Annotated in this window: 41 protein-coding genes and 1 pseudogene (1 of these 42 running past the window's edge); 10 read left to right on the forward strand and 32 right to left on the reverse strand. The window is 51.0% G+C overall.

Going from position 1 to position 57,671, the window contains the following annotated elements:
• Positions 1–69 precede the first annotated feature (69 nt).
• On the forward strand, positions 70–759 hold the full coding sequence (locus IPN95_20280) for a hypothetical protein (GenBank protein ID MBK9451706.1): 690 nt from the start codon (positions 70–72) through the stop codon (positions 757–759).
• A 33-nt stretch (positions 760–792) separates the two neighbouring features.
• Positions 793–1,935, forward strand: coding sequence for an AAA family ATPase (locus tag IPN95_20285; GenBank protein ID MBK9451707.1), 1,143 nt, complete (start codon positions 793–795; stop codon positions 1,933–1,935).
• Between the two features lie 131 nt (positions 1,936–2,066).
• Here IPN95_20285 and IPN95_20290 read toward each other — a convergent pair whose 3' ends face one another.
• Complete coding sequence (locus IPN95_20290) at positions 2,067–3,497, reverse strand: hypothetical protein (GenBank protein MBK9451708.1); 1,431 nt, start codon at positions 3,495–3,497, stop codon at positions 2,067–2,069.
• A gap of 179 nt (positions 3,498–3,676) precedes the next feature.
• Here IPN95_20290 and IPN95_20295 point away from each other — a divergent pair, with 179 nt between their 5' ends.
• Positions 3,677–5,965 (forward strand): T9SS type A sorting domain-containing protein, encoded by a 2,289-nt coding sequence (locus IPN95_20295; GenBank protein ID MBK9451709.1) that lies wholly within the window; start codon positions 3,677–3,679, stop codon positions 5,963–5,965.
• 89 nt (positions 5,966–6,054) lie between these two features.
• Here IPN95_20295 and IPN95_20300 read toward each other — a convergent pair whose 3' ends face one another.
• The 10 genes from IPN95_20300 to IPN95_20345 form a co-directional block, all read right to left on the reverse strand.
• Complete coding sequence (locus IPN95_20300; GenBank protein MBK9451710.1) at positions 6,055–6,768, reverse strand: 1-acyl-sn-glycerol-3-phosphate acyltransferase; 714 nt, start codon at positions 6,766–6,768, stop codon at positions 6,055–6,057.
• Positions 6,769–6,810: 42 nt separating this feature from the next.
• The gene (locus IPN95_20305) at positions 6,811–9,174 is read right to left on the reverse strand and encodes a hypothetical protein (GenBank protein MBK9451711.1); all 2,364 of its coding nucleotides are present in this window, start codon (positions 9,172–9,174) and stop codon (positions 6,811–6,813) included.
• A 107-nt stretch (positions 9,175–9,281) separates the two neighbouring features.
• Positions 9,282–11,390, reverse strand: a complete 2,109-nt coding sequence (gene recG / locus IPN95_20310) for an ATP-dependent DNA helicase RecG (protein MBK9451712.1) — start codon at positions 11,388–11,390, stop codon at positions 9,282–9,284.
• Positions 11,391–11,408: 18 nt separating this feature from the next.
• Positions 11,409–11,738 (reverse strand): hypothetical protein, encoded by a 330-nt coding sequence (locus tag IPN95_20315; protein ID MBK9451713.1) that lies wholly within the window; start codon positions 11,736–11,738, stop codon positions 11,409–11,411.
• A gap of 6 nt (positions 11,739–11,744) precedes the next feature.
• A complete protein-coding gene (locus IPN95_20320; GenBank protein MBK9451714.1) occupies positions 11,745–12,194 on the reverse strand; it encodes a hypothetical protein in 450 nt (149 codons plus the stop codon).
• Positions 12,195–12,311: 117 nt separating this feature from the next.
• Positions 12,312–13,244 carry a hypothetical protein gene (locus IPN95_20325; GenBank protein ID MBK9451715.1) on the reverse strand — a complete coding sequence of 311 codons (933 nt, stop codon included), beginning with the start codon at positions 13,242–13,244 and terminating at the stop codon, positions 12,312–12,314.
• Between the two features lie 124 nt (positions 13,245–13,368).
• Positions 13,369–14,142 (reverse strand): T9SS type A sorting domain-containing protein, encoded by a 774-nt coding sequence (locus IPN95_20330; protein MBK9451716.1) that lies wholly within the window; start codon positions 14,140–14,142, stop codon positions 13,369–13,371.
• A gap of 733 nt (positions 14,143–14,875) precedes the next feature.
• Positions 14,876–15,232 (reverse strand): hypothetical protein, encoded by a 357-nt coding sequence (locus IPN95_20335; GenBank protein MBK9451717.1) that lies wholly within the window; start codon positions 15,230–15,232, stop codon positions 14,876–14,878.
• Positions 15,233–15,338: 106 nt separating this feature from the next.
• Positions 15,339–15,731: a hypothetical protein gene (locus IPN95_20340; GenBank protein ID MBK9451718.1), complete on the reverse strand. Its 393-nt coding sequence runs from the start codon at positions 15,729–15,731 to the stop codon at positions 15,339–15,341.
• Positions 15,692–15,955 (reverse strand): hypothetical protein, encoded by a 264-nt coding sequence (locus IPN95_20345; protein MBK9451719.1) that lies wholly within the window; start codon positions 15,953–15,955, stop codon positions 15,692–15,694. The genes IPN95_20340 and IPN95_20345 overlap by 40 nt, the downstream gene beginning before the upstream one ends.
• Positions 15,956–16,244: 289 nt before the next feature.
• Between IPN95_20345 and IPN95_20350 the strand changes: the two genes are divergently transcribed.
• Positions 16,245–16,811, forward strand: a complete 567-nt coding sequence (locus tag IPN95_20350; GenBank protein ID MBK9451720.1) for a hypothetical protein — start codon at positions 16,245–16,247, stop codon at positions 16,809–16,811.
• 94 nt (positions 16,812–16,905) lie between these two features.
• Here the strand turns inward: IPN95_20350 and IPN95_20355 are convergent, their stop codons facing one another.
• The 3 genes from IPN95_20355 to IPN95_20365 all read right to left on the reverse strand — a co-directional run bounded on the left by IPN95_20355 (position 16,906) and on the right by IPN95_20365 (position 22,797).
• Entirely contained in the window at positions 16,906–19,338 is a 2,433-nt protein-coding gene (locus IPN95_20355) for a TonB-dependent receptor (protein ID MBK9451721.1), read from the reverse strand.
• Positions 19,339–19,466: 128 nt separating this feature from the next.
• Positions 19,467–21,911, reverse strand: coding sequence for a TonB-dependent receptor (locus IPN95_20360; protein ID MBK9451722.1), 2,445 nt, complete (start codon positions 21,909–21,911; stop codon positions 19,467–19,469).
• A gap of 106 nt (positions 21,912–22,017) precedes the next feature.
• On the reverse strand, positions 22,018–22,797 hold the full coding sequence (locus IPN95_20365) for a T9SS type A sorting domain-containing protein (GenBank protein MBK9451723.1): 780 nt from the start codon (positions 22,795–22,797) through the stop codon (positions 22,018–22,020).
• 282 nt (positions 22,798–23,079) lie between these two features.
• On the opposite strand from IPN95_20365, the gene IPN95_20370 reads away from it, so the two are divergent.
• Positions 23,080–23,550 (forward strand): peroxiredoxin, encoded by a 471-nt coding sequence (locus IPN95_20370; protein MBK9451724.1) that lies wholly within the window; start codon positions 23,080–23,082, stop codon positions 23,548–23,550.
• Between the two features lie 133 nt (positions 23,551–23,683).
• Here the strand turns inward: IPN95_20370 and IPN95_20375 are convergent, their stop codons facing one another.
• The 4 genes from IPN95_20375 to IPN95_20390 all read right to left on the reverse strand — a co-directional run bounded on the left by IPN95_20375 (position 23,684) and on the right by IPN95_20390 (position 27,153).
• Entirely contained in the window at positions 23,684–24,283 is a 600-nt protein-coding gene (locus IPN95_20375; protein ID MBK9451725.1) for a T9SS type A sorting domain-containing protein, read from the reverse strand.
• 476 nt (positions 24,284–24,759) lie between these two features.
• Entirely contained in the window at positions 24,760–25,389 is a 630-nt protein-coding gene (locus tag IPN95_20380; GenBank protein ID MBK9451726.1) for a T9SS type A sorting domain-containing protein, read from the reverse strand.
• 211 nt (positions 25,390–25,600) lie between these two features.
• Positions 25,601–25,978 carry a Rieske 2Fe-2S domain-containing protein gene (locus IPN95_20385; protein ID MBK9451727.1) on the reverse strand — a complete coding sequence of 126 codons (378 nt, stop codon included), beginning with the start codon at positions 25,976–25,978 and terminating at the stop codon, positions 25,601–25,603.
• Positions 25,975–27,153, reverse strand: a complete 1,179-nt coding sequence (locus IPN95_20390) for a CoA transferase (protein ID MBK9451728.1) — start codon at positions 27,151–27,153, stop codon at positions 25,975–25,977. The genes IPN95_20385 and IPN95_20390 overlap by 4 nt, the downstream gene beginning before the upstream one ends.
• A gap of 138 nt (positions 27,154–27,291) precedes the next feature.
• On the opposite strand from IPN95_20390, the gene IPN95_20395 reads away from it, so the two are divergent.
• Together IPN95_20395 and IPN95_20400 are read left to right on the forward strand one after the other, a co-directional pair.
• On the forward strand, positions 27,292–27,960 hold the full coding sequence (locus IPN95_20395) for a hypothetical protein (GenBank protein MBK9451729.1): 669 nt from the start codon (positions 27,292–27,294) through the stop codon (positions 27,958–27,960).
• A gap of 115 nt (positions 27,961–28,075) precedes the next feature.
• A complete protein-coding gene (locus tag IPN95_20400) occupies positions 28,076–28,555 on the forward strand; it encodes a hypothetical protein (GenBank protein MBK9451730.1) in 480 nt (159 codons plus the stop codon).
• Positions 28,556–28,709: 154 nt separating this feature from the next.
• Here IPN95_20400 and IPN95_20405 read toward each other — a convergent pair whose 3' ends face one another.
• Positions 28,710–29,612 (reverse strand): hypothetical protein, encoded by a 903-nt coding sequence (locus IPN95_20405; protein MBK9451731.1) that lies wholly within the window; start codon positions 29,610–29,612, stop codon positions 28,710–28,712.
• Positions 29,613–29,661: 49 nt separating this feature from the next.
• Positions 29,662–30,072 carry a hypothetical protein gene (locus IPN95_20410; protein MBK9451732.1) on the reverse strand — a complete coding sequence of 137 codons (411 nt, stop codon included), beginning with the start codon at positions 30,070–30,072 and terminating at the stop codon, positions 29,662–29,664.
• A 149-nt stretch (positions 30,073–30,221) separates the two neighbouring features.
• On the opposite strand from IPN95_20410, the gene fbp reads away from it, so the two are divergent.
• Genes fbp through IPN95_20425 form a run of 3 tightly spaced genes read left to right on the forward strand, consistent with a single transcriptional unit; the run spans position 30,222 to position 32,531 of the window.
• Entirely contained in the window at positions 30,222–31,238 is a 1,017-nt protein-coding gene (fbp, locus tag IPN95_20415) for a class 1 fructose-bisphosphatase (GenBank protein ID MBK9451733.1), read from the forward strand.
• Between the two features lie 20 nt (positions 31,239–31,258).
• On the forward strand, positions 31,259–31,990 hold the full coding sequence (locus tag IPN95_20420; protein MBK9451734.1) for a PspA/IM30 family protein: 732 nt from the start codon (positions 31,259–31,261) through the stop codon (positions 31,988–31,990).
• A 55-nt stretch (positions 31,991–32,045) separates the two neighbouring features.
• Positions 32,046–32,531 carry a hypothetical protein gene (locus IPN95_20425; GenBank protein ID MBK9451735.1) on the forward strand — a complete coding sequence of 162 codons (486 nt, stop codon included), beginning with the start codon at positions 32,046–32,048 and terminating at the stop codon, positions 32,529–32,531.
• 124 nt (positions 32,532–32,655) lie between these two features.
• Here the strand turns inward: IPN95_20425 and IPN95_20430 are convergent, their stop codons facing one another.
• From IPN95_20430 to IPN95_20485, 12 genes and pseudogenes are all read right to left on the reverse strand, one after another.
• On the reverse strand, positions 32,656–34,545 hold the full coding sequence (locus IPN95_20430; protein ID MBK9451736.1) for a T9SS type A sorting domain-containing protein: 1,890 nt from the start codon (positions 34,543–34,545) through the stop codon (positions 32,656–32,658).
• 148 nt (positions 34,546–34,693) lie between these two features.
• A complete protein-coding gene (locus tag IPN95_20435) occupies positions 34,694–36,595 on the reverse strand; it encodes a T9SS type A sorting domain-containing protein (protein ID MBK9451737.1) in 1,902 nt (633 codons plus the stop codon).
• Positions 36,596–36,695: 100 nt separating this feature from the next.
• Positions 36,696–38,073 (reverse strand): annotated as a pseudogene (locus IPN95_20440) (2-oxo acid dehydrogenase subunit E2).
• A 222-nt stretch (positions 38,074–38,295) separates the two neighbouring features.
• Positions 38,296–44,292: an HYR domain-containing protein gene (locus IPN95_20445; GenBank protein ID MBK9451738.1), complete on the reverse strand. Its 5,997-nt coding sequence runs from the start codon at positions 44,290–44,292 to the stop codon at positions 38,296–38,298.
• 336 nt (positions 44,293–44,628) lie between these two features.
• Complete coding sequence (locus tag IPN95_20450; protein ID MBK9451739.1) at positions 44,629–45,087, reverse strand: hypothetical protein; 459 nt, start codon at positions 45,085–45,087, stop codon at positions 44,629–44,631.
• 485 nt (positions 45,088–45,572) lie between these two features.
• On the reverse strand, positions 45,573–46,184 hold the full coding sequence (locus IPN95_20455; protein ID MBK9451740.1) for a T9SS type A sorting domain-containing protein: 612 nt from the start codon (positions 46,182–46,184) through the stop codon (positions 45,573–45,575).
• Positions 46,181–50,638, reverse strand: a complete 4,458-nt coding sequence (locus IPN95_20460) for an HYR domain-containing protein (GenBank protein MBK9451741.1) — start codon at positions 50,636–50,638, stop codon at positions 46,181–46,183. The genes IPN95_20455 and IPN95_20460 overlap by 4 nt, the downstream gene beginning before the upstream one ends.
• A gap of 487 nt (positions 50,639–51,125) precedes the next feature.
• Positions 51,126–54,065 carry an HYR domain-containing protein gene (locus IPN95_20465; GenBank protein ID MBK9451742.1) on the reverse strand — a complete coding sequence of 980 codons (2,940 nt, stop codon included), beginning with the start codon at positions 54,063–54,065 and terminating at the stop codon, positions 51,126–51,128.
• Between the two features lie 649 nt (positions 54,066–54,714).
• On the reverse strand, positions 54,715–55,962 hold the full coding sequence (locus IPN95_20470; protein ID MBK9451743.1) for a CinA family nicotinamide mononucleotide deamidase-related protein: 1,248 nt from the start codon (positions 55,960–55,962) through the stop codon (positions 54,715–54,717).
• Positions 55,963–56,265: 303 nt separating this feature from the next.
• Positions 56,266–56,661 carry a biopolymer transporter ExbD gene (locus IPN95_20475; GenBank protein MBK9451744.1) on the reverse strand — a complete coding sequence of 132 codons (396 nt, stop codon included), beginning with the start codon at positions 56,659–56,661 and terminating at the stop codon, positions 56,266–56,268.
• Complete coding sequence (locus IPN95_20480; GenBank protein MBK9451745.1) at positions 56,651–57,358, reverse strand: MotA/TolQ/ExbB proton channel family protein; 708 nt, start codon at positions 57,356–57,358, stop codon at positions 56,651–56,653. The genes IPN95_20475 and IPN95_20480 overlap by 11 nt, the downstream gene beginning before the upstream one ends.
• A 262-nt stretch (positions 57,359–57,620) precedes the next feature.
• On the reverse strand, positions 57,621–57,671 hold the 3' portion of the coding sequence (locus IPN95_20485; protein ID MBK9451746.1) for a hypothetical protein. The gene runs 309 nt beyond the window's last position; 51 of the gene's 360 nt are visible here — the last part of the coding sequence; the start codon falls outside the window, past its right edge; the stop codon is at positions 57,621–57,623.

A 57,671-nucleotide genomic window follows, 5' to 3' on the forward strand; every position in this document is an offset into this window, starting at 1 on the left:
TGAATTCTTGAAACAAAAAGAATGTATTTTAGTCTTTTCCTTTTTTCCAGTCTTGAAATTCGATGCGACATGAATATTTTTGAAACTACCAAGGCCAAATTAGATTCCTTGGATGTGAAATCTTACGCAGCAGATCTTCCTGCAGGAAAAATAAGATGGGTCGACGCCAATCGCAATACTGTTGCCCATGCCGATTGCAAGGGCATTATTTCATTTGCTGGCACCAACCAAAGCTATGTTTGGATTTCCACAATGAGTTACTATGACAAGATTCCTAGAATTCAGGTTCCAGACGGGGAAACCACCTCAAAGTCAGGCGTTTCCGAAGATGAGGCAAGGACTGTAGCTTCAACAGCTGCAAAAAATGCTGGCGCTGAGTACGCCTATGCTGCCCCAGTTGCCGGGGGTGGATTCCTATACCTTGCCATATTCAACATGAAAATCGGTGATATTGAAAACGGCCAAGATGGTGCCTTGGAGAAGGAAAAGGCACTCTGGGAATTTATCAAGCTTAAAATGGAAGGGATTATTCCGCTTCTCGGCGAATTGGAATTTGAGTCACTTTTCTATGGACTACTAGGTGAGCTTGAAAACCAGATGCATTATGTTTTTCGGGGCCATCCGGTCGAGGGTAAGCTGAAAAATATCCTTCAAACCCTAAACCAATCCGATCTTGAACATGAATGCGGCCCAGGTATGTTACGCGATTTACAAGCTGTTCTCGATCTGACGAACAAGGAACTTGAAAGATTCGACTAGTTTTCTTTTCCATCACCAACAACCCATTCTACTATGAACTCAAAGCAAACCGTTTGGACATCTCCGCTTTGCCCCGCCCCCGATCAGCCGCTGAATTGGGAGGCCTTGAACGCGCTCAACTGGGTGCAAAAGCTGCACGGCACGCCCCAAAGCCCGATCCACCATGCCGAAGGCAATGTTGGCATCCATACGCGGATGGTGATGGAAAGCTTGCTTTCGCTACCTGATTATCAATCGCTTCCGGAGCCCAAACGTTCGACACTTTTCCTCGCCACACTCGCGCATGACATCGCCAAGCCGATGTGCACGGTCATCGAGCCGAATGGGGACATTGTTTCGCCGCGCCACGCGGTCAAGGGCCGCAGCTTGATTCGGCAGGAAATTTTTCAGCAAAATCCGGGGCCGATTCCGTTTGCCATTCGGGAGGAAATCGCGCAATTGGTGCGGTACCACGGCTTGCCGTTGTGGTTTTTGGAGAAGCGTGATTTACAGGCTACACTCTTGAAAGCCAGCATTTCCTGCGATCTGAAGTTGCTCGCTTTGCTGGCAGAGGCGGATGTCTTGGGCCGCGAATGCAAGGACAAAAACGAACTCCTCGACCGCGTGGCGATATTCCGCGAATATTGTCAGGAACAAGGAGTTTGGGACGGGCCTTGGCCGTTCAAGGATGGGCATCAGCGGTTTGAATACTTCAAAAATCCGGAGAATGGGCCTTTTTATGAGCCGTTTGATGTTTTCCGGGGCGAAGCGATTTTGATGTGCGGCATGCCGGGTTCGGGCAAGGACACCTGGATTGCAAAACATGGCCAAGGCTTGCCGGTGATTTCGCTGGATCAGATGCGCGAGGACATGGACATCGCGCACCGCGAAGCCCAAGGCAAACTCATCAACGCCGCCAAAGAACGCGCCAAGGAGTACATGCGCAAAGGCCAATCCTTCATTTGGAACGCGACCAACATCGTGCCGAGCATCCGGGGGCAGCTGATCGAGCTGTTTGACAGCTACAAAGCCCGCACGAAAATCGTGTATATCGAGGTTCCATTCGCCAGAATGATGCAACAAAATGCCAACCGCGCAGCCAAGGTTCCCGACAATGTCATGCGCCAAATGGTCAAAAAATGGGAAGTGCCTGAGGTTTGGGAAGCTGTGGACGTGGAGTTTGTAGTTGGAGTTTGAGTGCGAGGAAACAGTTCGAGGGTGGATAGCGAAGGCGGCGCTAACACACCAGCCGCCGATAGCGCCACCTTCGCGAGTTCCCGCATGTCGTAAACAGCCCAACCGCTGATTGCGCCACCTTCGCATCCCGGTCACCCGCCTAGCTTCTCGCGCAGCCAATCGGCATCTGCAATCTGCCTGGTCGCCTCAAAGTCTGCCCGGATTTTCGCGATCCGTTTGTGGTCTCCGTAACCTACGCGGCTGAGTTTCTTCACAAAAAGGATCAAGTTGAGATAATTGGTGCGGTGTGAGGCCGAAATGAGCTTGTTTCTGCGAAGAAAAGTGCGAAAGCTCTCTATCAAGCTGTCCAATGCGTCGATTTCATGGAGTTCGAAGTAGATTTTGAGCAGCATCACTTTGGCGTCGAGGTTGTAAAAAACATCTTCGTATTCCAGCTTTTGAAGGAGCTTGAGCACCTCACTGTAATGCTTTTCGTAGAAATGCAGCTTGGCGAGGTTGTAGGTAAATGCGTTTTCGCGGTGCTCGACCGGGATGCGGTCCTTGTAGCTGCGAATGAAACTTTCTACCCACTCAAATTCGGAGAGGCGTAACCCGACGACCACGATGTTTTTGTAATCCCAAGGGCTGAGGCTGTCGCCTTCGAGGAGAACCTTGCGTTCCAATGATTCCTTGTAAAGGTCAAAGATTTCGCGCAAATAGGTTCCTTCGCCGGCGTTGATGCGGCCGATGCAATAGTTCATGGCAAAGGCATAAAGGTGCCGTGCTTCATCGAGCGTAAATTCGAGGGCGAACTGCGACAACTGTTTGCGCAGCAGCGGATAATGCTCATTCTCCTCTGGCCGGCTGAGCATTTGGTAGATCCGGAAGTAGATCAAAACGGCCGGATCCTCTGCGTAATGACTGGTCGGCAACTGCTTCAGCAAGCCCTCGATCAAGGGATCCTGAAAGTCACCGCCCATCACGTTCCGGTTGTTGAGGCGCGTGCAAGCATATTTGAGCTTGTTGAAGAGGTAAAACCGGTCCAAACTGGCGACCGACGCATCCAAATTGGTCACGCCACTGCGGTTTGCACTTCGTTCGAGCCAGGCATTGCGTTCTGCTTCCAGGAGATAATCGTCCAGCAAAGCCCGTGAATTGAGCAATTGATTGCGATCCAACGCGGGATTGGATGGGTCGGTATGCGACAATTCCGATCGCATGGCTTTCCGGTAAAAAAACTCATAAAGGGCGGGGACCTCTCGCTCCCGCAAGGTTTTGAGCAATTCCACCTGCTGCTGCGCTTGAGATTCTGCGAATTGCTCGAGCGTCAAAAACTTGACGACCAATTCCAGCAATTCCGAAGCCAAGCGCCTCAGGAACAAATCTTCGAACGGCCTGTCCGGAAAAATTGCCTTCCAAACATCCTGCTTTTCCATGGAGCCCGCCGGCGAAAAAAGTGCATTCGCAAGACTCCACAGGCGCAAATCGACATTGTGGTAGGGTGATGCCAAGAACTTCAACAGCCTTACCTGTTCTTTTTTCTGCAAGGTCGACAGCAACCCAACCAATTTTGAATCTTTCACTCCGACAAATTACAAATTTTGACATTCAAATATTGACATAAAGTCACATTTTAAATCAAAATCGAATATGCGCCCAAAATGATCAGCCGACAAATATTTAAAAATGTTCTTTTTTAGCCCTTCACTTCGGTCAATCTTTGTATTGTGCAAGTTCCATTGACGGTTCTTGCAACCAGAGAATGCATCGAGACAAAGAAAATATCACCAAAAATTTGCTGCTTTACGGGAATCCTATGCGCCTGAAATACATCCTTACGCTGCTCTTGCTTTGCCTTGGTTTTGGAATCGGCACGCTTTCGGCCACCCATTTCATCGGCTCCACCATTACCTATGAATGCCTTGGCGGAGGCCAATACCGCGCTCATTTGCATTACTATGCCGATTGCCAAGGATTGACTCCCAATCCCGCGCCGCTGACCGTTACCGGATTCGGGGTCGGATGCACCGCACCCACGGCAACGGCATGGACGCTTGTCAGTTCCGATGATGTTTCCTTTCTCTCTCCTGCCTACCCGACCACATGCTCCGGCGGAGCCTACCCTGGAGTGAGGGACTATCATTTCACGAGCGACTACAATTTTAGTGGTGTTTCTTGTACCAAGTACCAGTTCTCGTGGAATGAATGCTGCCGTAACGGATCGAATACCAGTATTCAAAACGCGATGACAGCCGGCTCTACCGTTGTCACCGACACCCTGAATTTGAGCATCGTGGGTTGCAACAGTTCGCCAGTTTGGCACAATGCGCCTCCACGCATCGCTACGGCCCTGCGCAGCAACAACTTTTTTGACCTTGGTGCCACCGATCCCGATGGGGATTCCTTGGCTTATTCATTGGAAACGCCACTCGATGGCAGCGGAAACCCGATCGTTTACAACCTGGGTTACAATTGGTGGAATCCGATGGGACCGAATTGGATGCATACGTTCAATGAGGAAAATGGTCTTCTATGGATCGTACCCAATGCCGGTGCGAATGTCATCGCGTCCATCGGCGTGCGCGTAACGGAATATCGCAACGGTCAACGAATTGGGAGTGTGCTGCGCGAATTTGAAATCCTCGGTTCGACGACATTTCCAGCGAATCTTCTACCTGCAATTTCGCTCCCGACCAATCCTGTTGGTGCCCGGGTGATTGGCGGACAGATCATCGTGCCACCCGGAGGCAGCTTCTGCGTGGACTTCAATGCTACTGACCCCAACACCGGCGATGCCACGCAGCTCAGTTGGATGAGTGACCTTCCTGGGGCCGCATTCACCGACACCTTTGGCATCGGTCCGGATACGGTGATGGCTGTCGGACCTTGGGCACGACTTTGCTGGACCGCCCCAACTTCGATTGCAGCGCCAACTGGCAAGCGTTTTTGGATCACGGCCATCGACACTACCTCGCAACTCAACAATATGGTTGCCGCTTGGTACGACATTCGGCTTGGGGATACGAGCCTTGTATGGCCAGGGGATGCAGACAACAATCTGGTGGCTGATGCCTTTGACCTTCTGCCGATCGGTGTCAACTACGGGAATGTTGGGACGATGCGAAGCACGATCACCAATGCTTGGGCAGGCCAAGTGAGTTCGCCTTGGACTTGGGGAACACCTATCCCCGGCATCATCGACGAAATGTTCAGTGACTGCAACGGCGACAGTCTTGTCGACGACAATGACACCTTGGCGATCACCTTGAACTATGGCCTTACACATTTGAAGGCAAATCTTCCTGTGGCGCGTGGCACGACAGTTGATCCACCTTTCCGGCTTGTGCTGCCTGACAGTGCATCCGTCGGAGACACGATCTCGGCGCCGATCATCTTGGGAGACAATAGTGTACCTGCCGCCAACATCTACGGATGGGCTTTCAAATTGCATTACGATGCTTCGTTGATTGACAGCAGCACCTTCTGGATCGACTTCAACGGCAGTTGGCTTGCGAATGGAAGCACCACGCTCGACATGTCGCGCAACCATCCGACGCTTAGCATCTGTGATGCAGCGCAAGTACGCACCAACCATACCTCTTCTTCCGGAATGGGACAGGTGGCGACCGCTCACTTTGTGATCATCGACAACATCGACGGCAAACGGGCGACACTGGATTCCGCATCCTTGAATGTCTTTTTCACGGATGTGAAAGTCATTGGCATGGATGGCCTTGCAATGCCGGTCGATGCACAGCAAGATTCCATGATGGTCTTTGACCGTACCACCGAGACACCACTACTCAATGCGCCAGATGCATTTGTCCAAATCTATCCGAATCCAGCCCAAGATCGCCTGACGATTGCGGCTACCGGTACGGAAATCGAGGAAATTGAATTGATTTCGCTGCAGGGTCAGTTGCTTTTCCGTCAGACGGAGATTCACAAGGCGAAGTTCCCGATGTCGCTCCACGGATTTGCACCGGGCATGTACTTCGCCCGCATCCAAACGAAATCGGGCATGACGGTACAACGCATCGTCATCGAATAAGCCAAGAAGACTTTTTTTCTACTATTGGAAGTTATGATTCTAGGAAGTGCCGACCCTTGGGTTGGCATTTTCTATTTTTCGCTACCCGGTCAATTCGGATACTTTGGGTCCAACTCGATCTGCTTTGCGATCATGGCTGCGCGGACGCGCTCGACCAAGGCGGCCACATCGACTTCCTGCAATCCCACCGTCGAAATCGGCTCCATAAAATGCTGACTCAGCACTCCGGGACGGATCTTCCCGAATTTGGCTTGGGGCATCGTGCGTCTTGTATTGATCGTCACCACGGGAAGGATCGGAACCTGGGTCGCGACGGCGAGCTTGAAGGCGCCATCAAAAAAGGGCTGCATTTGCTCATTCGTGCGATTTTGAGTGCCTTCCGGATAGATCATCAGGGATTCGCCCAAAGTTACGGCCTCGACCATACGTTGGAAGCTGGCTTTGCGGCTCTCGGGGCTGCTGCGGTCGACCATGATCCCGGAGGTTTTGAAGATGAAGCCCATGATCGGCACCTTGAGCAATTCGCGTTTGGCGAGCGTGCGAAAGGGCGCACGGATGTTCACATAGGAAACAGGGGTATCCAGAAAACTGTTGTGGTTGGTTACCAACACCATCGGGGTTTGGCCATATTCAGCCTTCCAACCCGTCTGCCGATACCGGATCCCGATCCAAAATCCCCAGAATTGTGACCACATGCGCAGGATGGAATCACTGTAAACCAAGGCCTTCTTGCGTGACATCAGCTTGCCCCAAAGCAGGAAGAAAAATGCCCAAAGCATCGTGGAAATGAATGTCCATGCCACCCAAACCACATATATTTTTTGAAGGATCTTTTTGATAGTCTTTTACCGTTGAATCAAAACTCGCTGACTTCCAATGCGGCCGGCTGCATCGCGTACCGAAACCATGTACCAGCCGCTTGCAAGATAACCCTTTTCCAGCGCGATGGTTTCCTGATTTTCTACCAGCATTTCATGGATCAATCGACCTTCACCATCCACCATTCGAATCTCATACTTTCCGTTCGGCTCGGGCAATTGAAGGTAAAACCGACCGTCATTGGGATTGGGATAGACCTTGAGTTCCAAGGAAACCGAGGATTCGGCAGCCACAACGAAATTTTCATAAGTGCCCATTGCATATTCGCCTTCCAGCAAATCCAATGCGATGATGCTGCCGATCTTGTCTGCGGGGCTTCCCATCAGCCGCTGAAAATTGGTGACTTGCTGCCAGTCCTCACGCGCGTTGGGACGGTAGAAGAGCAAGAGCGAGTCTTCACCGTTGGTCATCCAAGTATGGTCGAGCAATCCAGCGGACTGGGCCGTGGTGCCATTGTAGAAAAATTTGCCACGAGCTTGGAATCCATTCGGGAAAATACCCCTCACAGTCCAATACCGCGAATTGCCAAGTTTGATCCCGGGCCTGGGTGACCAAAAGCTGTCTGGCGCAATCCAGTTGTGGGTTACTTGCACCCACGCGCTGTCAATCAATGAATCGACCACGACATCCAGCCAAGTATTGGGAAATGTTTTGGTTCCGGTACTGCGAATGGTTTGGTAATTGTCGGTGGTAGCATCTGCAACCCATTCCTCGGGGTCGATGATCACGGCAACGGGCATGAACATCCAGCCGATATGGATGGAATCTGATGCGCCCGTAATGACCACATTGGTATCCAATCGCTCCCAATTGGCCCCTAAGAACCGCACGGGCACCACCAACGAATCACTGTAAACAGTCGCAGGCCCCTTAAACCGCTGCCTGAAAAACATATAGGTATGGTCCAATCCGCCGGGAATCACATAAAATGAATCCAATGAAACGTGGACAAATCCACCTTGATGCACCCAAGAATCGAAGAAATTGGTCAGATTGCGGCCCGTGCTCGCTTCCAAGCTCAACCGAAGGCTGTCGCTGTTCACGTGGCTGAATCGATATTGATTGAGGTACTGCGTGATGCCCGGAAAAAAACGGCTATCCCGCAATTGCCCGCGCAACGAGTGCGCTACCAAGGCGCCTCTGCTGTAGGTCGTGCGACTGTAAGTATAATCATGTGGCATCGCCGAAAGCGGCTGATATCCACCATCTTCCACGTAAGCGCGACGCAAGACATCACTGTGGGTACTGCGGTTGTAATTTTTGTAGGAGGTAAAGCCGTAGGCAGCCTCCATAAAAATCGATTCGCAGAAACTGGCCCAACCTTCATTCAGCCACATTTCGCCTTCCTCTTCGCAGGTCACCAAATCTCCAAACCAATGGTGACTCGCCTCGTGGGCCCAAATCGTCTCGTAGGCCTGCCCCTGATTGAGCAAAACCCGCGGATAAGCGATGTTGGTGGCATGTTCCATGGCCCCGACGCTGCCATTGACCGGCTGATTGACAATCACATAACCGAGGCGTTCCCAAGAAAACGCGCCAAACTTGCTTTCAAATGCAGCGACGCCGGTGAGCAGGCGTTGTGCTTGCGTTTTTGCGGCCGCAGTATCCCCAGCGGTAGCATAAATGTCAAAGGGAATCGTGTCCCCGGAAATGCTTACAAACGAACGCGCGACATGCGCATACGGGGCAACGCTAAATCCCACCAAGTAGGTCGGAATGTTGTCGCGCAGGTTCCAATGCCAGATTTTGCTCGCACCGCCGCCATTCGTCTTGGATTGCAAGGTGCCATTGCAAATGGCCATTTGGCTGCTGTCCACCCGGAAATAGAAATCAAAATAGGCGCGATCGACAAAATTGTCCTTGCAGGGAAACATGCTCCGACCATACACATGCGGATCGGTCGTCAGTCCCACGCCTAGGTTAAAAACATTGTTGGGCACGAAATAAACGCCGCCAAATCCGCCAGCGTCCAGCGAACTGCGGCCTCGGTACCAAACGGAAACCACGACAGTGTCTCCCATTCCAGGCGCAGGACTGGGGTGAATCGCGAGTAATGTGTCGTTGTAGGAAAAGGTCGTAGTCAATCCATTGACCTTGACACTATCGACTTGGTAGCGCAGCAAATCCAAAGTGATGGAGCTCAGGCTCGTGACGGTCGATACCAATTGCACATCGGTATGCCCCCGAATCTCCCTCAGATTGGTCGCATTGACGATCGTATCGACGTGAATGCCGTAATGGATCACGTCCAGCGAATCGGAATTGGAGGCCTTGGCCGTCGCAAAAACGGAAAACAATGCAAGGAAACAGACGAAATGGGAACAACGCATCAACGAATCAATTTTGATCCTCCAAGATAGAAAACTTATCGTTACCCCGCGGCGAATGGCATTCGATGGATCGAAATTGAATTCATAGGCCATCCAAATCGACCGTTTCAGGCGATGTCTTTCAAAAAACCGTATTTTTTGCGGTACTGATCCAAATATGCCCGAATGCCCTGATTTTCAGGCTTGGCAAGTGCGGGATCCTCGGAAATCAAGGAAAATGCGGCTTCCCTTGCGATTTCAAACAATTCGCCGTCCTCGATGAAGTTGGCGAGGCGGAGCTCGGGAATCACACCGCTTTGCCTTGTACCGAGAAAGTCGCCGTGGCCACGCAACTTGAGGTCAATTTCAGCGATTTTGAAGCCATCATGGGTATCGACCATGGCGCGGAGGCGCTTTTTGGCATCTTCGCTGTTTTTTTCGCTTGCCATGAGAATGCAATAGCTCTGTTCCGCGCCACGCCCTACCCTACCCCGCAATTGATGCAGCTGCGACAACCCAAACCGATTCGAATTTTCAATCACCATCACGGACGCATTGGGTACGTCCACGCCAACCTCAATCACAGTCGTCGCCACCAAAATCTTCGTTTCGCCCTTTTTGAAGCGTTGCATTTCAAAATCCTTGGCTTCCGGCTTCATGCGCCCGTGTACGATGCCGACATGCAAATCCGGAAAACGCCGCGACATCGCTTCATACCCTTCGGTGACGGCAATAAAATCGAGCTTTTCATTCTCCTCCACCAAAGGATAAACCACATAGACCTGCCGACCGGCCTCGATTTCCTTTTGCATGAATCCGAATACCTGCAGGCGTTGCGCTTCCGTGCGTACTGCCGTGAGTACAGGCTTGCGCCCGGGAGGCAATTCGTCGATTTTGCTCACGTCGATGTCGCCAAAGAGCGTGAGCGCAAGCGTGCGTGGGATGGGCGTCGCGGTCATGACCATGTTGTGCGGGCTGAGGTCGGCCTTGCTCCAGAGTTTGGCGCGTTGCATCACCCCGAATTTGTGCTGCTCATCGACCACGACCAAGCCCAGTCGCTGGAAACGCACATGGTCTTCGATGAGCGCGTGGGTCCCCACGAGAATGTCAATGTGGCCGCCAGCCAATTCGAGGAGGAGTTGCTTGCGCGCTGCGCCCTTGACGCTGCCGGTGAGCATGGCCACACGCACGCCCATGGGCGCGCCGTAGCCCTTGATTTTCGAGTAATGCTGTTCCGCCAAAATCTCCGTCGGCGCCATGATCGCAGCCTGAAAACCATTGTCCAGCGCCAGCAGCATTGCCATAAACGCGACCATCGTCTTGCCCGAACCGACGTCGCCCTGCACGAGCCGATTCATCTGAATCGGTCGCCGCAAATCCGCCCTGATCTCCTTCAGCACCCGCTTTTGGGCACCTGTCAGTTCAAACGGGATGTATTTTTCGTAGAATTCGTTGAAATGCCGCCCCACCACCGGAAAAGGATGGCTTGGCCGCAGCGGTTGCTCCACCAGCTTGCGATGCGCCATGATCAACTGAAAAAAGAAAAATTCCTCGAATTTCAGCCGATTTTGCCCCTTTTCGAGCATTTGAAAATCGTCAGGAAAGTGGATTTGCATGAATGCATTCCTTCTGGAAAGCAGACCATACTTTTGCATGATCGCGGGAGAGAGGTTTTCGGCAATTTCATCCTTGCCCATCTCCATCATATTGCTGACGATGGCACGAAATCCCTTCGAATCAAGCCCCGCGTTCTTCAGCTTTTCGGTGGAGGCGTACAGGGGAATGATTTTCAGGCTATGGACCATTTCCTCCGGACTTTTCCCCTTTTCGATCTCCGGATGGGCGATTTGAATGCTGCGGCCAAAAATTTTGGGGCTGCCGAAAACGACGATTTCCTCCCCGATCTTCAAAGTCTCCTTGACGTAACGCAGGCCTTTGAACCAAACCAATTCGATTTCGCCAGATCCGTCGGTAAAAGTTGCGTTGAGTCTGCCGCCCTTTTGCCCTTTGACCTCTTCGAATGCGGTGATTTTCCCAAGTAGCGTCACTTGCGCCATGTCTGAGCGGATGTCCCGGATGCGGTGGACTTGGGAGCGGTCGACGTATTTGCGGGGAAAATAGGTGAGCAAGTCCCCAAAAAAGAAGATGCCCGCATCGGCGTTGAGCATTTCTGCACGCTTGGGACCGACCTTTTTGAGGTAGGTAATCTCCTGTTTCCAGAAATTGAAGACCGCCATGGCGGCAAAATTAAGAATTTAGCCCAGAAACAGGCCGCAATTGGGGCAATCACAATTTCCCCGAGGAACAAAGGCATCGCAGGCCGGACATTGGGTCGGCAGCTTTTGGGGATCAATCGAGAACAATTCAAGCAACCGTTCTTCGGCTTGATCCTTCAGTTCTTGCGGAATCAAGAATTGCATCGGCCCAGCAAAAACGGCGGCGGCATCGCCATAGATCGAATAAATATTTTCTCCCAACAAATGGTAAGGCAGGCAAAGACGGTCCAAGAGCATGCGCACGCGGATCGCTTCTGATTGACTACTTGCACTTGCGATCGGGTAATATTCGGCTGATCGGCTTGCCATGGATGGTTATTGCTGCACCACGATGGGTGTTGACAGGACGCTGTTACTCACATTTCCTGCACGGTCGACGATATAAACGCGGTAAACCAAGGGTTCCTCGGTCGGTTCCCAAGGTGGCGTGGTCAAAACCACGGAAATTTCGCCCTGAATTGAAGGCTTGCGCGTTTCAGGGGTAAGGCTTGCAAAAGGGAACGCTGAAAATCGTGCAGAATCAGCGGCATAGGCGCTGCGCATGTCTTCGACAAAAAGGTTGTTGGTTGGATCTCCCTCATAGCCAAGATCACCGTCACCATCCTGGTAATGAATGGTCAAGCTGATTTCGTCGGCCGTGAATTGTGTGGCCGTCGAAGGTGTAATGCTCAAAAAGGAAATTTCCGGCTCATTGGGAAACACAGGAGCGTCGTCGCAGGCGACGAACAGCAAGAAAGCGAGCGGAAGAAGGAGTGACTTTTTCAAAACCAATTCAATCTGTCAATGAAGTTAGGCATTCTCCCGACAGGAATCAACCCTATGATCAAAACGATTGGAAGGCAAAATTTGTTACAGAAACGGCGTTTGAAAATTTCGGCCGGCTCATTCAAAAGGAACCAATTCGAAGCTACCCAGCCCCAAATCAATGACCAATGTCATGGCCTCCTGCGAATGGAGCTTGTAGGCGTGACTGACAAAGGTATTGTCGCCCGTTTTGACATACCCCTCCGGGACCGGTGCCGAGGAAAAAATCGTGCTGTTGAGGATGATCTTGACCGGAGCATCTTTGTGCACAAGGAGCGTACAACTTCCGGCACCTACATCAATGCGCACCATGCTCTTGGAAGTCATGCCGTTGCCGACCACAATTTTGGTGTCGCCCATGGCATTTTCAATGGAGACATTGGCGGCGCGCGCCAACTCGAGGTTGCGCACCACGATTTTGGACATGCCTCCGCTCAAATGCATGAGCTTCATCGGGGCAGCACTGGGTTTGTTGTAGCAAATGACAACGTCTGCCGCGCCGGAAACGATGCGCAAGGCATGCATGCGGGTATCGGAGAGATCAAGCCGTGCGCTGCCGTAGCCGAGATCCAGCTTCATCATCATGTCGGCCTTGGGGTCGACATTCAGTTCCATGACATATTTGGAGGGATCGTCGTCGATGGTCATGCTCCCCGCCATGCGGTAACTCACGGCACTCGAACTGCCACGCATCGTGGTTTGGCTCTGGTAAACGGTTTTGTTGGTATGCATGCCCATGGACATGGTTGCACGAAGGTGTTGTTCAGCGGTTGTGTCAAGGTGGCAAATCGGGGCAGGCTTGCCTTCTGGCAACGAATAACGTGTGGTTGTTGCGCCGGGACATCGTGCCGGAGCAATAAATGTCTGCCCCAACGGCACCTCGATCAAAAACTCGGTCAATCCAAGGAATGGGCTTGTGAGAATGGTGTCAGCATGCGACTGCCCCTGCGAAAGGGCAGCGAGTGGGAGCAAAACTGCTGCAAATGAAATACCCAACACCGCACGAAACATGGAGTTCTATACGTCGGCAATACAGATAGGTTACAGGGAAGTGTCAAAAAAACAGCATTTTTTTAATGCTGAACGCCAGAACCTTATGGGATTCTGGCGTTCAAATTATGAAACCGTATCGCGTTTAGAGCTTCACGATTTTGCGGGTGAGCTTCTCGCTGCCGCTGTTCAAGCTCACAAAATAGGCACCGGCATCGACTTTGTCCAAGGCAAGTCTGATGGCATTGGCGCCTGCGTTCGCGGAGATTTCTTGACGAATCACCGATTTCCCATTCATGTCGCTCACGGTGAGCAACAAGGACTCGGACTGATCGTTGTAGAATGTCAAATTCAAGAAGTCAGCAGCAGGATTTGGTCCAACTGCACCCCAAACCAATCCTGTAGGACCAGCAAAGTTCACTTCAATGGCTTGCGAGGCATCGGAGTTCCCTGCTTCATCCAGTTGAAGGATCCGGTACCGGTTGATGCCTGGCATCGGAGCGAGGTCCACAAATTCATAACGTCGCTCTTCGGCTGAGTAACCCGTAGCATTGACGGTTCCGATTTCTTCAAACACGCCGCTTGTGCCTACGCGCTCAATGGCAAAAAATTCGCTATTGGTTTCTGAAATCGTCGCCCACTTTACCTTAATAGCGTTCTCGGTGGCGATGCCTTCAATATTGCCCCATTCCACGGCGAGGGTAGTGAAGTTGAACATCATATCAGCATCGGGATAACAACCGTCAATCGGGTTACCTGCACCTTCAATTCCGTAAACACGAACGGAGTCAGGAATTTTATTAACCTGAAAAAGATAATCGGTTGTGTTGGAGCCGATGTTTCCGCACAAGGCCGTGCTTGTCACACAAGCATAGGGCTGTAATACACAGGGAGCAGTATGGTAGTAGCCTGGATCCACATAAACAATTGTTGCCTGGGTAAAATAGGGCGGGACAGGTGAGGCCAATGTCGCTACCCGGCATCGTGCAATTTGCAAAACCCTGACCACTGGTAATCGTTCTGGGGAAAAAGCATTGAATCATAAAACCCGAGCGATGCGTCCACCAACCGAAGCTGATCGAGCGTGTGTCGCTGTCTGCCCCAAGACCGGTACCTGTTTTTCCCCAACCCACGCTCAATCGAAGGCAAACCATCGAGTCGGCAGGAAAAGAGGCATTGAGGAGGGGAGCTTTATAGACCCCACACAATGACGCCAGCAAGGTTGCAGGCCTTGACGCCCTGGCTGCCGCCTATTACCACGGCAGCATTGAGTGTACAACAAAGACTTTCAATGTAAAACTCTTCATAATTCTCGTCCTTTCTATCCTTACCTTGATCCTGTCACCCGCCCAAAAATGATTTTCAGCGGGAGGCCCATACAAAAACCTTTACCTATGGACAAAGTACGAACTTTTTTTTGTTTGAAGCAATATTTTTTCCAGTCTGGGGAGTGACGCATTGCCTCAATCTCAACAAGTAAGACAATTCATCCTGTTTCCCCTGGTTTACAGTAATGATGCTCAAAATACGGCGAAAGCAGATCTTCTGTTCAGCAAATGCCAGCTTTGACATGATCTCAGAGTTTCAACAGCCTGCGGGAAACCTTCCGGTCAGCACCTTGAATGCTGATTTGATAGGCTGCGGCATCGATTTTATCCAAATCCAACAATGTACCCTGAGCCGGAAATTGCCGAGGAGCTGACGAAAACAACCTTGCCGTCCATGGAGCTTAGCGTGAGCTGCATAGATTCTGCACGGTCATTGAAATACGTTAGATTCACGAAATCTTTAGCAGGGTTTGGGCCGATCGCTCCCCAAGCCAGTCCTGCAGGACCATCAAAAACCACCTCAATGGCGTTGGAAACCGAAGAATTACCCTCCGTGTCAATTTGGACGATGCGGTAGCGGTTTTCGCCAGGCATCGGCGCAAGATCTACAAATTCGTACCGTTTGAGCACTGAGGAATTGCCGGAAGCTTTAACTGTTCCAATCTTCTTCGAAGATTCCATCCGCGTTCACCCGCTCGATTCAAAAACGTCTGAATTGACCTCCGTCAAGGTCGACCACTTCACTGCGATCGTGCGTATCTCTCGATACCCCGAAATTCCACCCCATTCAAATGTCCGCCGGATCATTAAAGAAATGCATCATGTCCGCATCGGGATAACAACCATCCAAAGGATTTCCAGCGCCTTCAACCCCGAAAACACGCACTGAATCCGGAATTTGGTTCACCTGAAATGTATAGGTAATGCATTGCTGTGCCAAGGCACCACAGTCTGCAGTTGTGGAAATGCAACCAAAAAGCTGAGCCGAACAAGGGTCAAATCCGTAATATCCTGGATCAACAAAAAGGACAGTTCCCTGACTGTTGAAGGGCGCGCCCTGCGGACCAATATCGGCACCGGGCATCGTACAGTTATCAAAACCTCGACCACTGGTAATCGATGTCGGTGTAAATGCCCGAATCACAAAACCAGCCTGATGGTCATACCAGCCAAAACCCAACGAGCGCGTGTCGCTGTCTGCCCCAATGAGGTACCAGTAACACCATACCCATTACAAACAGTAAGGCAAATCAAAGTGTCATTGGGAAAGGAGCTGTTGAGCAAAGGCGAAGTCGTCGCCCCGCAAAATGTTAAATCCGATAGGTTGCAGGCATTCAAAGCGCCGGCATTGCCAAGCAAGAGCAATGAAAACAATACCAAAAGTCTCTTTGTAGAAATTTTCATGGGGTGAGATTCCTTTCCGAGGTTAAAATGTAGCTGATAATTGGTCGGAAGGAGACAGGCTCCTTCAAAAAACTTGCTACCAACTTACAAATTCCCTTGTAAACGTCCAAAAGTTTTTCGCTGGGTCTACTGAGAATCAGCAAATTCCAAGGTCGCTAGCCTTCAGTTCGCATGGACTTGCGAATCGCCTTGTCGGCCAATGAACAGTTTTGGTGAACGGCAACGTATTGGCTTGCGGTTTTGGCCCATTTGGAAGAAATCTCCGAACTTTGCACAAGAATACACTTGGATGCACGAAATAGAACCTTTTTACGGCTGGCTGGGCTTTTATTCGAATGAGGCTGATCCCTATTCTCCTTATCAGGATGCCGATCACAATGCCTTTGATTTGGACAAAGGCGTGTATGAATACCTCGCCCACCCACTGTGGGATGCCTTCGGCTCCGACGGAATGCTCCTCAAGATCCTCTATGCCGATTACGAAACGGGCTATGCCATCATTGAATTGTTTGGCGTGTGGAATGACCTGATTCAGAACGACTACCGATTGCTTTCAGAAAACTTCTTCACATTCATGATCGATGCCGGCATCTCCAAATTTGTCTTGATTGCCGAGAATATTCTGAACATCTACCTGGATGCGGACGACTATTACGAGGCTTTGCAAGAAGAATTGGAGGACGGCTGGATTTGCCTCATCCGCGCACGCGCGCACGTGATCGCTGAAATCGAAGAGTACGAAATCGGTCGCTACTTCTTCTGGTCAGAGGAATTGGATGCGCTGAATTGGCGCAAGCTCAAACCTTGGGATCTTTACGGCCTTGTCGAAGCGAAAATGCCCAAACTCCTCTTATAATTCAGAGTTCAGAGTAATAAATTTGTACTGTTTGTTCAGCGTTCAGAAGGCAGAGTTCAGAGTAATCCATTGACTCTAAACTCTGAATTCCGAACTAGAAAACGTATTTCATTTGGAACGCATACGAGCGTTGCTCGCCCATATTTCCTGGCAATACCGCATACTCTTCGTTGAGGGCATTTTTGGCCGACAATGTCAACTGAAACGCTTTGGAAACCTGGGCCGAAACGACAAAATCGAAGATGCTGAAGCCTTTAGGATGTGACAAAACCCAATCGGCTGTGCCCGGAACGCCGATGTACAGGAATTGGTCAATGGCCAAAATCGCGGACTTGTAGCGGTAATTGCAGGTCAAGCTGTAGCGGCCATATCCGACGGTCGCGCTGAATCGATTGAGCCATTTACTACGGTATTTCAAAACCTTAGGATTGTCGTCCCGGTGGAACGGCGCATCACTCGGCGAATTCAAAGCGAGAATCATTCCAAATGCCTCTCCCGTAAATGGCTGATCTTGTGGACCTACGGTGTTCAACAAGTCCACTTGCTTTGCGGTATCTCCATTTAGATTCACCGGATTCATGTAGGTGATCCCACCATTGACATCAAAATGGAGTTTTTCATGGGTCCATTGGGCCATTGCCGTTGCTTCAATACCTGTGAGGCGGGCGCGGGCGTAGTTGCGCGTGGAAAACACAGGTGTCGATCCAAAAATGAAGGTATCCGGCGGCACAACACCAAATTCGATCATGTTTTTATAGTCCATCATGAAGCCGGCAACATCCACATAGCCGATCAAGGCGCGTTTTCCTTTGCCGACCATATACCCCTGCCGGAAGCCCAATTCGGTAGAATAACCCTTTTCCACTTCCAATTTGGGATTGGAGGCGATCACCAAGCCGCCGGCATTGGTGTCAAGGTAGCGCTCGGCAATCGAGGGGCTACGGAAGGCTTGGCCAAACGAGGCCCGAATGTTGGAGCCTTGGCGAAATTCGTAGTTGGTACCGACTCTGAAAATCGGCGATGCATTGATCAGCGTATCGTCGATGGTCCACTTGTCAAAGCGTGCACCAAACGTTGCTGACCATTTCGCTGAAATTCGTCCATCGACTTGGGTATAAGCAGCAGTATTCAGTGCCGTATGTTTTCCTTTATAGATACTGTCGCCGCGTATCGTGTTGTAGCTCAATGTTCCACCAATCACCCAAGTCAAACGCTCGTCAAGCAAGCGCGTCGAGAAGTTGTAGTCGTTGAAATACATCGCATTGTAGTTGCTTTGGTAGGTGTCGTTGGTATTGCTCGTGCGCATCATGCGTCCACGGTAGGAATGCAAATTGCCCTTGGGCGTAAGATACTTGATATAAGGATCGATCGAGCTTCGGATGTTGAGCTGCCTGCGAATGCTTGTAGAGCCGGAAAGTGCCCCCAAGGAATTGAAAACGGTATCTCCGCCAAAGGTAATCAACGTGTCATCAGGGTAATACGAATCCCAGAAAACCGAAGTACTCGACGAATCAAAACGGATGTTTCCGTTGATTCCCCACGTCAAGCCGTTCAGGCCCTTGGGCCGAAATTTGGTCATGACTTGGGCACGGCCTTGCGTCGAGGCATTGTTGGCCTTCCATCCGGTATCTTTCCAAAAATCGACCAAGCCAATCACGTCATGACGCCCGATTTTGTGGCTGTGAAAGATATTGATGCCTGCATTCTTGGCGAATCTGTTTCCATCCCAGTCCAATCTTTTGTCTCTCGGCGAGCCATAACCTGTGCCGCGAAGGCGAATGGAGGTCTTGGGCTTTTCGGGCGCATCGGCCATCAACACATTGATGACGCCGCCCATGGCGGAGGAACCGTAAAGCACCGACGAAGCGCCTTTCATCACCTCAATTTGGGCGATGTTGTCCGTCGGAATCATATCAAACTGCGCGATGCCGGCATCAGGCGACAACAAGGGTAGGCCGTCCAACAACAGCATTACGCGGCTGCCCACGCCGTACGCATATCCCGAACTCCCCCGGATACTCGGCTGACCGTCAATGATATCCACACCCGAGTTTTGCTGCAAGGCGTCCTTGATATCATGGCTCACCTGCATGTCGACCTTCTTTGCGCCGATGACATCAAACGAAGCCGAAAGTCTGGAAATATTCTGTTGTCCCTTGTTGGCGGTGAAGACGATGGGGTCAAACAAAACCTGCTTTCCCTCACCTGTAACCAATTCGACTTCATAGTTGACTTTGCCGGTTTCAGTCTTGACGACAAGCGTGGTGTCAGATGGAAATTCGACGTAGCGAAACAGCAGTTTGATTTCGGGAGCCGAATTGACCAAAAAAGAGAAATTACCGTCTTCACCGGTACTCATACCCATTTCTGTGCCCACCACGATGACCGTTACGCCCTGAATCGGACTTTTGTCGGTGCCATCGATGACCCTGCCACGGATATTTACCTGCTGGGCAACCAACGAAACCGTCATTCCCAGAAAAAACAAAACCGCCAATGCGAAGCCATTTTTGAGGGGGTGCTTCATGATTCTTCTATCTTTATTGCAACAAACCAATGGTAAAGAAAAGGAAAAAAGCCATCCAAGCAATATTTTCAGCTTGGATGGCTTCTTTGATTCTGGCAATTCCGGCCAGAAATACCGTGCTCAGACGATCAGAACACGTATTTCATCTGGATATTGAAATTCCGTTGCTCGCCGATGATACCTGGCAAAATCACGTATTCGCGGTTGAAGGCATTTTCAGCACTCAAAGCAATTTGGAATCCCTTTGTCACCTGTGCCGAAGCAATGATGTCGACCAAACCATAACCTTTGGGGTGGGCCTTCACCCAATCAGATGCACCTGGAATCGCGGCATACAAAAACTGGTCAATTGCCAACACTGCCGACTTGTAGCGGTAGTTGCAGGTGAGGTTAAAGGCCCCATAGCCTACGGTAGCACTCACACGATTGAGCCATTTACTTCTGTATTTCAGGACCTTAGGATTATCTACACGGTGCCCTGGCATATCTTCCGTTGTGAGCATACTCAGCAACATACCAAATGCCTCATTGTTGGTCGGATTGTCTTGCGGACCCATCAAGTTGAGCAAATCTACCTGCAAAGAATCTGGAGAAGGATCCAAATTGACTGGGTTGATATATGTGATACCCCCGTTCAAATCAAATCGCAACTTACCCATGGTGTATTGCAGCATCGCTGTTGCTTCAACCCCGGCGGTACGCGCATGGGCAAAATTCTTGGCGGTGAACACCGGTACCAATTCCGTCAGGATAAACGTGTCCGGGGTTTGCACGCCAAACTCGATCATGTTTTGATAATTCATCACAAATCCTGCGACGTCAACATAGCCCAACAAACTGCGGTCTGAACGGGTTTTTGACTGCCAAAGGAAACCTTGGCGGTAGCCAATTTCAGCTGAAAAGCCCTTTTCGACGAGCAAATCAGGATTAGGAGCAATCGTCAAGCCACTTGCGAAAGTATTGGTGTAACGCTCAGCAATCGACGGACTGCGAAATGCCTGACCAAATGAAGTACGGATGTTGGAGCCTTTGACAAACTCGTAGTTCAAACCAGCCCTGAAAATCGGGGAACGGTTGTTGACGCTGTCGTCAATTTGCCAGTTGTCAAATCGACCCCCGATGGTTGCATTCAACTTTTCAGTGAGCCTTGCATCAAACTGCGTATAAACCGCCAAGTTGACTGCTTTGTGGTCGCCGCCGTAAAGGCTGTCGCCATCTGAAAAATTAAAGGATGCCGTCGCACCGGAAACCCAGTTGATCCGGTTTTCCCAGAGATGGGTGGAAAATTGATAATCATTGTACCACATCGTGTTGTGGCTACCCTGCCCTGTATCGTTGTTGTTGTTGGTGCGCATGTAACGTCCACGGTAGTTGTGGATGTTGCCTTTGGGCGTCAAATACTTGATATAAGGATCAACGGTAAAACGTGTATTGAACTGTGAGCGTGCAGAATTCTGGCCAGAATAGGCTCCCAGCGAATTGTAGCGCGGCTCATCGCTTGCAAACGCGTAAAAAGTGTCGGCAGGAATGTAAGAGTCCCAAAACAAAAAGGTTGTGCTGGAATCGAATTTCGTGCTTGCATTGATGCCCCAAACCATGCCGGGCACGGCCTTTGGCCTGAATTTGGTCATGATTTGGGCACGACCTTCGGTGGAGCCGGTGCCGTGGCGCCATCCCGTATTTCTCCAGAAGTCTCCGAGAAGGACCAAGTCGTGGCGGCCGATCTTGCGACTGTGGAAAATGTTGATGCCTGCATTTTTGGCGGATTTGGTGCTATCCCAGTCCAACCGCTTGTCATAAGGCGAATCGTACATTGCACCACGCAAACGAATTGAAGTTTTAGGCTCCTCTGGCGCATCCGCCATGATCACGTTGATGACCCCACCCATGGCACTCGAACCGTATAGCACGGACGATGCGCCCTTCATCACCTCGATTTGAGCGATGTTGTCGGTCGGGATCAGGTCAAACTGCACATATCCAGCATCCGGCGACAGCAACGGCAAGCCGTCAAGCATCACCATGACACGGCTACCGACACCGTAGGCATAGCCTGAGCTGCCTCGGATGTTGGGCTGACCGTCGATGATATCCACCCCGGAGCTCTGTACCAGTGCGTCCTCGATATCGCTCGAAATCTGGAGATCCACACTCTTTTGGCCAATCACATCCATGGACGTCACGACATCCGCCAAGGTTTGCTCATGCTTGCCGGCTGTAATGACGACCACATCCATGGTCATGGTTTTCTTTTGACCGAGAAGCATCTCGATAGCATATTCGTTGACTCCCGGATCCGTAACGACCGTGAGGGTCGTGTCGGAGCCAGAATATTGAAACCTGACTTTCAATTCAGGCGCTCTCTTGACGGAGAAACTGAACATTCCATCCTCCAGGGTTAAGCCTCCGGCCTCGGTTCCGACGGAAACCGTCACTCCTTCGAGTTTCGATTTGTCGTTGACATCGAGCACGGTTCCTTTCACAGTGACGTTTTGCGCCATCAGGCCCCAACCCGTCATTCCCAATAGGAAAACAAAAAGCCCCAATACGATTTTCGATCTGCCTCTAGCCATAAAATGATTCTAAATTTTAGACCAACTTACTAAAAAAAATGAAAGAACCGCCCTGATCTTCGAGATGAATCACAGGGCGGTTCTTTTAAAATTCAAAGATCAAGGATCAATGAACTGCGGTAAACTTCTTGGTAGCGACATACTCGCCATCATTGATGCTCATTTTCAACAAGTAAGCACCAGTAGCCAAATCTTTGGAGTCGATCACCAACTCCTGCTCGCCTTGACGCTGCATGCCATTTGAAAGGACAGCAATTTCGCGGCCCATCAGGTCCATGACACTGATTTTGACGTTGGCATCGCTCACCAAATTGTAACGCACGTTGGCTTGACCTGCAACCGGATTTGGTGCAATGTTCAAACCTGCGTTTGCAAATGGGGAGGTATTGGCCACAACACCGCCGATGCGATAATAAACAGGGATGTCTTGTGGAATCGACTGAACACCTACAAAAGGCACAGTTACATAAGCAACGCCGGTCACGATGATTGAGTCATAACCAGGGTAAGCTGGCGATTGTGCAGTCGGTGTACCGTAGATTTTCACGCAACCACGTGTCAAGTTTGGTGGGTTGCTGACGTAGTTGCAAGTTGGGTGGTTTTGGTTGCACTCATAGTTCAGACCATTTGGAATCTGCGTGACTTGGCTTACGAGGAAGCTGTCAAATGCGAGCGTAAAGCCAAACAACACGGTGTCCACTGGAAACACAAACTGTACGACTTCATTGTACGCTGCATTAGCAGTCATGTCAGCAAGTGTATCACTTGGGTAAATACCAGGGGAGCTATACTGATTGTCCACGACGCAAACCTGAGCGGTTGCTGTCGAAAATTGGCCCACCATCAGGGCAGCAAAAGCAAACGAGAGTAGTAAAATTTTCTTCATAAGGCTTTCAAAAAGTGTTCAGAGTAACGTTAAAAATACCCATTTAAAGAGGCAAGTTAGGCATTTTTTTATTTCAAAACGTGATTTTTTTCCTGCCAAAGAGAACCGTTCCAGTGCGCGCGGCCTCAACAAATTGCCTTTGAATGTGTTGAGAAGGTCCTTTTTTTCAATGTTTCCGCCCTTGCCCCCGGGATGAAGTAACTGGGTAAGCTCGATTGTTGGGTGCGTTGAACTATCTGCTCGGTTTGGGGTTCTACAAACAAATATCTAAAAATTCTTGCAATGGCAGCACTTTCCGTAGGCAATATAGCTCCTGATTTCAGCCTTCCCGATCAAAACGGGAAACCCTTCCAACTATCCCAAGCACTCAAGACGCATGCTGTCGTTCTCTATTTTTATCCGAAGGATGAAACCTACGGTTGCACCAAAGAGGCCTGCTTTTTTCGGGATGCATTCGAGGATTTTGTGGATGCCGGGGCCATCGTCGTCGGTATCAGCGCAGACTCCGTTCAATCCCATGAAAAGTTTGCAGACCATCATCGGCTTCCCTTCACCCTTCTCAGTGATCCCGACAAAGCCGTTCACAAACTTTTTGGCGTCGAAAAGGGATTCTTGGGACTGCTATCGGCCAGGGTCACCTTCGTGATTGATCCGCAAGGACGCATCTGCAAGACATTTGATTCCTTGGCCAATTTTCAAGGTCACGTCGTGGAAAGCCTCAAAGTAATCAAGTCCTTGACAGCAACGACCTGATCCTTAAAGTGAACATGCATTAAAAATCGAGGGTTGAGCCTCCATCCTTGAAAAACGAAGCAGACATCTCAAAGTCGAAAGCAAGTAGCGTATTTCATCTCCATCACATCTTTAGGTATTGAAATTCGAAGGCTTACAACTTCACAATACGCTTCGTGGCGCTATACCCTCCGGCAGATTCGACGCGAAGAAAATACAAGCCATGAGGCAAATCATCCATTCCGATAAGAATTTTTTGATTTCCCATCGCCAAATCCGAGCGTGTAATCCTTCGCACTTCGCGCCCAAAGGCATCGGACAGCAAAAAATGGACGCTTCCTGGCTGTTGCATCTCAAAGGTAACCCAAGCACCGTCAGCGACGGGGTTGGGGTTCACCTTCAAACCCGCGGTTGGGAGAAGCTCTAAACCAATTCCAACAAGTTGTCCCTTTCGATAATAGATCGGGAAACCAACAAACAAAGGGCTGTTTCCAAAGGGCGTAGTGATGTACATTTCAACCCCAACGATGGTAGAATCCCAACCAGGCATTCCCAGGCTGGTATCAATCGGTGTTCCAGTCAGTCTTAAACAAAGCCGAAAAGGATCGACACCGTTACCTTGATACCTACAGTTATTTACATTACAATTCCAATTGACCGAGGAGGGCAAATTAGCCATAGAAACAACCCTAATGCTATCCCAAACGAGGGTAAACCCAAAAAGAACTGTATCATGTGCAATCACCAATTGCACGACCTCGTCATACGGGACATTGGCCTGCATGTCAGGTAAAGTGTCGCTTGGGTAAATGCCCGGCGAAGTGTACTGCGAATCAACCAAGCAAACTTGGCCAAAAAGTGAGCCCCACAATCCAGTTGCGAAACATCCAGCAAGACAAATCAAACGTAGTAGGATCTTCAAAATCAATTCTTTCAGCCCAATTTCGGTCAATTGCATGACATTTCAAAGGCAAATCACTCCAACCAAATTGCCTCTAAAACAACTCCCACCACTTCCGCTTACGTTTGGGAAAACCAATATATGTGCCTTCCGGATGAATTTGAACGGGAAATGTCTCTGTCGCAAATCCTTCTCCAGCTGCGCTTTTGCCGTCTTCGGGGCAAAATTTAAAACGGTGCCAAGGGCAAACAATGTTCCCCTCTTCATCCACAAAACCCTTTAGATGTATTTCATATTCTGCAGATCTTTACGTATTGAAAATGAAAGACTTAAAACTTCACAATCCTTTGCATGGCGGTCAATCCCTCGGCAGATGCGACGCGAAGAAAATACAAGCCACTGGGCAAATCGTCAATTTCGAGAAGGATTTTTTGATTCCCCATCGCCAAATCTGAGCGTGAGATTTTGCGCACTTCGCGCCCAAAGGCATCGGACAGTGAAAAATGGACGTTTCCTGCCCGTTGCATCTCAAAGGTAACCCAAGCGGCATCCGTGACTGGATTGGGGTTCACCTTCAATTCTGGGGTTGGCATGCGCTCTATTCCGATTCCTACAAGTTGTCCTTTTCGGTAATAGATGGGAAAATCCTCCCAAAAACTATTGCTCCAAATAGGTACGTTAACATGGATCAGTAATCGGACGATGATTGAATCCCACCCAGACATTCCTAAACTGGTATCAATCGGTGTACCAGAGAAACGGAGGCAAAAGCGGATAGGATCGACAGTATTGCCATAGTACTTACAATTGCTGACATTGCATTCATCATTGAGTGCCAATGGCATGCCGTTCACTGAAACCACCTGAATGCTATCATAGGTCAGTGTAAACCCAGAAAAGACCGTATCTAGGGGAAGCACGAATTGCACGACCTCGTCATACGGGACATTTGCTTGCATATCGGGCAATGTGTCACTTGGGTAAATGCCCGGCGAAGTGTACTGCGAATCAACCAAGCAAACTTGACCAAAAAGTGAGCCCCACAATCCAGTTGCGAAACATCCAGCAAGACAAATCAAACGTAGTAGGATCTTCAAAATCAATTCTTTCAGCCCAATTTCGGTCAATTGCATGACATTTCAAAGGCAAATCACTCCAACCAAATTGCCTCTAAAACAACTCCCACCACTTCCGCTTACGTTTGGGAAAACCGATATATGTGCCTTCCGGATGAATTTGAACGGGGAATGTCTCGGTTGCATACCCCTCCCCTGCTGCGCTTTTGCCGTCTTCGGGGCAAAATTTAAAGCGATGCCAGGGACACATCACGTTTCCCTCTTCATCTACCGAACCTTGATGTAAGGGGCCACCGGCATGCGGACAACGGTCCCGCATGGCAAACAATTGGTCGCCTTTGCGGGAAATGCAGAGATTGATGCCTTTGACATTCACTTTGCGTAACTCCCCCAACGGCACAAATTTGGCCCCCATCATGGTGATTTCGTCTGCACGCACCCATTCGGTATCCGGATCCAATTCGTCGATCATAGAATTGCTTTTTGGAGCTTCAAATTGGCGATTATCTCATTGGAATACCCCAGCATTTGCTGCAGCACGACCTCCGTATCCTGCGCCAAATGAGGCGGCTCTGCAAGTTGCAGCCCTTCCATGCCTGCCAAAGCGACGGTGCGCAAGCCTGCCAATTGGGGTCCTTGCAGGCGTAAATCCTTTGCCTGTGGCGTTTCGCAGGCTTCGCGCATGTCATGCACCGCGCCCGCGGGCACCTGCGCAGCGTGCAAGGCAGACAGGAGCGCGTCGCGCCAATGTGTGGCGATCGCCTGCGAAAGCAAGGCATTCAGCGTCTCGCGGTGTTTGACGCGCTCGGCGTTGTGTGAAAATCGTGCATCGGTGGCCAATTCTGGCAAACCCAAACAGGTACATAACCGCATGAATTGGCCATCATTTCCAACCGCCAAGACGATTTCGCGGCCATCGGCTGTCGCATAGCTATTGCCATACGGCACGATATTGGGATGGCCGGAGCCCAAACGCTGTGGAATGACGCCGCCCACGAGCCAATTCGTGGCCTGATTGGCCAGGGAGGCAAGGCCTGCACCGAGCAAATTGGTTTGGACATGTTTGCCTTTGCCCGTGCCGGTGCGCGCAAAAAGTGCAAGGAGGATCCCTTCTTTGAGCTGATGTGCAGCAAGCAGATCCATCAACGCGACCGGCATTTTGGTGGGCCCGGATTCCGGCTGCCCATTGAGATAGGTAAAGCCGGCCTCGGCTTGGATGATCGCATCAAATCCGACTCGGGGATCATCGTCGCCGTAGGCGGTCAGGTCGGCGTAAATCAGCTTGGGATTCAAAGCCATCAAGGTGGCGGCATCGACTTGCAGTTTCTCGGCGTCGCCGGGCTTGTAGCTCGCAATGACGATGTCGGCTTTTGCGGCGAGTTCGTGAACGATGGCGCGGCCCTTTGGTATCCGCAAATCAATTCCAATCGATTGTTTACCCCAATTGACCGCTGAGAAGTAGGCGGATCGATCTTCCAATGCATCTTCACTAGGCAGCCGCCACGTACGGGTTACGTCGCCACCACCTGCAAAATGCTCTACTTTAATCACCTTCGCACCCAATTCGGCAAGAAACATGCCTACAGAGGGTCCAGCAAGCACCGAGGCGAGTTCCAAAACGAAGAGATCTTTGAGTATGTCTTTCATTCGAATGCAAAATGTAAATTTCGGCAAAGCCTTTGAGCAAAATCGCATTCGTCGCCCCATCCCGCAAGTTTTTTGTTTTCCTGATTGGAACAGCCCTGACGGTCTGCCTTCGAAGGATGCAAACAAATTGCAGATTCCATGCATTTTCCCGAAATCGCATTCATGCCTTGCCCTCCCTCCTACGAAGAACAGCGGTTCATGAGCTTGGACTTTGAAGTCGAATCGCTCGAGAAATCGATCAAGCAGCAGCTCAAAGAGATTCCGGATACCTTGTCGTTGTCGGCAATTTTTGCCCAACAGGCCGGCACGCCTGAATTCCATGAAGATCTAGGCGTGACAACAAGAAATCTGAAGCGACTACAGGAGGAGGCTGCGGGCTTGAACTTCTTTTGGGAACTCTACCCAAAAGGCTGGCCCGAAATGGATGATGTCCAACGTTACGAGGCATTTGCAGCAGGATTGCGTAAGCCCAACCAAGAAATTGAATTGGCACTCTGCGTAACCCGGACCCTACTTTACAAGCATCGAATGATGCTTTTGGATTCCAGTGCATTTCTTGACGCGAAAACGGCTCAGACGTGGCAAAAGGAAGTAGATCGCCACACCAAACATCGGGAAGCTGACCGCACAGCTGCCATTCAGAACCTACAACCCCATATCCAATACCATGAACGTACCTTAAATGCAGACCCGAGTCCAACCCAACGAGAAAGTGCGACACAGCTGCTGAAGGATCTCAAAATCAAGGTAAAACAAATATTGGCAATTCCGATTGAGGCCTTGCTTGCCGATCGCGGGCTTTTGTAGAGGGGGCACAACCCTCTTAGAAAATTGAGTTTCTTCCTTGACACAAAAAGGATTCCAACGAAAAAAATCCTATTTTGAGGCTCTGCTGATATGGCAGGGCTAAAAATCACATCCTATGAAAGTACAATTTTTACTTTTGATTGCCATTTTAGGATTCGGCAGTCTCACCTTCGCCCAAAACGGAAAAGTCAAAATGGATGATCAAGACAAAAAAGCGGAGCATTTGATCAATCGGTTATTGGACTCGTTGCTGATCGCTGATTTTGACCAGAGCGCACGTGCGGTCGCACAACTCACGCACAAGAGCAGTTTGAACGCCGAACGCGACAATCTGAGCCGTGACCTACTCGATTTCAGCTTCAAGAAGGCGCATGACAATGCGAAATTCTACGCCCATCCGGTGAAAATCACGCGTATTCAGAAGACGGCAGTCACGGCAATCGGCCATCCGAGCAATGACAGCGCGGAAGCCGGTGAAGAAAGGAAGTATTGGATCGCCAAAAAGCCGGGTGTCAACGGCATGCCAGCCCCAATCAACGTCTTTTTTCCATCCGACGGGGGCCATCCCAAGATCAATTACATGGGAAGCCTTTGAGAGTGAAAAGTTAAAAGCGAAAAGTGAAAAGTTGCATGAAATGAGAAGTTGGAAGATGGCCTCAGATTCATTTCTAATTTCCCATTTCTAATTGAAAATGAGCAATGTAACCGAAGTACATTGCTCATTTTTCATTTCTAATTTCTCATTCAAATCAGAGCCAGAAATTCCTCGAGATGTTGAATCCTAGGCGAATATCGCCTTTCAAGAGGTTCTGACGGGTAAAAGGAATTGCCCAAGCCTCGTTGATGGGCACACTGTTGACGACCATGATCTGGAAAACGTGGCCACCGGTGACGATGTCCAGTCCGACGGAAGCACTGCTGAAGAGTCCGCGGGGATCTGTCGTCCTCGGGATGGCGTAGTCTCCAAAGGCATAGCTGTATTCGAAGCTCAATCCCAACCTTTTACGGAGTTTGAATTGGCCCATCGCGGCGATGGCGAAGATGTCATTTTTGTCCGCTGCAGCCTCCACCAAATTGTGGTGGATATAGGTTGGGGCGATTTGCAAGGCCAAACGCTGACCAAATTTGCGTGCAATCAAGATCTGCGTCACATACGACATGCGGTGCGCAAATTGGCCGTAACGGTCAAAACCGTTGATTTGCGCGGCATCGTCGCGTGCCGAAATGATATTGGCTTTGCCGTGCAGGGCCAAGGTGATCGGCATGCCACCATCCTCTTGATTCAAAATGTTGTACTTCACATAGCCATTGTACACCTTGTTGAACTGATCGCGGCCCACGCCGACCATGAGGTTGTCGCGGATGCCGTAGTCAAACATAAAGGAGATGTTGGCTGGACCATCCAATCCCAAGAAATTGTAGAGTTGGTCGCGCTGCAGCGAACCAAAACGGTGGGAAATGCGGTAGGCAAGCACCTTGGGGCCGACTTGCAACACGGTTTGATTGTTCACACACCGCGTACCGTAAAAAATTTCCTTGACTTTGCTGCGAGATGCGGTTTGAACCGGCTTCTCTGCGGCTGTAGAATCTTGGGCAAACGCTCCGGCAGCGCCAAACAGCAATACGAGCGTAAACAGTATTAATTTTCTCATTTGATTTCTAACGATCAATACCTTCGATTGGACTTTGAATGTCCGCATTTTAGTTGTTGGGAGCACCTTGGGCGATCCAACGCTGCAAGAGCGTGATTTCGCAAGTACTCATGGTTTGTGGTCCGAGGCTGTTGCTCGGGGGCATCGGCGAGGGATTTTGGTCAAACAAACGTGCCTGAATCCGGCCCTCGTCAATTTTTTGCTTGATGCCTGCGTAAGCAGTGTAATCAGGCTTTGGAATCGATGCGCCCGAGAAATGGCAGTCTCCATTGGCATTGTTGGAGCAATACTTCGTGAAAATCGGGAAAATGGTATCTTGAAACGAGACCGCGGAAGTGTCTGTCGGATCGCAGATGTCGATCGGTTCAGGCAGGAGGTCGTCCTCGATGCTGTTAAAGGAGCAGGACCAGCATAAGCAAGCTGCGAGGAGCGCGGTGAGGGAGATAACTTTGAACTTCATAACTACAAATCCTTGGCTGATATCTTCTGATTTTAATCAAACTCGGCGGAAAATAGATATTTTTTCCCAAAACGCCGCCACGGCGCGTGTTCATTATTTTTTATCTTTGTGGCGTAACCCAGTCTCGCGTGAATCTCTCTTCCCGGAAAATCATCACCCTTGAGCAGTTTATCATTGAAAGTGAGGCTGCCTATCCACTTGCTACAGGTGAGTTTTCCCAATTGCTCCGTGACGTGGCCCTTGCTGCGAAATTGGTGAACAGGGAAGTGAACAAGGCGGGCTTGGTCGATATCCTCGGCTTGACGGGAGAAGTCAATGTCCAAGGCGAGCACGTCCAAAAGCTCGATGTTTTTGCCAATGAGCACTTCGTGAACGCGCTTACCATCGGTGGCCAAGTCTGCGTCATCGGCTCGGAGGAAAATGAGGATGTCATCCCCGTCAACAATCCGCAGAGCCGCAATGCCCGCTACGTCGTGCTGATGGACCCCCTCGATGGCTCGAGCAATATTGATGTCAACGTCGCTGTGGGCACGATCATCTCGGTCTATGAGCGCATTTCGGAAAAGGGGCAGCCGGGCCAATTGTCGGATTGCATGCAGAAGGGTCTGAAGCAGATTGCCGCGGGCTACGTGATCTACGGCTCCAGCACGATGATCGTGTACACCACGGGCCATGGAGTGAATGGATTTACGTTGGACCCTTCCATCGGCGAATTCCTCCTCTCCCACCCCAACATGCAGGTGCCAGCGAAATGCAATATTTATTCGCTCAACGAAGGCAACTACCGCAAGTTTGAGCCCGGCCTCAAAGAGTACCTCCGTCACATCAAGGGCAAATACGACCCCACGGTCAGGCCGTATTCGTCACGGTATATCGGCTCATTGGTGGCTGATTTTCACCGAAATCTGCTGAGAGGCGGTGTGTTTATTTATCCGGGGTTCATTGACGAACCTCACGGGAAGCTCCGTTTGATGTACGAAGCCAATCCAATGGCCATGCTCATCGAGCAGGCAGGTGGCGTCGCGACAGATGGCAAAAATCGTATCCTCGACATCGAACCCGAAGCCCTCCATCAACGTACTCCGCTTTACATGGGAAATCATTACGAAGTGGAACTCATCCATCAGTACCTCAATCGATACTCCGTGAAGGAGTTTGAATCTTAAATCAATACCGATCTGCGATTATGTGGAAAAGACTTGTACGCGCAATTAGAGCACTGTTTGGCAAAGCTGTCAGTGCAATTGAAGACCCAAAATTGATTCTGGAGCAGAATATCCGGGATTTGAATGATCAGGTCCCGAAAATGAACGAGAACATCGCCACGGTCAAGGCCAGCGTGATGCTGCTCGAAAAGGAAGAGCGGAAATATCAGATCGAATACGAAGATTTGGTTTCCAAAATGAAGGCTGCGATCAAAGCCGGTCGCGACGACATCGCTGCCAACTATGCCATGCGCCTTGAAACCGTCAAGGTCAATTTGGCCAAGGTGAAAGATCAGCGCGCAACTGCCCAGAAGGCTTACGAAAAATCCCTCGAGGTCAAAAAGGCCTTCATGAAGGAAAAGGAGCGCAAAATCGAAGAGGCACGCGAAGCTTTGCGCGCCCACGAACGCGCAAAATGGCAGTCACGCATCGCTGACACCATGGAGCAATTCGAAACGGGCGGCGTCGATGCCACTCACGACGAAATGTTGCAGCGTGTGAACGAGGAAACCGCCAAAAACGAGGCGCGCATGGAAATGGCACTCGACAGCGTCGATACCGATGGCCTGAAAATGGAAGAGGAAGCCGAAAAGCTCCGCGCCCAGGAATTGGTCAATCAGTTCAAGCTCGAAATGGGCGTTGAAAGTGGCGGCAGGAACTCCGTGGAGTCTACCAACACCACGACCAATCCTGATTTGAATAAAACCACCTGAGCCTGAATTGGCCAGCGTGAAGGATTTCATTCGAATGCTTTAAATCCGAAGTAAAATGGCTGAAAAACGTCCGACAGGCGAGGAAATGCGCCAAAAAATGAAGGAGGAATTCAAGCAAGACCTCCGTAAACGCAAGGAGTTTCTCGACAGCGTCAAGGAATACAAGCGCACGAAGACGCTCAGCGACGCCGTGGTCGATATTCAGAGTGGATCTGAAGACGACACCGATGTCTGGATCGAAAAGGTGAACGAGAAGACAGCTTTGTCTGAAGCCAAAATGGAAATGGCGCTGGATTCGAGCAGCATCGATACGCCAAGTCCCAAGCAGGAAGTTTCCGCTGCAACGGAGGCCGAAATGCGCAAAATCCAGGCACAAGAATTGGTGCGTCAAATGAAGGCGGAAATGGAGGGTACCACTACCCCGAAGACGCCTCCGGTTGAGCCCAAAGTCGAAACGCCAGCCCCTGAAAACAAGGCTGTGGACACGCCTCCAGCCAATGTGGATGACCGGCCGGCGCGTAAAATGATGGAAGACATCTAGGCGTCATTCGGCGACGAGAAAAACAAAAGCGCGGCCCTTGGGCTGCGCTTTTGTTTTTTAGCCTTCGCTGTAATTTAAGTTGACAGCTTTCCACCGTGAGAAATCCGTCATTCGGAAATCTCATTCACCTAGCCACCACAACCTTCACGACCTCCTTCATTCCTCGGTGTGACATCTGCAAAAAATAAATGCCATTTGCAGCGTTTTCAAGGTTCAATTCGAATTGATTCCAACCAGCCGAATGCGTAGCTTTCATCGCCTTCAACACGCTACGCCCTTGCAAATCCGTAACGACAAATTCAACTTCTCCCGCCTGCGGCAAGGAATAACGGATCGTGGAAATCCCATTCGAAGGATTGGGAAAAATCTGCAGGTGGCTTTCATTGTTGGCTGGTGCTTGGTTTGCGACCGGCAAGTCCGTTACAACCCCCATCAAAAATTCAGTCGTTTCGCGACTCCGGTAAGGTGCCCAGCTGCCACCCAAAATTTCATAGCTGCGTCGTGAAATCGGGCCATATTGCTCAGCACCCAACGAAATTCCGGAGCCTTGCTGCATCCATGCCACCGCAAAACCGCCAGAAGCGATGTTGATTGCCGGGCTGATGGCAACCGAATTCCAAGCATCTTCCAACACATTTGCAGCGGAAACAGGGGCGTTTGCAAGCAAATTGTTGGGGTCGGGAGCGCCGTTCACATCCAATCCATAAATCTTGATCGTGTACCCGACCGGTGGTGGTGTCTGCAAGTCCCCGTCACCAATAATATAGACGCGTACAGAATCAATTATCGCGGGGAAGCCAGGTGGGACCATTTTGACAGCTACACCATCAGTCGGGTTGCCACCTGCCCATGAAACCGATTCAGAAGGTGGGAATCCACTTGCGAAACTCAGTTCATTCCGCCCTCCAGTACCGCTGACACCAACAACCTCAATGGTATTGGTGTTGTTGGTGGGATTGATGTCCTGTCCGTCTTCGGTTTCAGTCTCGACCTGAAAATAATATTGGCCCAAACGGATGAGCAACAATTCGTCTGGGAAAGCGAGTGCTGCGTTGCTACCATTCGGCAACCCGTTGATGCTGACACTGTCGCTCCAAATATTTGCAAGCTGAAGGTCACGCAAGGAACCCTTTGCCGTAACGGTGCTTGTGATAGGAGTATTGCCTACATTGGTAAGATTGGTGGTGAGAAATGTAGGCGTCCACAGATAGACAAATTGACCTGCATTGTCGGCATCCACATTCCAAACGGGCGTTGCATCGGGGACCAAAAACGATGCGCCTGAGGGATAAATGTACTTCACGACATAGTTGTCAGGTGGCACTGTATTTCCAGTCGAATGGTTCAGACCAAGATTTCCAGTGACATTTTCAATCCCGATTTCCATAAACGTTGCACACCCGGTACCGCCCGGAAAATTTGCAGCATCCGTATTCTGATATTGAAATGTGATCGAGCTGTCGCGCCCGCTCAAAATCAATTCGAAGGTATTGCTTCCAGTCCAGTCAGGAACCGCATTCTTCCACCAAGGGACGTTCACCCATTGAATCACAAACGAATCCACATTGTTGGTCCAATACCAGAGTTCACCCTGATTGGGATTCAAAACATCGTTGCTGATGAAAGTAAGGTCACTCATAAACGGCGCAACGATATTGTCTCCCACCCCACCTGCCGTAGGGATCGTGGGGAAACAGCTCGCGATATTTCCGACATTGCTAAAGGAGATCCACCCATTGGAACCCACTTTGATGCTGTTGTAATCACTCCAATAGTAATGAAAGTCCCATCCGATGTTGAACGGACCTACGGCATTGTCATCGGCAAGTCCGGGAATTTGCAAGGCACCCGCCCTGCCCGTGATATCCACCCAGTTAAAGTTGATACCGGGTTCGTTGGAGTCTTTCCAGATATAGCCGTAAGGATCAGGCCCTCCGCTTCCCGCGAAAAGATTCCCGAATACCATCATCCATACCAAGCAGAGCAGGCCGGTCGCCTTGTGAAACAACTTCATGGGCTGATTTTGAACAAATTTAACCAAAGGTAAAAGGGGTGGATGAATTTTGGGAGGAAATTCGGTGGATCAATGGATAGATCAATTGCCCCCCAAAGAAAAAGGCGGCCCCAATGGAGTCGCCTTTTTCCTTATAGGATATTGCGAATTAGTGGTTGACCACCAATTTGCTGACCATTTTCTCGGTTGCTGTCTCCAAGTTGATGAAGTACAGACCAGATGCGAGGTCGGATGCGTCAAAGCCCAAGGTGTGGTTACCTGCAGCTGCACCGATTTCGTTTTTAGCGAATACGGTTTGGCCATACATGTTTACCACGGTCAAACGCACGTCGCTGATGGCTGGAAGCTCATAGCGGATCGATGTGATGCCGGTAGTTGGGTTAGGCACAGCCTTGAGGTTCAACATAGCAGCGTTGTCTTCTTTCACATCTGTGCCGGTTGGGCAAGTGATGGAGATATTGGCGCTGATCATGAAATCGCTCACGGTAAGCTCACGGTAAGGAGACCATGCACCGCTCAGGATTTCATAGGTACGACGGGAGATCGGAGCTTGCGTCTCAGTGCCCAAAATCACGTCAGCACCACCTTGGAACCAAGCAATATACCATCCCCCGGAGTTGATGGTCGATGTACCGTTCATACGTACACGGTACCATACACCTTCAGTAGCAGCGTTGGCAGCGACCTTGACGCTATCCATCATGGTGCCGGGGAAGCCGTTTCCGTCGAAAATTTTGATGTCAAAAGAGCTGTGCTGACCTGGGGTCGGTGCGCCAGCTGGATCAACGATCCAAACGTCGACATTGCTGATGTTGGCTGGATAGGATGGTGGAACGATGTAAACACCGGCACCTTCGTCATTTGCACCACCTGACCATGAAATTCCATTGTCTGGCTGCGTTGCAGAGGAATAAGTCAAGTTCATCGAGTCACCCGTACATGGTGTAGCCACCAATTCAACCGTATTTTGGTTGTTGCTTGGGTTGATGTCAGACGAATTGGTCGTGGTGACTTTATAGGAGTAGTGGTTGGCAGTGGTAAAGGTCACGGGTGTCGAGAACTGTACCGTGCTATCGGTGCCTGCAACCAAACCGCTAGCGATCGAGGTTGTACCGGTCCAGAATGCTGCACCTGCGCCTGGGAGGCGAATGTCACCTGCAACAGCGATGGATGTTGAAATGTCAGCGTTGCCTACGTTGGCAATGTTGGCAATCATGTCTTGTGCAGTGGCATTTCCACCAGAAATGAAAAATTGGCCTGCATTGTCTGCATTTGCATTCCAAGCTGGCGTTGCATCAGGAACCTGGAAGGTAACGACAGAAGGATAATAAAACTTCACGGCGAAGTTGTCTGGAGGAAGGTTTTCGTTGTAAACTTCCAAACCGATGTTGCCGGTGATGTTTTCGATACCGATTTCCATGTCAGCTGGGCAGCCACCATTGTCGGTCCAGTTGCTGACGTCGGTGTCATTGTACATGAAGGTAATCGAGCTGTCGACACCACTCAAGATCAATTGGAAGGTATTGCTACCGACCCAGTCTGGAGATCCCGTGACCCACCATGGAACTTGGTTCCACTCAATGATCAAAGTATCTGTGCTGTTGCTCCACCACCATACTTCAGCTGGATTTGGGTTACCAGGGCTGTTGCTGGTGTAGATCAAATCGCTCATGAAAGGCGCCAAGTAGTTGTCTCCGCTTCCACCCTGTGTAGGGATCAAAGGAAAACAGCTGGCGATGTTGCCGATGTTGTTGAATCCAACCCAGCCATTGGAGCCAAGTTTGAATTGGTTGTGGTCAGTCCAATAGTAATGGAAGTCCCAACCAAAGTTGATGAAGGCAACCGAATTGTCATCGGTGAGGCCTGTGACTTGGGTTGCTCCGGGAGCACCCACAATCGAGTTCCAAACGTAGGCTGGGCCTTGGGCGTCATTGGAGTTTCTCCATGTATAGCCGTAGACATCCGGACCACCGCTTGTTTGCGCAAAGGTGCTATTGCCACCTACTACGCACAGCAAAGCCAATGCAAGAAGTAGAATTCTGTTTCTCATACTGTATTCTAAAGTGTTAAAAAGAAATCTTTTCGCCTCAAATATAGGCTATTCCGATGAATATTCAATATGTTACGGCCTGACGGTCGTAGCCAAGACGTCAAACGGCCCGATTGGGGTCAAATGCCTCCAACAAATCGGCCAATCGACGCACAAAACGACCACCCAAGGCACCGTCGACCACACGATGGTCATAACTATGGCTCAGGAACATCATGTGACGCACGCCGATCATATCTCCCATTGGTGTTTCAATCACGGCGGGCTTCTTGCGAATCGCTCCGACGGCCATGATCGCCACCTGCGGCTGCATGATGATGGGTGTTCCCATCACGTTGCCAAAAGTTCCCACGTTGCTGATGGTGTAGGTGCCACCATCGAGTTCTTCCAACTTGAGTTTGTTTTCGCGCGCTCTCGCGGCCAAATCATTGACCTTCGCAGACAGGCCCGCCAAATTGTATTGATCCGCATTCCGCACCACTGGCACAATCAAATTGTCAGTCGGCAAGGCCACGGCCATTCCAATGTTGATGTCTTTCTTGACTACAAGTTTGTCGCCATCCACGGAAATATTGACCATCGGATGCTCGCGCAAAGTCTGTGCAAGTGCTTCCATGAAGATCGGAGTGAAGGTCAGCTTTTCACCGTACTTCGCTTCGAATGCCTTCTTGTTTTTTTTCACGCCACAGCACGATATCGGTGACATCGCATTCGACAAAGGAGGTGACGTGCGCAGAAACATGTTTGGAATAAACCATGTTTTCGGCGATCATCTTCCGCATGCGGTCCATTTCCACGATTTCCGTGTTTCCCGAATGGCTGTAGGTCTTCTGTTTGACCATCAGGTATCCGTCGGGCGCGACGACCTTTGCTGGTTGAGCAGCAGCCGTCACGGGCTTGGTTTCCGTTTGTGGTTGAGCAACTGATTGCGCGGCAGTTCGCGGACCTTTCACATAGGCCAAAATATCAGCCTTGGTGACGCGACCTGCATTTCCAGAACCTGCAATTTGCTCCAATTCGGCCATTGAAACGCTTTCTGTTCGCGCGATGTTCAGTACCAATGGAGAATAAAACCGTCCATTGTCGGAACGCGAAGCCAAAGGTCCGGAAGAAATGGCAAGGCTTGGAATGGCCACATTGGCCGCAACAACAGTCTCTGCGACGGGCGTTGTCACAACTTCGGGCGCTTTGGCCTGCCCGTTGCTGATCGCAGGGGGCGTGTTGGTGGAACTTGCCGCTTCCGTCTCAATCACAGCGATGACAGTACCGACCGGAACGACATCTCCTTCTTTGAAGAATACTTCCAACAGCTTGCCGTCGACCGGCGAAGGCACCTCGGAATCAACCTTGTCGGTGGCGATTTCCAAGATGGGTTCATCTTGTTCAATCTTACCGCCAATTGCAACCACCCATTTCAGGATCGTTGCTTCGATGATGCTCTCACCCATCTTGGGCATCACGAGCTCTACTCTCGCCATATTCTTATTCTTGCTTTGAAGTACTCCAATTGCGGCGCAAAAATAACCAAAAAAAAGCAGGATTCAAGGAATTCGGAAGGAGGGAATTTCCTTCGAATCCTCACCCCGCTGTCGATCAAGCATTCTGGCACTTTTCCTCGGCAAAGGACGCTCATCATGCACCTCCAAAATGCACAAAGGCCACCTTGCGGTGGCCTTTGGCATTCAATTTGTGTTGCGGGATTACTGCTTCACAACACGCTCAACCAAGCGCTGATCACCGTTTGTGACGGAAATCAAGTACACGCCTGATGCGAATTGTGAGAGGTCAAGCTTGGCAGTTGCCTCGCCTGCAGACACGGTGACTTCCACTTCGGCCAACAGCTGACCGTAGATGTCGCTCACCTTTACTGCATAGTTCATGTCTTCGGAGCAAGCCTGGCAAGCCAATTCAACGGTAAGCGCACCGTTTGTTGGGTTGGGGAATGCACGAAGGCTCAAGCTTACCATCTGATCATCGGAAGATGCGCCAGAGTGGCTTGCCGTCTTGTCATCGCTACCACTGCCGCCATTACCATGGTTGCTACGTGGGAAGGTACAGTTGAAGCGTGATCCACATGCTCCCAACACGTCGCCATGGCCAAGGTGGCTGGCCACTTGTGATGCAGGGACGCATTGTGTCTGCGAGCAGGCATTGCGGCCTGGCACGTTGTGGCAAATCTGGATGCGGTTGTTTCCGCAAGAGATGCTGCGTGGGCAGACGGCAACGCTATCTACTGCTGAGCAGCCGTTGGCATCGGTCACACGGAAGAAATACACCGTCGTCACGGTTGGGCAGGCACTGTAAGTGTTGCCAGTGGCAAGCACTTGACCGCTGCGTGTTGTCCAACGTGTGTTGTAGGCTGCAGTTCCACCCGAAACGGTACCGGTAAGGGTAGCGCAAGCTTGTGGACCGTAGGCTGGATAAACCACTTGGTGTGCGCCAGCGTCAGCAATCAAACGTGTTGGTTGCGTCACAACGCCAGAGGCAGTTGCTGTGCAACCGTAGCCGTCGGTAATTGTCACGCTGTAAGATCCAGGACGCAAGCCGCTGATGGTCTGGGTCGTGGCGTTGTTGCTCCAACGATATGTGTAAGGGGCGCAGCCACCTACACCGTTGGCAGTTGCAGTACCGTTGTTGGCACCGAAGCAAGTTACATTTTGAGTCGTAACCGTTGCAGTGAGCAATGCAGCTTGGGTCAGCACAATGCTGGCTGTGCTGGTATTGCCATTGTTGTCGGTCACCGTAACGACGTACAGACCAGGAGTCAAACCAGTTTGGTTGACCGCGGTCGATCCATTGCTCCAGAGATACGACAAGTTGCCACAACCACCCGTTGCGACCAAGTTGATAGTACCGTCTTGACCACACTGAATGTTGCCACCGCTGCCAGAGCCACCGCTGCCAGAGCCACCGCTGCCGGAGCCGCCATGACCATGACCGCTGCCAAGGTTACCGCTGCCGGATCCATCATGACCGCGATCGCTGCCTTGGTTGCCATGGCCACCATTGTTGCAGATGTTGCCGTTGTGGCGGCAAGTGCTGTGGCTGCCATTGTTGCCATGACCGCTGCCAGAGCCGGAGCCGCTGCCAGAACCGTCATGACCATTATCGCTGCCATTGCTACCATTGCTACCATCATCGTGGCCGCTACCGGAGCCGCTACCGGATCCGCTGCCTGAACCGCCGTTACCGGTCGCACAGCAAGAAGACACATTGAAGCCGCAACCGTTTACCGGGCTGCTCAAGCTCACGGTAATTGCAGGCGAAGTAACAGTCACCGTTGCGGTGCAGCTGCTCACGTTGCCATTCACGTCGGTAACAGTCAAGGTTACCGTGTTCGGACCTTGGTTGCTGCAAGAGAATGAATTCGGATTCACAGAAAGGCTCGCGATACCGCAGGCGTCGCTGCTACCGCCATCGATTTGCGAGGCAGTGATCGAAACCGATCCGCTGTTAGGTGCATTGACCGTGATGCTTTGGCAAACTGCCAAAGGCGCGACGTTGTCGACCACGGTTACCGTAGCAGAGCAATTGCTGCTGTTGCCATGGATATCCGTTACGGTCAACACCACCGTGTTGACGTTTCCGACATTGGCGCAACCGAAGCTGCTGTTGTCGAGTGAAAGGCTGGCAATGCCGCAATTGTCGCTGCTGCCGTTGTTCACGTCGGCCGTTGTGATGCTACCTGCGCCATTGGCGTCAAGTTGAACCGTCACAGCCTGGCAATTTGCGACAGGAGCCTCGGTGTCATTCACCGTCACGGTGAAGCTACATGCAGCAGTGTTGCCGTGGATGTCGGTTGCCGTTGCAACCACCGTAGTGGTGCCGACAGCAAATGTGCTGCCACTGGCAGCGGCTTCGACGATCGAGGCGATACCGCAGTTGTCCGAGGCAGTTGCGGCGAAGGTCACCACTGCAGAACAGTTACCCGCATCGTTGCTCACGCTGATGTTAGCTGGGCAGGTGACGACAGGAGCTTCCGTATCGTTCACAGTAACAGTGAAGGCACAGCTGACAGCATTGCCGGATGGATCGGTTGCGGTAGCAGTCACAGTCGTGCTGCCTTGTGCAAATACAGATCCTGGAGCGATGCTGTAACCAACCGTGGCGCTGCAATTGTCTGCACCGGTTGCAGTGTAGCTCACCACAGCGCTGCAAAGACCTGCGTCGTTGCTTACTGTGATGTTGGCAGGGCAAGTGATGCTTGGCGCAACATTGTCTTGGACGGTCACAGATGCGGAGCAAGTGCTGCTGTTGCCATTGACGTCGGTGACGGTCAAGACGACATTGTTGGCTCCGGAGAAATTGTGGCTTCCCAGGTTGCTGAAATCATCGGTGGCAAGTCCGGTCCATTCGGAGGCCAAACTTGGGAATCCAACTGCATTGCTGGTATTTCCTGAATTCACTGCCGAATTGCGAACCAATGTACGATCCATTGTGCCCAAGCCGCCGCCAGTCCATTCTGTACCTGGATCTTGGCCGATACGACCAATGATATCGACCGCGGTCGTACCATTGCGAAGCTCAATTGCATCATCTCCATTAAAGAAGTTAGAAGTACTGGTCACATCAGCCTGTGCCAACATGCCGACTGCTGCATTGTCATCGCAAACAACATAAACATCACCATTTGCTACCGTACCCGTCAAGTTAATGATGGTGGTTGCAGAAGTGCTGCCATTGAAGTAGTAACGTAGGCTATATCCCGAGAGATTCACCGCAGCACCTGTACCGTTGAAGATTTCAATGCACTTGTTGTTGCTGCTTCCTTCAGTGTATTCGGAGATGAACAGACTTGAAGCTGGGGTGCCATTGACATTTGCGCAAGAGAACGATCCATTGTTCAAGGTCGTGCTTGCAATGCCGCAGGCATCACTCGAGCCATTGTTGATCGCACTCGCAGTGATGGTTGCATTCCCAGAATTGTCCAATTGAACGGTTACGTTCTGGCAAAGCGCAACGGGTGCCACGACATCCTGAACGGTTACAGTCGCAGAACAGGTTGAAGTGTTGCCACCAACATCAGTGACTGTCAGGATTACGGTATTGCTGGAACCAACATTTGCGCAACTGAAGTTGCTGTTGTTGAGGGCAATGCCAGTAATGCCACAGTTGTCAGTTGAACCATTGTTGACAGCAGCGGCATTCGTAGAACCTTGACCAGCTGAATTCAATTGAACGGTTACTGACTGGCAATTTGCGACTGGAGGGACAATATCATTGTCGGTCACTGTCACGGTGTTGCTGGTTGCTGTACAACCATTTGCATCGGTGACTTGCACAGAATATGTACCAGCGCCAATGTTGGAAGCAGTCACGCCCGTCTGTCCACCAGGTGTCCAGAGGTAGGTGTAATTTGGAGTACCACCGACAACCAAAGCTGTAGCGCTACCATTGGCTACGCCAGGGCAAGTTGCATTGACACTCGTTGCTGAAACCGATGGATTCGGGAATACCGAAACAGCAACTGGACCTGCGATGGCGGAACAGCCATTCGCAGAAGTTACGGTGACACTGTAGTTTCCGGCAGTATTCACAGTAATGCTTTGCGTGGTTTCGCCCGTGCTCCAGAGATATCCTGCCGCTTGTGTTGCGACCAAAGTCACCGAACCACCGCTGCAGAAGCTCGTGTTACCAACATTGGTAATCGTCGCGACATTGGTCAATCCACCCAGGATCATATCGTCGATGCGGTATTGGGTAGTTCCCAAATTGGTAAAGCGGATGCGCAAGTTGGCTGCAGATGGGAAGCCCACTGCCGTCATCGTAGACCAAACCGCCGTTCCAGTGCCCGTAGGCAGAAGGGTATGCGGAAGGGTGGTATAGGTGATCCCATCGGTGCTGACCTCAAGGCGCAAATCCAAACCATTGGAGGTCGTGGTGCTTTTGAAAACGCCAAATGCCATTCCCATGGTCGTGAAACCTGTGGTATTGACGCCTGAGATTTCGAATGTGCGTCCAGCACCTGTGAAGAATACGTTTGCACCGCCAGAGGCTCCAGGATAACCTGTGCTAGGCAAAGTGTTGCGCACATCTGCTGTGCCACTCATCGTGTAACTGTCATTGTCAAAGCCATTTGCACCTTCGTGGGCGGCGATCAAAGTCGTGCCCGTTACAGTGCCAATACGCTCTGCAAATACCTGGCTGTTGCCTTGAAATGCACTGACCGTTACCGTGAAGGAACAGTTGGCAGAATTTCCACTAGCATCGGTAGCCGTAAAGGTTACAGTGTTGTTTCCAACAGGGAAGGATGAACCCGAAGGTAAGCCAGCAGTCTGAACAACAGCGACTCCTGGACAGTTGTCTGAGGCCGTTGCATTGCCAAATATTGCCACACCGGCAGTGGTACCCGCCACAGCGCAAAGCGTCTGGCTTGCTGGGCATGTGATCACTGGCAATTGGTTGTCGACCACGGTCACCGTAAAGCTACAGTTGGCCAAATTTCCAGCTGCGTCAGTGGCCACCACATTCACCGTCGTCGTTCCAGTCGCGAATGTACTTCCGGAAGCAGGATTGATGCTCACCGTCACGCCGGGGCAATTATCGGTTGCCGTTGCATTGTAGCTCACCACTGCGCTGCAAAGACCTGGGTCAGTGTTCACGCTGATGTTGGCGGGGCAAGTAACCGTTGGGGCTTGCGCATCGACGACCGTCACAATGAAGGAACAAACCGTTGAATTGCCGGAAGCGTCAGTTGCCACGAATGTATTGGTGGTAGAACCGGTTGGGAAGGTGCTGCCAGAAGGCAAACCTGCAGTCTGAGCCACGGTTACTCCTGGGCAATTGTCCGTAGCCTCGTTGTCGTACTCATACATTGCACCACAAGCGCCATTGCCGCATTGACCAGCATCGTTGTTCACAGCAATATTGCCTGGGCAAGCAACAGTAGGAGCTTCTACATCGCTCACTGTTACACTGAAGGAGCAAGCGGCGGTGTTGCCAGAGCCGTCAACGGCAGTATAGGCTACGGTCGTCGAACCGATTCCAAAAACCGATCCGCTAGCGCCACCAGAAGTTTGCACCACAGAGACCAAACCACAATCATCGGTGGCCGAAGCACCATTAAATGTGACTGTCGCACCACAAACGCCATTGTCGTTACCAACAGAGATATTGGTTGGGCAAACAATCGTTGGTGGTGTCAGGTCGGAAGCACGCAAAACCGTTGCCGTACCACTGGCAGGACAGCCGTTGGCATCCTGCACCGAGAATGTTTGGATTCCCTGTCCCAAACCAGTAAAGGTATTGGAAGGTCCAAAAGGGCCACCATTTACGCTGTATTGATAGGGAGCAGTGCCGCCATTCGCGGTCACCGTCATGGTGCCGTTGTTCAAATTGCAGGAGGCGGGAGTGGTGGCGCCCGTGGCGACCACGGCGCTTCCGGCAGTACCAACTACAACCGTAGCATTGGCCACACAAGAATTACCATCGACCACCAGCACATTATAGGTGCCCGCTGCCAAACCCGAATTGGACTGGTTGAAGGAGGTATAACCGCTTGGACCCGTCCAAGAGTAAGTAATCGGAGCGGTGCCATTGAGAACGCTTACCGTGGCAGATCCATTGCTTGCACCGCAAGAAGCGGGTGTACCGGATCCAGTCGCAGTCATGTTACAAGGAATGGGAACTGTGATGTTAAATGTCATTACGCCGGTAGCAGCTGCTGGACAACCATTGTCCTGGGCATTGATGGTCACCGAATAGGTATTGCCAGCATTTGCCAGGGTTGGTGTGAAGCAAAAAGTTCCGGTAGCGGAACACCGTTCCGATACTCGTCAGCACGCACGCAAATCACAGCAACCTGGCCCACAACTGCAGGGGTGAAGAGCAAAGCACCCGTGTTGGGGTTAAGATTGACCCCGTGCTGGAAGTCAGGGATTGATTCCACGAAAATCCGGCGCGTAGCTACGGGGTCATTGGTTCCCGTAGTCGACTAACAAGACCGAAGAGAATAGACAATTGCATCGCCATCTGGATCAAATCCGTTTGGACTCAAGGTTGCCGGTTGATTGGCACGAAAAAGTTCCAACGGCCTATTCAAGAAGCGAGGAGAACTGTTTTGAATTCCCGGCACGGAAATTGCGTAGATGAACAGTCGCTTGAATTCGATGGTCACCTGTTGTAATCGCGGCATTGCGGGCACAAGGTTGCAATTGCACGCGGTAGGCAGCTGTTGGGAGCAAGGTCACAATAAGCGAATAAATATGTTCTTCGATGCCAAATGCTCCGCCCGTGTTTGGACATGGGCTGACTTGGCCAGGGCATAGCGGGGTGATGTCGACAGGGTTTCCGACCCTATTCAACGTTGCACTGGCAACCGGAGTGCTGGGCACAAAGTTGACGATGGTGGTAGTACCTAAAGCAATACCTGAACAGTCACGATAGATTCGCTGAGTGATTCGATAATTTTCACCATTCAACCATTCAACGATAATTTCATTCCCGGCATAGTGAGAAGCACTCAAGCTCCCTGCACTACCGAGGATCAGCAAGGCAAAAGCCCACAACGTGGTCCTCAGCCTGTTGCCAAGACATCGCGATGTTCGCGTGTTTTGGACTTTTAACAGTGTACAATTCATGTTGATCAATAATAAATTAGACAGTTGGGAAAAAATCTACAGAAGGAGCTGTATTTCAAGCCTATAAAGAACAATTGGCGACTTACTAAAACTTCCAAGACCGCAGAATTCAATGCGTAAGAAACATGGCGAATTCCGCGATTTTTAGGCACATTTTAGCCCAATTCACGGCATTAAGGTAGATTTTGGCGACCAAACTTCCAACCTTTCGCCCAAACTTAATGTAAGAATTTACTTAATTTTTACCCAAAGTCCTCAGAACGGCAATGTCGAGCAGCGATACCCTTTTGGTATTCGTTCAGGTAATGGCGGATGTAATTTGAAACCCAAACGCCGCAATTGGAATAAAACAGAAAAGCCACCTTTCGGTGGCTTTTCTGTTTTATTCCAAGGAAGTTTTACTGCTTCACAACGCGCTCAACGATGCGCTGGGCACCATTTTCGACGATGATCATGTAAACTCCAGCTGCATAGTCAGAGAGGCTCAACTTCATCTTGCCTTCGCCCATGGCAACATTCACCTCGGTAGCAAAGAATTGCTTGCCGTAGATGTCGGTCACTTTCACCTTGTAGGTGCCTTCGTCGCCGCAGTTGCTGCATGCAACTTCAACGTTGAGGTCACCATTGGTTGGGTTAGGGAATACGTTCATTGAGACTTTGGTATCAAGTACCTCTGCAGCAGCAGGCTGCATAGCCATTTTGTTGTTTCCAGTTGTACATGGACGTGTGCTCAAAGCATTGCATGCTCCAAGATAATCGCCGCCGTGTACCTGCTGGATGTGCTGCCTTGCGGCTGGCACAGGAATGCAATGCACCATTGCGTTGCCAACGTTTCCTGGTGGGATGTGGCAGATCGCGATGTGAACCATACCGTTGCCATTGGTAGAACCATTTCCACCTTGACCGTTTCCGGTCTGACCATTGTTGGTACCGCCTGCACATGTGATATCAATGGCGCAAACACGCACGCTGTCAACACCTGTACAGCCTTGTGCATCGGTGACAGTCACGTAGTACGTGGTAGAAACCGTTGGGCAAACGCTCTGGCTTGTAGCCGTAGAACCATTGCTCCAAGCATAAGTGTAAGGAGCACATCCGCCAGCGCCGGTGACGCTGATCGTAGCGCATGTGGAGTCAGCATAAGCTGGGAACACGATGACATCGTTGCTAGCAGTAGCGACCACGGGGTTGCCTCAGCAGTCAACGTTTGTGTACAGGTAGCGCTATTGCCGTAGATGTCAGTCGCACGGTAGGTGCGAATCACGACGCGAGCATTTCCAGCACAGCCAGTACCGGTTGCAACGTCGCCTACGTGGACGATGCCAGCAACACCACAGTTGTCAGAAGCGCCAACTGCACCAGTGTTTGCAGCAGGAATTGCAGCAACACAAGAAACAGTTACGTTCGCTGGGCAAGTGATCGATGGAGCTTCGGTATCGTTTACCGTCACAGTGAAGCTACAAGCGGCAGTATTGCCAGCTGCATCGGTTGCGACAAAGCCGTTGGAAGTTGTTCCACAGCGAGCGGGCGGAGGGGGGTGCTGCGCGTTGTCGAGAAGGCGTAGCTGACGGCAGCGCCGCACGTTGTCATTGCTTACGTCACGTTGGCGGGCAGTGCACGGGCTTGGTTCGTTTGCACGTGAAGCCGCTGCAGTGTTGCCAGATGCATCCGTTGCGACAAAGCTGTTGGTGGTGGTACCGACAGGGAAGACAGAACCGGAAGCGAGGCCGGCGCCTTGGGCGACGGAGCTGCCTGCGCAGTTGTCAGAAGAAGAAACGGCGTAGCTGACGGCAGCGCCGCAAACACCGTTGTCATTGCTCACGTTCACGTTGGCTGGGCAAGTGATCGAAGGAGCTTCGGTATCGTTTACCGTCACAGTGAAGCTACAAGCTGCAGTGTTGCCAGCTGCATCCGTTGCGACAAAGCCGTTGGTGGTGGTACCGACAGGGAAGACAGAACCCGAAGCGAGGCCGGAGCCTTGAGCGACGGAGCTGCCTGCGCAGTTGTCAGAAGAAGAGACAGCGTAGCTGACGGCAGCGCCGCAAACACCGTTGTCATTGCTTACAGTCACGTTGGCTGGGCAAGTGATCGAAGGAGCTTCGGTATCGTTTACCGTCACCGTGAAGCTACAAGCTGCAGTGTTGCCAGCTGCGTCCGTTGCGACAAAGCCGTTGGTGGTGGTACCGACAGGGAAGACAGAACCCGAGGCAAGACCGGAGCCTTGAGCGACGGAGCTGCCTGCGCAGTTGTCAGAAGAAGAGACAGCGTAGCTGACGGCAGCGCCGCAAACACCGTTGTCATTGCTCACGTTCACGTTGGCTGGGCAAGTGACCACAGGAGCTTCGGTATCATTTACCGTGACAGTGAAGCTGCAAGCAGCAGTGTTGCCAGCTGCGTCAGTAGCTACGAATGTGTTGGTGGTGGTACCGACAGGGAAGACAGAACCCGAGGCGAGGCCGGAGCCTTGAGCGACAGAGCTGCCTGCACAGTTATCAGAAGAAGATACAGCATAGTTCACGGCAGCGCCGCAAACACCGTTGTCGTTGCTCACAGTCAAGTTGGCCGAGCAAGTGATCGAAGGTGCCTCAGTATCGTTTACTGTCACGGTGAAGCTGCAAGTCGCTGCGTTGCCAGAGGCATCGGTTGCAGTTGCAGTCACAGAAGAGGTACCTACTGCGAACACGCTTCCTGAAGCAGGGCTCAGGGCAACCGTTACACCAGGGCAATTGTCGCTTGCTGTTGCGGAATAACCCACAGCAGCGCTGCACTGACCGAGGTCATTGCTCACGGTGATATTCGAAGGGCAAGTCACAACAGGAGTTTCCGTATCCAACACGGTGACGACAAATGAGCAAGAGGTAGTGTTACCGGATGCGTCGGTTGCCACAAAAGTATTGGTGGTCACACCAACTGGGAAAGTGCTTCCTGAAGAGAGACCTGCAGTCTGCGCAACGGTTACAATGCCGCAATTGTCATTGGCACCGTTTTCGTACTCATACATCGCACCGCAGACACCATTGTCGGTAGGCAGTGTGACATCATTCGCAAAAGAGGCCGAATTCAAGCTTCTGCTGCCATTGGCACGGGAAATCAAGCCGCCTGCATCGCCGCAGCTAAGATTTGGAGCCTCAGTGTCAGTGACAGTCACGGTGAAGCTACATGAGGCAGCGTTGCCAGCAGCATCAACGGCACGGAAAGTAACCGTAGTCGTTCCCACTGCGAAGGCACTGCCAGATGCTGCGCCAGCAATTTGGGTTACGCTTACGCCTGGGCAATTGTCAGATCCGCTTGCTGTAAACGATGCAACTGCAGCGCAAAGACCTGCGTCATTGGCGAGGTTGATATTCGCAGGACAAGTGACCGAAGGAGCTTCAGCATCTGTCACATTCACTGTAAAGGAGCAAGCTGCAGTGTTACCTGCGGCATCGGTTGCACCAAAAGATACAGTGCTGGATCCTACTGGAAAAAGACTACCTGATGCAGCGCCACCGGTTTGGGCGACAGATACACCTGGGCAATTGTCAGCGCCAGTTGCAGCAAAAGACACTGCTGCGCCGCACTGACCGGGATCATTGCTGACCGAAATATTAGCAGGGCAAACCACGGAAGGTGCTTCAGTATCGTTCACCGTAACGGTAAATGAGCAAGCGGCTGTGTTGCCAGAGCCGTCAACAGCTGTAAAGCTTACCGTGGAAGTTCCAATACCGAAAACGGATCCGCTTGCGCCACCGGAGGTTTGCACCACGCTGGCCGAACCACAATCATCCGTTGCGGAGGCACCATTGAAGGAGACCGTTGCGCCACATACACCACTTGCATTTCCAACAGTAATGTTGGCTGGGCAGGTGATGGTAGGAGGTGTCAAGTCAGCTGCACGCAAAACAGTGGCGCTTCCACTGGCTGGGCAACCGTTTGCATCCAATACCGAGAAGGTGTGAATGCCTTGGCTCAACCCGGTGAATGTATTCGAAGGGCCAAATGAACCGCCATCAACACTGTATTGGTAAGGGGCTGCTCCACCGGTGACACTCACAGTGAGGGTACCGTTGTTCTGACTGCATGAAGCAGGTGTGGTGGTGCCTGTTGTCACCAATGAGCTTCCGTTTGTACCTACAACGACAGTTGCATTGGCGACGCAAGAATTGCCGTCGACGACCAACACGTTATAGGTACCAGCTGCCAAACCTGAAATCGACTGGCTGAACGAAGAATAACCGCTTGGGCCAGTCCAAGAGTAGCTGATCGGCGCCGTGCCATTGGCCACGGACACAGTGGCGGAACCGTTGCTTGCTCCGCAAGTTGCAGGTGTTCCAGATCCCGTTGCAGTCATGTTGCAAGGAATCGGAACTGTGATGTTAAAGGTATAGGTACCGGTTGCCACAGATGGGCAGCCGTTGTCTTGCGCATTGATGGTCACAGAATATGTGTTACCAGCATTTGCAAGTGTAGGCGTAAAGCAGAATGTGCCGGTAGCAGAACCTGCGACACTAGAGTTGACCACAAATGTTGCGGGGGGGATGATACCGCTTGTTGCGGTCAAAGTGATCATGTTGTTGTTGGCATCGGTTGCGGAAACCGGAGTGCAGTACAACTGACCCACAGGAACCACGACGTTGGCAATCGGAGCAACAACCGGAGCAGCGTTGCTGCAATTCAAGATACGAACCTGAATGTCACGTACAACGGAGCCGATGACAACACCATTCCGGTATTCATCAGCCCTGACGCAAATGACAGCCACTTGGTTTACCACAGTCGGGGTAAAGCTCAAGGTTCCAGTGTTGGGGTTGATGGAAACGCCAGTGCTGGAGTTCAATGGGTTGAGACCACTGAATCCAGGTGCATAAGTGACCGGGTCAGAAGCGTTCAAGTCGTAGCAAGACTGAATCGAATAAACGATTGCATCGCCATCCGGATCAAAACCGTTGGGGCTCAAAGTTGCAGCCTGGTTGGCGCAGAACACACCAAATGGCCTGTTCAAGAACCTTGGGCTGCTATTTTGGATACCCGTGCGGAAGTTGGAGTAAATGTAGAGTTGCTGACTACCTGCGTTGGTCACAGTCGTGATCGCTGCATTGCGGCAGCAAAGTTGATTTGCATCTACCCTGTAGTTGGTATTGGGAGCGAGGTTGGAAACAACACCAATATAGATGTGCTCCTCAATTCCAAATGCGCCTGAAGCACTTGCACAACGGCTCAATTGGCCTGGGCAAAGCGGTGTGATGTCGATCAAACTCGAACGGGTCAGCGTCACGCCTGACACTGGAATGGCAGGTGTAAGGTTCACCAAAGTGGTTGTGCCGAGTGTGATACCGGCACAGTCACGATAAACCTTTTGGGTGAAGCGGTAGTTTTCGCCGCCGAGCCAGTCGACGATGATATCTGTTCCTGCATAGTGGGACGCTTGCACGCCCCCGGTAGTTCCAATCAACAGCAACGCGAACGCCCATAGGGTGGCCCGCATTCTGCCCCTCAAACTGCGCGATGTTCGCGCATCTGAGGTTTTACATCGTGTACTTTTCATTGCAAACATTATAAGTTTCAGTAAAGTTGAAGAAGTTGACAATCAGAAAACTAATGCGACCAATGTTCCTGCTATCTTTTGCCCTGTGATCGCCCATCTGCACACATTCACGTACTAGAATATGTAAGAACAAGACGAGCAAATACAGTTTTCCGGATAGAAAGAACTCTAGACACGCCCTAAAAGTAGACTATTCCAGCAAACAAAGCAAGTACGATTTGCAATGCGATTGTTCATTTTTCCGCGATTCAACCACTGACAAATACCCATTCCAAGCCACAAAACCTGTCAATTATCACAAAATCAGGCACCTAGAGGACCTCAAAGTGCACTTGTCAAGAAAACATATAAAGTAAGAATTCATGCAAAAACAACAAAAAGGGCCACCCTTTACAGAGTGGCCCTTTCAACCTATTAGAAGGTAAGATTATTGCTTCACAATGCGCTCGACGATACGCTGATCACCGTTCTCTACGACAATCATGTAAACGCCAGCTGCAAAACGAGACAAATCGATTTTGGCTTTTCCTGCTCCCATGGCAACATTGACATCCGTTGCAAGGAGTTGCTTGCCGTAGACGTCGGTCACCTTCAAGCTGTAGCTGCCTTCGTCGCCGCAGTTGTAGCAGGCAACGTCAACATTTACAAGACCAGAGGTCGGACTTGGGAAGACATTTACATTGATGGATGAGCCACCGGCCTGAACCATGTCGGAACCACCATTTTTGTTTGCACCGCAAACCGTAGTAGCAGTACAGTTACGGGATGTCAAGCTACCACAAGCGCCCAAGTAGTCGCCACCGTGACCGATGGTGAAGTGCTGGGTTGCAGCAGGAATTGGCAAACACTTCGTCATACCATTGTTGGCATTTCCAGGAGGAAAGTGGCAGATGGCAATGTGCTGCATAGCATTCAAGCTATTGCTTGTACCATTACCGCCCTGACCTGTTCCGCCTTGGCCGTTGTTGGTGCCGCCGCTGCATGTGATATCAATGGCGCAAACAGTCACGCTGCATGTTGCAGTACAACCTTGGGCATCGGTAACCGTCACGGTATAAGTGGTGCTTGCTGTCGGGCAAACCGAGATGCTGCTGGACTGACCGCCATTGCACCATGTGTACCTGTAAGGTCCGCAACCACCGGCAGCGCTGGCGCTGATCGTGGTGCAAGATGAGTCTTGCCATGCTGGAATGACAAACGCAGTGCCACTGCATGTTGCAACCAGCGGAGTTGCCTCGGCAGTCAACAACTGTGTGCAGCTGGATGAATTGTGATATTGGTCCTCGACCGTGTAGGTACGGGAAACGACCATTGCAGAACCGTTGCAACCGGATCCGGTGCTGGTTTCACTTACGGTCACCCCAATTCCGCCACAGTTGTCACCAACTGATACGGAGCCAAGGTCGGATGCAGGAATATCAGCAACACAATTTACCGTGACGTTTGCAGGGCATGTGATCGATGGCGCCTCATTGTCCGTAACCACAATCGTAAAGCTGCAGGAAGAGGTATTGCCATAGGCATCAGCTGCAGTGAAGGTTACCACGTGAGAACCAACTGCCAAGCAGGTACCGCTTGCACTACCACCTGTTTGCGATACGGTAGCAGATCCACAATTGTCAGTGGCAGTGGCAGCTGCAAAGGTTGCAGTTCCACAGCATGCACCCGGGTTGGTAGCCACGCTCATGTTGGCTTGGCAATGAATCACAGGAGGTGTCAAGTCGCGGGCCTCACCTACCAATGCACTTCCGGTTGCAGGGCAGCCGTTGGCATCGGTAACATCAAACGTGTGCGTTCCGACAGCCAAACCTGAGAAGGTTGCAGAGGAGCCAAACGCGCCACCATCCACACTGTAGAGATAAGGTGCAGTTCCACCGGTCACACTTACAGTCAAGGTTCCGTTGGTCTGACCGCAATTGGCAGGAGTGGTCGTTCCAGATGCGACCAAGCTGCTGCCGTTGGAGCCAACAACCACGGTTGCATTGGCGACACAGGAGTTGCCATCAACAACCAGCACATTGTATGTGCCAGCTGCAAGACCTGAATTGGACGCATTGAAGGAAGTATAACCACTTGGGCCAGTCCAAGAGTAGGTAATCGGGGCAGTACCGTTGGTCACGTTGACTGTGGCGGTACCCGTATTGCCACCACATGATGTTGGCGTGCCCGAAGCCGTTGCCGTCATGTTACATGGAAGCGGAACAGTGATATTGAAGGTCATCACGCCTGTTGCAGGTGATGGACAGGCATTGTCTACCGCATTGATGGTGACCGTGTAGGTATTGCCTACGTGGCTCAAGTTTGGCGTGAAGCAGAAGGTACCTGCTGCATTTCCTGGAGATGTCGAGTTTACAACAAATGTTGCCGGAGGAATGATACCACTCACAGCAGAAAGCGTGATGTTGTTGTTGTTGATATCTGTTGCAGTGATTGGTGTGCAGTAGTTCTGACCTACGTTTACCACCACGTTGGCAACAGGGGCGATCACCGGTGCTGCATTGCTGCAGTTGAGGATGTTGATCTGCATGTCACGTACGATAGAGCCAATCAATGTACCGTTGCGGTATTCATCGGCGCGCAAACAGATAATGGCAACCTGACCAGCCACGCTAGGGGTGAAAGTCAAAGCACCCGTGTTTGGGTTGAGCACGATAGGTGTGCTGGAGTTAAGCGGATTGACCGGGTTGAAACCAGGGTTGTAAGTAACCGACTGATTGAATCCCTGATAACAAGTCTGCAACGAATAAAGGATGGCATCGCCATCCGGATCAAAGCCGTTGGGGCTGAAAGTTGCAGGCTGATTGGCACAGAATGTACCGACAGGCCTGTTCAGGAACCTTGGCGAGCTGTTGTTGATACCCGTGCGGAAGTTCGCATAGATAAACATCAGCTGATTGGCTGCACCGGTCGTAATGGCACCGTTGCGGGCACTATTGGAAATCTGGATACGATAATCCGAATTGGCGACCAACGCAGGGGTATTGGCACGATAGATGTGCTCCTCCAAACCGAAGGTCGAGCCGCTTGGGCAAGACGATACCTGTCCAGGGCAGAGCGGTGTGATATCGGTGATAGAAATGCGTGGAAGACCCAGTCCGCCAACATTGACGTTGTTGCGAAACAAGGTGGTTGACATCGTGGATGCCAATGAAATGCCCCGGCAATCGCGGTAGACATTCTTCGTGATGCGATAGGTGTCGCCCGACAACCAATCGATCTTAAATTCTGCGCCCGCAAAGTGGGAGGCCTGAAGGCTTCCCGAGGTGCCGATCACCAGCAAAGCAAAGGCCCACATGAAAGACCTCACTCTGTTGCCAAGACATCGTGGTGTCCCTGGCCCTGTCAATTGTGTCAAAGTGCTTTTCATGCTGTCTAAAATTAATTGTTGAACTGAACACACTTAATGAATGTAACAATATGCCAGTGGATGATCGACAAAACTTCAATTCCCAAACCTACATCCTCAATAGAATTCAATCAACAAAGGAAGCAAGCAGCAAAACATCAATTATAAAATCTTACCATCTACAAGGCAACTGTGAAAGTAATTCATGTTTCCGAAGATTCCAAATTCGGAGAAGCGCCTTTTGCAAAATTTTGACTACAGCCGAAAATTCTTCCGATCACAACGTCGCCCTGATTTGAAGCAAACCCAGCCAAAAAAGACAAAAAAAGCCCATATTTCATGCATTTTTATCCTCAACGACCTTCACACCGAAAAAAAATCCCCAAGAGAACCCATGTCCGACCATCCGAATTTCCAGAAATGCAGGCTTGGCGGATAAAGACTTCCGGGCTGCAGATTCGCAGACATTCTCAAGGCTTTCTTACACACTTAATACAAACACATTCCGCAATCTCCGGCACACAAAATTGCCCACAAGAGGAAGCGGCTGTCCCGAGGGCTCCTCCACCTTCAAAAGTCAAATCCAAGAAAACATGTAAGATTTTACGCTAACAACACCGGAAACCATCCGGCGCAACCGGAGCATTCCCGATTACCCACAAAGCCCTGATCAAGACGCTTGAATGACCCTCAGCGCAAATACCAAGGCAGCGTAGGCAGCGATTTCGATGTTTACCTTCCGGTCTTTCATCAAGCGAATGTGCAGGGTTTGAGTGCCATTCGGCCCCGCGAATCCGATCCAGGCTTGAGGTTGTTGATCGGCAGGGGCATCCTTTGCAGCCTCTGCAATGCCTGTGATGGAGATGGCAAAATCTGCCCCGAGCGCATTCCTGACGCCGTCAGCCATTTCCCGAGCCACTTCTGCCGAAACAATCCCATTCGTAGAAATTGTTTCAGCAGAGACACCGAGCATTGCCACCTTTACCTCAGGCATGTAAGCGACAACTCCGCCCTTGAATACCGCCGAAATGCCACTGTGCTTCACCAGTTTCGCTGCAATCTCACCGCCGGTGCAGGACTCGGCCGTTGCAAAAGAGCGATGATTGGCGATCAACCATTCTGCAAGCAATTGATCGGGTTGTTTGTCTTCCAGCGAATAGACATATTGGGAAAACAAGGCCGCTACCTGCGCCTGAGCGGAAAGCAGGATGGCATTCAACACATCTTCCTCCTCAGGCTGTCCTTGCAGTTTCAGTTCGATTTTGGTTCCGTCGTAGCTCGGCAGATAGGCGATGGCGATATGCGGATCCAATTGGTCTTCAATTGCTTCCATTTTTTCTGCCATGCGGCTCTCGGGGATGCCTGCAGTCCGCACCACCTTTGAAATTTGCCGCGCGACCGGGTAGCGCGCCTGCAACCATGGGATGACGCGCTCCCGCAAGAGCCATTTCATCTCAAAAGGCACACCGGGCATCGAAATCAATGCCCTCCCTCCTCTTGTAAATGCCATTCCAGGTGCGGTGCCCATTTCATTTTCCAACACTTCGCAGCTCGACGGCACAAAGGCTTGCTGCCGGTTATGCTCCAACAGGGGCCGTTCCATTCGTTTCAAAAAGCCCTCGATACGGTGCAAGGTTGGTTCATGGCAGACCATTTCACCGCCAAAAAGCTCCAACAACACCTTTTTGGTAATGTCATCCTTGGTGGGCCCCAAACCTCCCGTCACCAAAACCACATCATGATCATCCAGCAATCCCACCATCGCCGCGGTGATCACCGGACCGTCATCATGAATGACAAGTGTGGCATCGACCGCATAACCGGCATTGAGCAGGGCTTCACCCATGTAGGCAGCGTTCGTGTTGACCGTGCGCCCACGCAGGAGTTCGGTGCCGATGTTGAGGAGTGCGATTTTCATAGACGATTGGAAATGAATACGGAGGAATTAGAAATTAGAAATTAGAAATGGGGGTGCGGAGCAACGGCGAAGCAAATGAGAAGAGGGGTGCGAAGCACAAACAAACATTGCTCAAGGAACCTTTGTGGGCAACCGCGTCGGCAAGAGGGAAATTTCTCATCGGTTCAAGTGATCCTTCGTGAATGGCAACCCGAGACTTTCACTAATCACTTTTCACTTACAACTTACGATGAATTGATTGGTTTTCGCTGTATGCAAAAAGGCTCCCAATGGAGCCTCTTGCCTATAACATTCTTCAACAACTTATTCTGCAGATGTCTGCAAGACCATTTTGACTTGCATGCGCATGCCGAGTTCCAGTACATCGACCATACTTTGCACGTCCAATGTGCGGTCAAGGCGCAGCACGATGGTCGGATCGGGAACCGTCTTCATCTGCTGACGGATGGCGGCCTCCAAGTTTTCAAAGGCGACCACATCCTTGCCGACGTGGTACACCTTTTCTGCCGTCACCGACACTGTGATCTGCTGCTTGTTGACCGACTCAGTGTCACTCGCCTTGGGCAACATCAGCTTGATCACCTGCGGATTGGCCACGGTGGAAACGATGAGGAAAAACAACAGCAAGAAAAACATGATGTCGTTCAACGCTCCCGTGCTCACCTCATGGTGAAATCGTGATTGCCGCTTAAGCTTCATTTGCAGGCTGATGAAGTACATTCATAAATTCATACGACTCTGCTTCCACTGCAATCGCGAAGCGGTCTACCATGGCATTCAGGAGGTGCAGGCCTCCGTAGGCGATCATTCCGACGACCAAACCGGCACAGGAGGAGATCATCTTTTCGTAGAGTCCGCCTGCAATGATGCCGATACTGATGTTGTCGGTCAAAGAGATCGAATAGAAGATCTTGATGATACCGAGAATGGTACCGATGAAGCCGAGCATCGGCGCGACACCGGAAATGATTCCTAGATAATTGATGCGCTGTGTGATGCGGCCGATCAAGACGTTGCCATAACTGCCCATGGCACCGTCAATTTCCGGGGCCGGTGTACCGAGTCGGTCCACGCCCGCACCCAGGATCTTCAGCAGAATAAAGTCACTGCCTTTACAGAGGCTTTTGGCAAGATCGATATTGCCACGACGCAAGGCATCGTACAGGGACAATACCTGACTCCGATCGACCTTCATCGACCGTTTGATGGCGATGTAACGCTCGACAATCAAATAAATCGAGACAAAAAACAGAATCATAATGGGGATCAGAACGATACCCCCCTTCAAAAAAACTTCCACGAGTGTAAGTTTTTCGGCATTCGCCCCTGAAACTGACTGGGTGACTGCCTGTGCAGCGGTTACTGCCGCGCCGGAATCCATCTGTAATCCTATCATGCAAACAAATTTTGGGCTAAACTACGTCTAAGCCTCGTGCCGCTGTCTCACGCTATGCACACCCCAAAGCCAGGGCGACAACTTTTGTGAACACTTGAACGGAAACGAAACAAAGGGTAAAGTTCAGTACAAACGCTTTTGCAGTGTTTTTTGGGGGATATACGGCAGCGGTTGATGCAAGGTTCCGCCAATGGCCGAATCAATCTGAAAACAGCTCCCTGCACGAAGGTTTCCTTGCTCAATCAAGGTTTATTCACGAAAATCAATCATGCTCCCAAATCAGTTCTGTCTTGATTTCCCCGACCCAAACCGG

Source organism: Bacteroidota bacterium (assembly GCA_016718825.1).
Lineage (GTDB): Bacteria > Bacteroidota > Bacteroidia > J057 > JADKCL01 > JADKCL01.

What these genes read in the sequence shown, in the direction of transcription:
- IPN95_20280 (MBK9451706.1), top strand. Translation starts at nt 70, where the DNA reads ATGAATATTTTTGAAACTACCAAGGCCAAATTAGATTCCTTGGATGTG.
- IPN95_20285 (MBK9451707.1), top strand. Translation starts at nt 793, where the DNA reads ATGAACTCAAAGCAAACCGTTTGGACATCTCCGCTTTGCCCCGCCCCC.
- IPN95_20295 (MBK9451709.1), top strand. Translation starts at nt 3,677, where the DNA reads ATGCATCGAGACAAAGAAAATATCACCAAAAATTTGCTGCTTTACGGG.
- IPN95_20305 (MBK9451711.1), bottom strand. Translation starts at nt 9,174, where the DNA reads ATGCGTTGTTCCCATTTCGTCTGTTTCCTTGCATTGTTTTCCGTTTTT.
- recG (MBK9451712.1), bottom strand. Translation starts at nt 11,390, where the DNA reads ATGGCGGTCTTCAATTTCTGGAAACAGGAGATTACCTACCTCAAAAAG.
- IPN95_20315 (MBK9451713.1), bottom strand. Translation starts at nt 11,738, where the DNA reads ATGGCAAGCCGATCAGCCGAATATTACCCGATCGCAAGTGCAAGTAGT.
- IPN95_20325 (MBK9451715.1), bottom strand. Translation starts at nt 13,244, where the DNA reads ATGTTTCGTGCGGTGTTGGGTATTTCATTTGCAGCAGTTTTGCTCCCA.
- IPN95_20335 (MBK9451717.1), bottom strand. Translation starts at nt 15,232, where the DNA reads ATGGAATCTTCGAAGAAGATTGGAACAGTTAAAGCTTCCGGCAATTCC.
- IPN95_20345 (MBK9451719.1), bottom strand. Translation starts at nt 15,955, where the DNA reads ATGAAAATTTCTACAAAGAGACTTTTGGTATTGTTTTCATTGCTCTTG.
- IPN95_20350 (MBK9451720.1), top strand. Translation starts at nt 16,245, where the DNA reads ATGCACGAAATAGAACCTTTTTACGGCTGGCTGGGCTTTTATTCGAAT.
- IPN95_20355 (MBK9451721.1), bottom strand. Translation starts at nt 19,338, where the DNA reads ATGAAGCACCCCCTCAAAAATGGCTTCGCATTGGCGGTTTTGTTTTTT.
- IPN95_20360 (MBK9451722.1), bottom strand. Translation starts at nt 21,911, where the DNA reads ATGGCTAGAGGCAGATCGAAAATCGTATTGGGGCTTTTTGTTTTCCTA.
- IPN95_20365 (MBK9451723.1), bottom strand. Translation starts at nt 22,797, where the DNA reads ATGAAGAAAATTTTACTACTCTCGTTTGCTTTTGCTGCCCTGATGGTG.
- IPN95_20370 (MBK9451724.1), top strand. Translation starts at nt 23,080, where the DNA reads ATGGCAGCACTTTCCGTAGGCAATATAGCTCCTGATTTCAGCCTTCCC.
- IPN95_20380 (MBK9451726.1), bottom strand. Translation starts at nt 25,389, where the DNA reads ATGCAAGCAAATGTCCCGTATGACGAGGTCGTGCAATTCGTGCTTCCC.
- IPN95_20385 (MBK9451727.1), bottom strand. Translation starts at nt 25,978, where the DNA reads ATGATCGACGAATTGGATCCGGATACCGAATGGGTGCGTGCAGACGAA.
- IPN95_20390 (MBK9451728.1), bottom strand. Translation starts at nt 27,153, where the DNA reads ATGAAAGACATACTCAAAGATCTCTTCGTTTTGGAACTCGCCTCGGTG.
- IPN95_20395 (MBK9451729.1), top strand. Translation starts at nt 27,292, where the DNA reads ATGCATTTTCCCGAAATCGCATTCATGCCTTGCCCTCCCTCCTACGAA.
- IPN95_20400 (MBK9451730.1), top strand. Translation starts at nt 28,076, where the DNA reads ATGAAAGTACAATTTTTACTTTTGATTGCCATTTTAGGATTCGGCAGT.
- IPN95_20405 (MBK9451731.1), bottom strand. Translation starts at nt 29,612, where the DNA reads ATGAGAAAATTAATACTGTTTACGCTCGTATTGCTGTTTGGCGCTGCC.
- IPN95_20410 (MBK9451732.1), bottom strand. Translation starts at nt 30,072, where the DNA reads ATGAAGTTCAAAGTTATCTCCCTCACCGCGCTCCTCGCAGCTTGCTTA.
- IPN95_20420 (MBK9451734.1), top strand. Translation starts at nt 31,259, where the DNA reads ATGTGGAAAAGACTTGTACGCGCAATTAGAGCACTGTTTGGCAAAGCT.
- IPN95_20425 (MBK9451735.1), top strand. Translation starts at nt 32,046, where the DNA reads ATGGCTGAAAAACGTCCGACAGGCGAGGAAATGCGCCAAAAAATGAAG.
- IPN95_20430 (MBK9451736.1), bottom strand. Translation starts at nt 34,545, where the DNA reads ATGAAGTTGTTTCACAAGGCGACCGGCCTGCTCTGCTTGGTATGGATG.
- IPN95_20435 (MBK9451737.1), bottom strand. Translation starts at nt 36,595, where the DNA reads ATGAGAAACAGAATTCTACTTCTTGCATTGGCTTTGCTGTGCGTAGTA.
- IPN95_20460 (MBK9451741.1), bottom strand. Translation starts at nt 50,638, where the DNA reads ATGCGGGCCACCCTATGGGCGTTCGCGTTGCTGTTGATTGGAACTACC.
- IPN95_20465 (MBK9451742.1), bottom strand. Translation starts at nt 54,065, where the DNA reads ATGAAAAGCACTTTGACACAATTGACAGGGCCAGGGACACCACGATGT.
- IPN95_20470 (MBK9451743.1), bottom strand. Translation starts at nt 55,962, where the DNA reads ATGAAAATCGCACTCCTCAACATCGGCACCGAACTCCTGCGTGGGCGC.
- IPN95_20475 (MBK9451744.1), bottom strand. Translation starts at nt 56,661, where the DNA reads ATGAAGCTTAAGCGGCAATCACGATTTCACCATGAGGTGAGCACGGGA.
- IPN95_20480 (MBK9451745.1), bottom strand. Translation starts at nt 57,358, where the DNA reads ATGATAGGATTACAGATGGATTCCGGCGCGGCAGTAACCGCTGCACAG.